This is a genomic window from Klebsiella sp. 141162 (assembly GCF_050600755.1).
In the GTDB taxonomy this organism is placed as follows: Bacteria; Pseudomonadota; Gammaproteobacteria; order Enterobacterales; family Enterobacteriaceae; genus Klebsiella; species Klebsiella aerogenes.
In genome coordinates this window covers 57,672-115,342 of record NZ_JAQIRI010000007.1, presented here as the reverse complement: position 1 = coordinate 115,342, position 57,671 = coordinate 57,672, and the positions used below count along the sequence as shown (strand labels likewise).

Below are 57,671 nucleotides of genomic sequence, written 5' to 3'. Positions count from 1 at the left end.
CGTCCGCTGTTCGAATTCCTCGGTATGAGCGTGGGCATCAATATGTCCGGCCTGCCTGCGCCGGCGAAGCGTGAAGCCTACGCGGCCGACATCACCTACGGTACCAACAACGAATACGGCTTCGATTATCTGCGCGATAACATGGCGTTCAGTCCGGAAGAGCGCGTACAGCGTAAGCTGCACTATGCGCTGGTGGATGAGGTGGACTCCATCCTGATCGACGAAGCGCGTACCCCGCTTATCATTTCCGGCCCGGCTGAAGACAGCTCCGAAATGTATCGCAAGGTGAACAAAATTATTCCGCACCTGATCCGCCAGGAAAAGGAAGACTCCGACACCTTTACCGGTGAAGGCCACTTCTCCGTGGATGAGAAAGCTCGCCAGGTTAACCTGACCGAACGCGGTCTGGTACTGATCGAAGAGCTGCTGGTGCAGGAAGGCATCATGGAGGAAGGCGAATCGCTGTATTCTCCGACCAACATTATGCTGATGCACCATGTTACCGCCGCGCTGCGCGCCCACGCGCTGTTTACCCGCGACGTTGACTACATCGTGAAAGATGGCGAAGTCATCATCGTCGATGAACACACCGGCCGTACGATGCAGGGGCGTCGCTGGTCCGATGGCCTGCACCAGGCGGTAGAAGCCAAAGAAGGCGTGGAGATCCAGAACGAGAACCAGACTCTGGCATCCATCACCTTCCAGAACTACTTCCGTCTGTACGAGAAGCTGGCGGGGATGACCGGTACCGCGGATACCGAAGCCTTTGAATTCAGCTCCATCTATAAACTGGATACCGTTGTCGTCCCGACTAACCGTCCGATGATCCGTAAGGATATGGCGGATCTGGTCTATATGACCGAAGCGGAAAAAATTCAGGCGATTATCGAAGATATTAAAGATCGTACCGCCGCCGGTCAGCCGGTGCTGGTCGGTACTATCTCAATCGAAAAATCTGAAGTGGTTTCCCGCGAACTGACGAAAGCCGGCATCAAGCACAACGTCCTGAACGCCAAGTTCCACGCCAGCGAAGCGGATATCGTCGCCCAGGCGGGTTATCCGGCTGCGGTCACCATCGCTACCAACATGGCGGGGCGCGGTACCGATATTATGCTCGGCGGTAGCTGGCAGGCAGAAGTCGCCGCGCTGGAAAATCCAACGCCGGAGCAGATTGAAAAGATCAAAGCTGACTGGCAGGTGCGCCACGATGCGGTACTGGCCGCAGGCGGTCTGCACATCATTGGTACCGAGCGTCATGAATCCCGCCGTATCGATAACCAGCTGCGTGGCCGTGCTGGCCGTCAGGGTGATGCCGGTTCTTCCCGCTTCTACCTGTCGATGGAAGATGCCCTGATGCGTATCTTCGCCTCCGATCGCGTATCCGGCATGATGCGTAAACTGGGGATGAAGCCGGGCGAAGCTATCGAGCACCCGTGGGTGACCAAAGCGATTGCCAACGCTCAGCGTAAAGTGGAAAGCCGCAACTTCGATATCCGTAAACAGCTGCTGGAATATGATGACGTCGCCAACGATCAGCGTCGCGCTATTTACACCCAGCGTAACGAGCTGCTGGATATCTCCGACGTGAGCGAAACCATCAACAGCATCCGCGAAGATGTCTTCAAAGCCACTATCGATGCGCACATTCCGCCGCAGTCGCTGGAAGAGATGTGGGATATCGAAGGCCTGCAGGAACGTCTGAAAAACGACTTCGACCTTGATCTGCCAATCAAAGAGTGGCTGGATAAAGAGCCGGAGCTGCACGAAGAGACCCTGCGCGAACGTATTCTGCAGAGCGCGGTAGAAACCTACCAGCGTAAAGAAGAAGTGGTCGGCGCCGAAATGATGCGTCACTTCGAGAAAGGCGTCATGCTGCAAACGCTGGATTCCCTGTGGAAAGAGCACCTGGCGGCGATGGACTACCTGCGCCAGGGTATTCATCTGCGCGGCTATGCGCAGAAAGATCCGAAGCAGGAGTACAAGCGCGAATCCTTCTCAATGTTCGCAGCCATGCTCGAATCGCTGAAGTATGAAGTCATCAGCACCCTGAGCAAGGTACAGGTGCGGATGCCGGAAGAAGTCGAAGAGATGGAACAGCAACGTCGCGAAGAGGCAGAGCGTCTCGCGCAGATGCAGCAGCTGAGCCACCAGGATGACGATACTCTGGCTGCCGCTTCGCTGGCGGAACAGACCGGCGACCGTAAAGTTGGGCGTAACGATCCGTGCCCGTGCGGTTCCGGTAAAAAATATAAACAGTGCCACGGCCGTCTGAGCTAAGGGCTGATAAAAAGCAAACCAGGGCGCAGATTTCTGCGCCTTTTTTATGGAGCTGATTCAATGAAAAAACTGCAAATCGCCGTCGGGATAATTCGCAATCCGCAAGGCGAAATTTTTATTACCCAGCGTGCCGCAGACGCGCATATGGCTAATAAACTGGAATTCCCCGGCGGCAAAATAGAATCAGGTGAGACGCCGGAACAGGCGCTGGTACGTGAACTGCAGGAAGAGGTCGGGATTACGGTGACGACGTCCACGTTGTTCGACAAACTGGATTATCAGTTCCCTGACCGCCATATCACGCTATGGTTCTTCCTGGTGGAAAACTGGCAAGGCGAGCCGTGGGGCAAAGAAGGGCAACCGGGGCAGTGGATGGCTCAGCGGGCGCTGGATCCGCAGGCATTTCCGCCGGCGAACGAGCCGATTATCAATAAACTTATTACGCTTGCCTGAGCGCCGTGCAACCCGGCGCCGGCCTGAAATGCTAATCCGGATCGTCCCGGATTAGCGATAGGGAAGGTTACTGCTGCGGCTCGCTCCAGTCATCGCTATCAGACAAGTCTCCGGAACTGGGTATACGTTTCTCTTCCGCCGCCCACTCGCCAAGATCGATAAGCTGGCAACGCTTCGAGCAAAACGGGCGAAACGGGCTTTGTTCGCTCCAGACGACGTTTTTACCGCAGGTTGGGCAGTTAACGATAGTCTCTTCTGACATAGTATCTCCTTAGCAACAAGCCAGTTCAAAATCAAAGCGTTCCGGCACGATGCCATGCTCGCTGTCCAGCGGCAGGAAACGGATAGCGAAGCGGCTTTTATGGCCGGAAATTTGCGGATACAGCTGGCTTGCGAGATCCAGGCGCAGGCGCAGCAGATCGGCATCGTCGCCGTTATCCTGATAAAAGCCATTGAGGCTGGTTTGCTTACGGAAAGGCGCAGAGTTACGAATCAAATCAAGGATCAACTCCAGCGACTGCATCAGCGGCGTCAGGCTCGCTAACCATCTCGCCACCTGCTCATCACGATATTCCTGCGGCATATGCAGCCAGATATGTAGCGTTGGTAAATCAAAGCCGCAACAGCCGCCGGGGATGCTCAGACGCTGGCGCACCAGGCCAATCAGTCGATCTTCACGAAGAAACTGGCCAATGCGCGGAGCGGAAATCAAGGTGCTGCCGGACTGTTTAAGCTGCTGACGCAGAGCATCAATACGCTGCTGGTCGACACCGGGCACTTCGGCCCAGGTTTGTAATTTCCGCTGTTGTCGCTCCAGCTCTTTCAGCAGATCGGTACGCACTTCACCGCGTTCCAGCACATCCAGGAGATCGCCGGTATTGCGGAAAAAATGGAGGGCGTCCGCGTAGCTGGCGATGGTGGGGCGAGAAGAGAGCTGCTGAAATAAAAATTCAATGCGCAGCCAGGTGCGCATTTTCTCATTGAGCGGATGTTCGAAGAGAACAGGGGTATGCATTACGATTTTTCCTGTGAGGCGGCCTGCGATGCCAGCATTAAATACTTTTCGTGCAGGCGGGCGACGTGGGATGCGACGGCATCCGCGGAGCCCATGTTTTCAATAACATCATCCGCTGCGGCAAGACGCTGTTCGCGCGTCGCCTGGGCGGCAAGAATATGTTCAGCGTGTTCGCGACTGACCCCATCGCGGCGCATGGTGCGCTCGATTTGCGTCTCTTTCGGCACATCGACAACCAGCACGCGATCGGCTTTATCGGTCAGGCGGTTTTCGACCAGCAAGGGTACGACCCAGAGGAGATAAGGCGAGGTTGAGGCCTGCATCTGACGGCGCGTTTCTTGCTGAATCAGCGGATGCAGCAGCGCGTTAAGCCAGGCCTTGTCCTCGCTATGAGCAAAAATACGCTCGCGCAAGCGGCGGCGATTCAGGCAGCCATCGTCGTTGAGCATCTGTGGACCAAATCTTTCGGCGATGGCGAGCAGGGCAGGTGTACCGGGTTCTACAACCTGGCGCGCAATAATATCGGCGTCGATAACGGTTACGCCCAGGTGAGCAAATTCGTCGGCAACGGTACTTTTACCGCTACCGATGCCGCCTGTTAACGCTACCGTATACCCCATACACTTCAATCCCGATGTCACATTATTGTTCAAAACCCTGGCGATTCACCACGCCCGTCAGGCGCCGGGGATAGCTTAATCGAGATTTTGCTAAATCGAAAAAGTATCCATAATGTGAATCGTTACTTTCTTTATATATGAAAATCAATTGGTTAAAAATGATGCACTGGTAAGGAAAGCACACGAGCGTGTTTTTCGCTATTCACCAGGTAAATTTAAACGATTGTAGCGTAAAAAAAGTGAAAATCGCAGTCTTGCGCGGCTATGATTCGTGCGTATGATAGCGTCACTGGAGTTGTGCTCTCACATTAATGCAATTAACCCCAGGAATTCGCACATGCGTATTGAAGAAGATCTGAAGCTAGGTTTTAAAGACGTTCTTATCCGCCCGAAGCGCTCTACCCTCAAAAGCCGTTCTGATGTTCAGCTGGAACGTGAATTCACCTTTAAGCATTCAGGCCAGACCTGGTCCGGCGTACCGATTATCGCTGCTAACATGGATACCGTCGGCACCTTCAGCATGGCGAAAGCCCTGTCCGCTTTTGGCATTCTGACCGCCGTGCACAAGCACTACAGCGTTGAAGAATGGCAGGCGTTTGTGCAGAGCGAATCTGCAGAAGTGCTGCAGCATGTGATGGTTTCCACCGGCACCTCTGATGCGGACTTTGAAAAAACTCAGCAGATCCTGGCGCAGAATCCGCAACTGAACTTTGTGTGCATCGACGTGGCTAACGGCTACTCTGAGCACTTTGTTCAGTTCGTGGCGAAAGCCCGCGCCGCCTGGCCGCAAAAAACCATTATTGCCGGCAACGTAGTGACCGGTGAGATGTGTGAAGAACTGATTCTTTCCGGCGCTGATATCGTTAAAGTCGGCATCGGCCCTGGCTCCGTCTGTACTACCCGCGTGAAAACCGGCGTTGGCTACCCGCAGCTGTCTGCGGTGATTGAATGCGCCGATGCCGCGCACGGTCTCGGCGGCCAGATCATCAGCGATGGCGGCTGCACTATGCCGGGCGATGTCGCGAAAGCTTTTGGCGGCGGCGCCGATTTCGTGATGCTCGGCGGGATGCTGGCGGGCCACGAAGAGAGCGGCGGTACCGTGGTTGAAGAGAACGGCGAAAAATTCATGCTGTTTTACGGTATGAGCTCTGAATCGGCGATGACTCGCCACGTCGGCGGCGTCGCGAAGTACCGCGCGGCGGAAGGCAAAACCGTTAAGCTGCCGCTGCGCGGCCCGGTTGATAATACCGCGCGCGACATCCTCGGTGGCCTGCGTTCAGCATGCACCTATGTCGGCGCTTCCCGCCTGAAAGAGCTGACCAAACGCACAACCTTTATCCGCGTCCAGGAACAAGAGAACCGCGTGTTCAACAGCCTGTAATGACGATGGCTGGCGCTTTAGCGCCAGCCATTAACTTCCCATCCCCCCGAGCGCGTCTCCCAAATGAAAAATGGGGAGATACATTGCCACCACCAGCACGCCAACGATCGTTCCGGTCACCGCCAGCAGTAATGGCTCCAGCAGCGTCGCCAGATTATCCGCCTGTTGATGAGTTTGCTCGCTATGATGGCGCGCCAGGTTATCGAGCATCGTATCCAGCGCTCCCGATGCCTCGCCGGTACGAATGAGCTGCAGACACAGTAAGGTGAATCCGCCGCAATTCGTTAGCGCCTGCCAGATTGGTTGGCCGTGGATGATATCTGCGCGCGCCTGTGCAATCCGCTGCCGCCACAGCGGGCACCCCATGGTTTCCTCCACGCTCTCCAGCCCTTGTACAAAGCTGATGCCCGCGCTTTGGGTCAGTGAAAGAATGGTAAATATCTGGCTCAGCTGTTGGCCGTTGATTAGCCGACCGGCAATCGGAATCGCGTGTAGTAACTTTTGCCTTAACAGCAGCCAGCGTGGCCGATGCCGGGCCAGTCGGTTGAGAAATAGCGGAATAGCAAAAAGCGGCGGCAGCAACGGCCAGTAGCGGGCCAACGCATCGCCGATGTGAATGACCATTTGCGTCAGCAAGGGGAGCGGTGTATTGAAGGTCCGATAGATAGCGGTGAATTCCGGCAGCACGAAAAACAACATTGCCATGACCACCGCCAGCGCCAAAGTCAGAATCACCATTGGGTAGCGCAGCGCCTTCTTTACCTTTTTTGTCAGACGCTGCTGTTCCTGCTGCTGTAGCGCGAGCTGAAAGCAGCAGCGTTCCAGCTTACCGGTGAGCTCGCCGGTGCGGATCATCGCCAGATAGAGCGGCGGAAAGACCCGCGGCCATTGCGTCAGGGCGCTGGAGAGAGAAACACCCTGCGCCAGTTCCTGCGCCAGCATTCGCAGCAGCGCCTGCCACTGTTTGTACGGCTGTTGTTGGGCCAGCAGCTCCAGCCCTTCGGCCAACGGTAAGCCAGCCTGCAGCAGCGTGGCAAGCTGGCGGATAATCTCGCAGCTATAGCGCGGACGCCACAGTGAACCCTGTACCGTTTGGCGCCGCAGCGCCAGCAGCAGTATCCGCTGCTGTTCCAGTGATGCCAGCGCCTGTGCGCGCGTCTCTTGCCAGAGTGCCCCTTCGCACGGCATTCCTTGCTTATCCATCCCGCGCCACTGCCAAAGCTGCTTAGTCGCCATGTGGGATCCCCAGAACGCGCACGACTTCTTCCAGGCTGGTCAACCCGCGCTCCACCGCGTCACAGCCGCTTTCAAACAGCGTCATCATGCCAGCTTCGCGGGCCAGCGTTTCGATTTCCGCCGCGCTGAGATCGCGATTAATGGCCTCGCGTAGCGCGCTATCCACCGGCAGCAGTTCGAATAAGGCCAGGCGGCCGTAGTAACCGTGGTAGCACTGCGGACAGCCAACCGCCAGCCAGCCGGGCAATGGGCGTGGCCAAAGACTGTGCGGCACTTCGGTAGGGCGGCCGCCATCGCGCCGGCAGTGGGGACACAGTTTTCGCACCAGCCGCTGGGCGACCACCAGCGAAAGCGCTGAGGAGATCATCCAGCGCGCCACGCCCATTTGTTGCAGGCGAATCAGCGTTTCGCTGGTGGAGTTAGTATGTAATGTAGAGAGCACCAGATGCCCGGTTTGTGCGGCCTTAATGGCGATTTCCGCGGTCTCGGCATCGCGAATTTCTCCGACCATGACGATGTCCGGATCCTGACGCAGTAGCGCCCGCAGGACGCTCTGGAAGGTGAGGCCGGATCGCGGATTGATCTGCGTTTGGTTGAGACCGATTAGCGGGATCTCCAGCGGATCTTCCACGCTGCAGATATTAACCTCTTCGCGATTTCGCGCCTGCAGCGCGCTATACAGGGTGACGGTTTTGCCGCTACCTGTCGGCCCGGTAACCAGTAGCAACCCCTGCGGCTGGTTCAATGCGGCGCGGAAAAAAGCCAGCTGACGAGAGGAGAGCCCCAGAGCTTCCAGATCCAGCGCCTGTTCCACCTGGTGTAATAAACGCAGGACGATTTTCTCCCCGCCGCGGCAGGGGAGGGTTGCAATGCGAAAGGAGACCGTGCGCCCGGCCAGCGTCAGAGTGAACTGTCCATCCTGCGGGAGACGATGCTCGGCAATATCGAGGTTGCCCAGCACCTTAAGCCGTGCGGCTATTGGCGCAGCCAGCGCGGCCTCAAGTAACGGCAGGGCATGCAACACGCCATCGACACGTAGGCGTATCCGCAGCTGTTTTTCCGCCGGCTCAATATGAATATCAGAGGCACGCTGGCGCAGCGCCTGCTCCAGAATTTGATTCAGCAGATCGGTTACGCCCCGGGTGTTACCCGTGGCGGACTCTGATGCTGACTGTTGCGCCTCGTGCTGATGCTTATCCATTCGATCCTGGCTCCAGCATTCAATATCGATACGCTTTTGGGTAGCGAAGCGCAGCGCTTCCATCAGTTCTGGCGCCGGCGTATCCACGACGGCGATAACGATGGTCTGCTCATCGCTCTTCAACAAAATGGCGTGATGGCGCTGACAGAGTGAGAGTAGCTGTTCGCTTTTCATGGCTGTCACCTCAGTTAAAGCGGAAGACATCTTCGCAGGCCTGCTTTAGCGCGCTGTCATCGCCAATGGCGCAGACGCGCTGCCAGCCGGTGATGCCGTTGGCATTATCCCAGGAAGGGGTCAGGGTGACGGCCAGCCCGTTCAGACTCTCCTGGCCGGTCAGGGTGACCACGCCCTGGGCGACGCTCATCGCCGATACATAGCGGGTAGTCGACGGCGAGGGGATACCGTTGCTGCCGCCATCGCAGCTGGTTAGTCCACCGTGGTCCAACGCGCACAGTTCTATTGCCGTACGGTAGGGCACAAAGGTTTGCAGCATATCGGTGAGGGCGGCTTTGCGTAGGTAGTTCTGGTAGGCGGGGATGCCGATGGCGCTGAGGATGGCGATAATGCCGATAACCACCATTAATTCGATCAGGGTAAAACCACGTTGCTTATCCATAAGTCACTCCTTGTTGGTTGTGGGGTGACTTTGGCGCGATTACGTTGCGGCGGCGAGGAGGAAAAATACGCTTAGGATGCAGGCATCCAGCTTTTCGGTAGTGCTTTCAAAGATGCACGCGAAGCGTGCGAGGCGTCTCGCAAAAATAGCCCCGATACCCGGCGGATATCGGGGAGAGAATTAACGAAAACGCATGGACAGGTCGAGCGCCCGCACGTGCTTAGTGAGTGCGCCGACGGAAATATAGTCAACGCCGGTTTCCGCGAATTCGCGAATGGTACCGAAGGTGACGTTGCCGGAGACTTCCAGCGCCGCCTGGCCGTTGGTACGTTTTACCGCCTCGCGCATCAGGTCGGTGGTGAAATTGTCGAGCATGATGATATCAGCGCCGGCTTTTAACGCTTCGTCCAGCTCATCCAGCGTTTCGACTTCGACTTCCACCGGTACGTCCGGGTGCAGCCAGAAGGCTTTTTCCACCGCCTGGCGTACCGAACCGGAGGCAATGATGTGGTTTTCTTTGATCAGGAAAGCGTCAAAGAGGCCCAGACGGTGGTTCGCGCCGCCGCCGCACAGCACCGCATACTTCAGCGCGGTACGCAGGCCTGGTAACGTTTTACGCGTATCAAGTAGCTGCGTTTTGGTGCCTTTGAGCAGGTCGACGTAGCGGCGCACTTCGCTTGCTACCCCGGAGAGGGTCTGCACGAAATTTAGCGCGGTGCGCTCGCCGGTCAGCAGCACCCGCGACGGGCCGTCCAGTTCGAACAGCGGCTGATCGGCTTTAACCGTATCGCCGTCAGCCACGTGCCAGGTGATGCTGACATCGTCGCCGGCAAGCTGAATGAAAACTTCTTCTACCCAACGCTTACCGCAGAATACCCCATCTTCACGGGTGATGACGACGGCGTGAGAGCGCGCGTCCGACGGCAATAATTGCGCGCTAATATCGTTGTTAGCGTCAACTTCGCCGCCCAGATCTTCGCGTAGTGATTGCGCGACGGCGTCGGTAATATCGAGATTAATACGTTCCAGCAGCGCGTCACGGCGGCGGTCGGGGCTGTAGCGACGAGGCGTCATGATAAAGCTCCAGATAGATAAGATTCAGAAGTGGGAAACATGCTAACCTGAACCACGTTTCTGTACCACACATACCCAATGGATTTCGCGTCGCCTGTGGGGCCGCCGGGATCCACGTTTGCGAAAGGAGATTCCCCATGCAGTTGAATGGCGGATGGCTGGTGGGCGCGCGTCGGGTACCTTCGCCGCATCACGATTGCCGTCCGGACGATGAAAACCCTTCTTTACTGGTGGTACACAATATAAGCCTGCCGCCGGGGGAGTTTGGCGGCCCGTGGATTGACGCGCTATTTACCGGTACGTTGGATGCCAACGCGCATCCTTACTTCGCCGGGATTGCTCATCTGCGCGTTTCGGCGCATTGTCTGATTCGCCGCGATGGCGAAATAGTCCAATATGTGCCCTTTGATAAGCGCGCATGGCATGCGGGCGTCTCAAGCTATCACGGCCGCGAGCGCTGCAATGATTTTTCGATAGGCATTGAGCTGGAAGGGACGGATACTCAGGCCTACACCGAGGCGCAGTACCAGCAGCTAGCGGCGATTACCCGGGTGCTTATCCAGCGTTATCCTGGTATTGCTGATAATATTACCGGCCATTGCGATATCGCGCCGGTACGCAAAACGGATCCCGGCCCGGCCTTTGATTGGGCAAAATATCGCGGTATGTTGGCCGCATCGTCACATAAGGAGATACCATGACGTTGTTTACTACGCTGCTGGTTCTCATCGCCGAGCGTCTTTTCAAGCTTGGCGAGCACTGGCAGCTCGATCATCGCCTGGAGGTACTGTTCCGCCGCGTGAAGCATTTCTCGCTGTTCGGCACCGTGCTGATGACCGTCGTCGCGGTGGCGGTGGTATATGTTATTCAACGCCTGCTACAGGGGCAGCTATTTAACGTACCGCTGCTGGTGTTCTGGATTTTGCTTGGCCTGCTGTGTATTGGCGCGGGTAAGGTGCGCCTGCATTATCATGCCTATCTGAAGGCGGCGGCGAACAACGATAGCCACGCCTGCGATTCGATGGCCAGCGAGCTAACGCTGATTCACGGCGTGCCGCCGGGCTGCGATCGCCAGGAGTATCTGCGTGAACTGCAGAACGCGCTGCTATGGATCAACTATCGCTACTATCTCGCGCCGCTGTTCTGGCTGGTGGTCGGCGGCCCGTGGGGGTTGTTGACGCTGACTGCCTATAGCGTCCTGCGCGCCTGGCAGACCTGGCTTGCGCGCTATCAGACGCCGCGCCATCGTTTACAGTCCGGCATTGACGGTATTCTGCATATTATCGATTGGGTGCCGGTGCGCCTGGTTGGCGTGGTATACGCGCTGCTGGGTCACGGCGAAAAAGCGCTGCCGGCGTGGTTTGCCTCGTTAGGCGACCGTCACTCTTCACAGTATCAGGTATTAACTCGTCTGGCCCAGTTCTCGCTGGCCCGCGAGCCGCACGTCGATGCGGTTGAGACGCCAAAAGCGGCGGTTTCCATGGCGAAGAAAACTTCGCTGGTGGTGGTGGTGATTATGGCGCTGCTGACCATCTACGGGACTTTGATTTAACAGCCCGAAGCCAGGCGCTGACGGGCTTGGCGCACTCATGTCGCCGGATGGCGCTGCGCTTATCCGGCCTACGGTCCGCGGCCCGGTAAGCCAGAAGCGGTAGCCCTGCTAAGCGCAGCGCAAGCAGGGAAAATCCCAGCGCTGGCGTTGGATCCCGGACGGCTTGCTGTTCATTCTCTACAGCGTATCAGCAGGCGGGATGCCGAAATCGGGCATCCCGTTTTCTTGCCAGCGTACCAGCTTTAGCCGGGTGTGACGGTTAGGATCGTACAGCGGGTCGCCTTCGATTTCGGTGTAGTTGCGCGCGTGGTACACCAGCACATCTTCCCCCTCCGGCGTTTGCGTAAAGCTATTATGGCCGGGACCATACTGGCGGTTTTCATAGCTGGTACGAAATACCGGCTGTGGGGATTTATGCCAGTTTTCAGCCACCAGCGGGTCGGCTTCACGGTCGATCCATAATAATCCCATGCAGTAGTTTTCATCGGTCGCGCTGGCGGAATAGCTGATAAACAGCTTATCGCCGTGTACCAGCACCGCAGGCCCCTCATTGACCATAAATCCCCGGCATTCCCAGGCGAACTCCGGCTTGCTCAGCATGAGCGGCGCGCCTTTTAGCGTCCACGGGTTTTCCAGCTCCGCCAGATAGAGATTGGTATTGCCGGCGATCTGCGGGTCTTTCTGCGCCCATAAATACCAGCGTTTCCCTTGATGGCAGAAGGTGGTGGCGTCGAGGGCGAAGGTATCGAACGGGGTGACGATTTGTCCTTTTTCCTGCCAGCGGCCGCTGAGCGGATCGCTGTCGGTACACTCAAGGGCGAACATCCGGTGCTGGAACATCCCCTGGGCGTCGAGGTCATGGGTCGGGGCGGCGGCGAAATAGATATACCACTTGCCGTCGATGTGGTGGAGCTCCGGTGCCCAGATCAGCTGGCTCATCGGACCGCTTTGCGGCTTGCGCCAGACGGTCACCGGCTCGGCTTCACGCAGGCCTTCCAGCGTAGCGGCGCGGCGGATCTCCAGCCGATCGTATTCCGGTACGGAGGCAATAAAATAGTAGTGGTCTTGATGGCGCAGAATAAAAGGGTCCGCGCGTTGTTCAATAAAGGGGTTAGGCCAGTTGTTCATCAGGCTTTCCTTACGTGTTCACTGGTTTTCAATTCCTGGAGTTCATTCAGTTCGCTGTAGTTACTGCGGCGTTTTTCCAGATCGCTCTGGATTTGGCGCATCAGATTGCGGTCAACTTTCAGCAGGCGTACGACGCCTGCGGTAATCAGGTAGCCAACGCCGGGGATCACAGAGAACAGCAGCACGATACCATTCAGCGCCGAGGCGCTTTGCTGCTTCGCGCCGGCATCGTAGCCGTACCACGACAGCAGGAAACCCACCATGGCCCCGGCGACCGCCAGCCCCACTTTCAGGAAGAACAGATTGCCGGAGAAGCTGATGCCGGTGATCCGTTTACCGGTTTTCCACTCGCCGTAGTCATCAACGTCGGACATCAGCGACCAGTGCAGCGGCGACGGGATTTGATGCAGGATATTGAGCAGGAAGTAGAGTGCCAGAATCAGCGTCGTGGCATGCGGATTAAAGAAGTAGAATGCGCAGGAGAAGACCGCCAGTACAATGTTGGTCCAGAAAAAGACCTGCAGTTTACACCAGCGGTCAGTCAGCACTTTCGCCAGCATGCTGCCGATCATCATGCCGACGACGCCAAGGCTGATAAACAGGGTGGCGAAGTGGGTAGTTTGCCCCATCACCCAGGTGACGTAGTACATGGTGGCGGCCATGCGGATAAAGCCGGGGCAAACGTTGCACAGGGTTAAGAGCAAAATGCGAACCCACTGGTCGTTTTTCCACACGTCCTTGAGATCTTTTTTCAGCTCGTCGTTGGTTTGGACCGCCGGGCGGATGCGCTCGCGTACGGTGGCGAAGCAGAACAAAAACATACACATGCCGATGAACGCCAATACGGTCATCGCCATTTGATAACCTTTAGCTTTATCAGCGCCGCCGAACCACTCCGCCATAGGCAGCAGAGTCAGCGAGAGCAGAAGCGTCGCGATACCGACCAGCACAAAGCGGTATGACTGGCAGGCGACACGTTCTTGCGGGTCGGATGTCATCACCGTCCCCAAAGAGCAGTAGGGGATGTTAATCGCGGTATAGGTTATCGACAGCAGGAAGTAGGTGACGAAGGCATAGATAACCTTGCTGTTGTAGGTCCATTCCGGGGTGGTGAACATCAGCACGCTGAACAGGGCGTAGGGGAAAGCCATCCACAGCAGCCATGGGCGAAAGCGGCCATATTTACTGCGAGTGCGGTCGGCCATCGCCCCCATGATCGGGTCGGTGACGGCGTCGATGACGCGCACCGAAAGCAGCAACACCCCAACCAGCGCCGGGGCAAGACCAAAAATATCCGTATAAAAATAGTTAACGAACAACATGATGGCGCCAAAGATAATGTTACATCCGGCATCGCCCATCCCGTAGCCAATCTTTTCTTTCAGCGAAAGTTTATTGCCTGTCATCCTGGAACTCTCCATTGCAGTCTGGAGAGAATTATTGGTCTTAGCGTCGGGAATTACGTTGCAGTAATCCGTCATCGATATGGATAAAACTGTTACAGGAAGGAAAGTGTGAAGCAGATAACAATGCGCCGTGCCCGTCGCTAAAGGACGGACACGGCGTGACGAGATGTATTATTGTGCTTTTACGACGCCGGCGCTTTTCTGTTTAAACAGATAGCCAACGCCGAGAACGGCAATCCATACCGGTATCAGCCACACCGAAATCGCCATCCCCGGGGTCATCAGCATGATGGCCAGTACCGCGACCATAAACAGCAGGCATACCCAGTTACCCAACGGGTAGAACAGCGCCGGGAAACGTGTTTTCACGCCTTCCTGCTGCTTGGCGCGACGGAATTTGATGTGCGCGAGGCTAATCATCGCCCAGTTAATCACTAGCGCGGAGACAACCAGCGCCATCAGCAGTCCGAACGCCGATTCCGGCGCCAGGTAGTTGATCAGCACGCACAGCGCGGTGACTACGGCGGATACCATAATGGTGTTGACCGGTACGCCGCGTTTATCGAGGGTCAGCAGCGCTTTCGGCGCATTACCCTGCTGCGCCAGGCCGAACAGCATACGGCTGTTACAGTATACGCAGCTGTTGTAAACCGAGAGCGCGGCGGTCAGCACTACGATGTTGAGGGCGTTTGCCACCAGCGTGTCGCCGAGTTCGTGGAAGATCAGGACGAACGGGCTGGTATCGGCGGTGACGCGCGTCCACGGCAGCAGTGAGAGCAGCACGGCCAGGGAGCCTACATAGAAAATAAGGATACGGTAGATAACCTGGTTGGTGGCTTTCGGGATGCTCTTTTCCGGGTTGTCCGCTTCCGCCGCGGTGATACCCACCAGTTCCAGGCCGCCGAAGGAAAACATAATGATCGCCATCATCATTACCAGCCCGGTGAAGCCGTGCGGCAGGAAACCGCCCTGATCCCACAGGTTACTGACCGTCGCCTGCGGGCCGCCGTTGCCGCTGAACAGCAGCCAGGCGCCGAACAGAATCATGGCCACTACCGCGACGACTTTAATAATCGCGAACCAGAATTCCATTTCGCCGAACACTTTTACGTTGGTCAGGTTAATGGCGTTAATGGCGATGAAGAAGACTGCTGCCGAAGCCCAGGTAGGGATTTCCGGCCACCAGAACTGGATATATTTGCCGACGGCAGTCAGCTCCGCCATGGCGACAAGCACATACAGCACCCAATAGTTCCAGCCGGAGGCAAAGCCTGCAAAGCCGCCCCAGTACTTATACGCAAAATGGCTGAATGAACCGGCTACCGGTTCTTCGACGACCATTTCGCCGAGTTGACGCATGATCAGGAAGGCGATAAACCCGGCGATAGCATAGCCGAGAATAATACTAGGACCTGCAGATTGAATCACTGACGCACTACCCAGGAATAAGCCCGTACCGATAGCGCCTCCTAGCGCAATGAGCTGTATATGGCGGTTCTTCAAGCCGCGCTTGAGTCGATCGCCATGCTGTTGACCTTCCATCATGAAACCTCGTGTGTGGTTATTATGTTTATACGCTTCATCCTTCAGGTTGCTGCTTTGCTGTCCGTCTCTGCCAAATAGCATAGTTAGCTAATTTCAAGGCGTTTGAGGCCAGTTTTTACCCGAGTGACGCAACGCACACATTGTTGTGTTTGTGTAATTATGAAATTCCATTTTTGTATTGATTTCTTTACGGAAAGCAAAGCGGAAATTCCCTCAAAGACCTTTCGCCTGATGAAGAATAATGGTAAGGGCGTGCGAATGCACCTGCTTTATGAAGGGATGATGACGGAACGAACAAAAAGACACCGTTTGTCATTTTTTCTTACCACCGCCGCCGCTACCCTTAATTGGTTATCTATTCACTTTATTGGTTTATAAATGCACTTTTTTGCTTCTTGAATCGGTTCAGAAAGCGTAATTTTTCGTTTATATAAAGTTAATGCTACCCCTTGCTGGGTAAATGTAAGTTTTGTGCAAGGTTACATTTCTGAAACGTTATTTCTGTAAGGTTGTTAAAAAAGGCCAGGTTTACTGATTTCAATCAAAACCTGTATGGACAGGAGGTGAATACTTTGTTACTTTAGCGCTACGAACTTTAAATTGGTAAGACCAATTGACTCCGGGCGAATGGCAGAGACAGGGAATATGGCCTACAGCAAGATCCGCCAACCAAAACTTTCTGATGTGATAGAGCAGCAGCTGGAGTTTCTGATTCTTGAGGGGACGTTGCGCCCCGGTGAAAAACTCCCGCCTGAACGCGAACTGGCAAAACAGTTCGACGTTTCCCGTCCCTCGCTCCGTGAGGCGATTCAACGCCTCGAAGCCAAGGGCCTGTTGCTTCGTCGCCAGGGCGGTGGAACCTTTGTACAAAGCAGCCTGTGGCAGAGCTTTAGCGACCCGTTGGTCGAGCTCCTGTCCGACCACCCTGAATCCCAATTCGATTTGCTGGAAACCCGTCACGCGCTGGAAGGCATCGCGGCTTATTACGCGGCGCTGCGCAGCAATGATGAAGATCGCGACCGTATTCGCGAACTGCATCAAGCCATTGAGCGGGCCCAACAGTCCGGCGACCTCGACGCCGAATCCGGCGCTGTCGTCCAGTACCAAATCGCCGTCACCGAAGCGGCGCACAATGTGGTGTTGCTCCATCTGCTAAGGTGTATGGAGCCGATGCTGGCACAGAACGTTCGTCAGAACTTTGAATTGCTGTATGCCCGCCGGGAAATGCTCCCGTTGGTCAGCAACCATCGTACTCGCATTTTCGAGGCGATAATGGCCGGGGAGCCGGAGCAGGCGCGTGAGGCGTCGCACCGTCACCTGGCGTTCATTGAGGAAATTTTGCTGGATCGTAGCCGTGAACAGAGTCGTAGAGAACGTTCATTGCGTCGTTTACAGCAACGAAAGGACGAGAACTCCGGTTCTTAAGCGCCATTTTTTAGAGCGCGGCAACTAAACGCAGAACCTGTCTTATTGAATTTTTGGTTGTTCATCAGAGTGAAACACTAAAGAGTTCAATGGGACAGGTTCCAGTTAAATCAACGATTAGATAGATAAGGAATACCCCCATGTCAGAACGTTTCCAGAATGACGTGGATCCGATCGAAACTCGCGACTGGCAACAGGCGATCGAATCGGTCATCCGTGAAGAAGGTGTTGAGCGTGCTCAGTATCTGATCGACCAGCTTCTTTCTGAGGCCCGCAAAGGCGGCGTGAAAGTAGCGGCCGGTGCGGCAGCGCATAATTACGTCAACACTATTGCCGTTGAAGATGAACCGGAATACCCGGGCAATCTGGAGCTGGAACGCCGTATTCGTTCAGCGATCCGTTGGAACGCCATCATGACCGTTCTGCGCGCATCGAAGAAAGATCTGGAACTGGGTGGCCACATGGCATCCTACCAGTCTTCCGCTACCTTCTACGAAGTCTGCTTCAACCACTTCTTCCGTGCGCGCACTGAGAAAGACGGCGGCGACCTGGTTTACTTCCAGGGCCACATCTCTCCGGGCGTATATGCACGTGCCTTCCTGGAAGGTCGTCTGACTGAAGAGCAGATGAACAACTTCCGTCAGGAAGTTCACGGTAATGGTCTGTCCTCTTATCCGCACCCGAAACTGATGCCGGAATTCTGGCAGTTCCCGACCGTATCGATGGGTCTGGGGCCGTTGGGCGCTATCTATCAGGCTAAATTCCTGAAATATCTGGAACACCGTGGTCTGAAAGACACCTCTGCGCAAACTGTTTACGCCTTCCTGGGCGATGGCGAGATGGATGAGCCGGAATCTAAAGGCGCTATCACCATCGCGACCCGTGAAAAACTGGATAACCTGGTCTTCGTCATCAACTGCAACCTGCAGCGTCTGGACGGCCCGGTCACCGGTAACGGTAAAATCATTAACGAACTGGAAGGCATCTTCGGTGGTGCTGGCTGGAACGTTATCAAGGTTATCTGGGGCGGTCGTTGGGATGAGCTGCTGCGTAAAGACACCAGCGGTAAGCTGATTCAGCTGATGAACGAAACCGTTGACGGCGACTACCAGACCTTCAAATCCAAAGACGGCGCCTACGTTCGTGAGCACTTCTTCGGTAAATATCCGGAAACCGCCGCACTGGTTGCCGACTGGACTGACGAGCAGATCTGGGCCCTGAACCGTGGCGGCCACGATCCGAAGAAAGTCTACGCTGCACTGAAAAAAGCGCAGGAAACCAAAGGCCAGCCGACCGTGATTCTGGCGCATACCATCAAAGGTTATGGTATGGGCGACACCGCGGAAGGTAAAAACATCGCGCACCAGGTTAAGAAAATGAACATGGACGGCGTTCGCTACGTCCGCGATCGTTTCAACGTGCCGGTGGCTGATGCCGATATCGAAAAACTGCCGTACGTAACCTTCCCGGAAGGTTCCGAAGAGCACACTTACCTGCACGCTCAACGTGAAAAGCTGAACGGCTACCTGCCGACTCGTCAGCCGAAATTCACTGAAAAACTGGAGCTGCCGACCCTGGCCGACTTCAGCGCGCTGCTGGAAGAGCAAAACAAAGAAATCTCTACCACTATCGCTTTCGTTCGCGCCCTGAACGTGATGCTGAAGAACAAGTCGATCAAAGATCGTCTGGTGCCGATCATCGCCGATGAAGCGCGTACTTTCGGTATGGAAGGTCTGTTCCGTCAAATCGGTATCTACAGCCCGAACGGCCAGCAGTACACCCCGCAGGACCGTGAGCAGGTTGCATACTACAAAGAAGACGAGAAAGGCCAGATTCTGCAGGAAGGTATTAACGAGCTGGGCGCAGGCGCATCCTGGCTGGCTGCTGCGACCTCCTACAGCACCAACGACCTGCCGATGATTCCGTTCTACATCTACTACTCGATGTTCGGCTTCCAGCGTATCGGCGATCTGTGCTGGGCGGCTGGCGATCAGCAGGCTCGCGGCTTCCTGATCGGCGGGACTTCCGGTCGTACTACGCTTAACGGCGAAGGTCTGCAGCACGAAGATGGTCACAGCCACATTCAGTCGCTGACTATCCCGAACTGCATCTCCTACGACCCGTCTTACGCGTACGAAGTCGCTGTCATCATGCATGACGGTCTGGTACGTATGTACGGCGAAGCGCAAGAGAACGTTTACTACTACATCACTACGCTGAACGAAAACTACCACATGCCGGCCATGCCGGAAGGCGCCGAGGAAGGTATCCGTAAAGGTATCTACAAACTCGAAACCCTCGAAGGTAGCAAAGGTAAAGTTCAGCTGCTGGGCTCCGGTTCTATCCTGCGTCACGTTCGTGAAGCAGCGCAGATCCTGGCGAAAGACTACGGCGTGGGTTCTGACGTGTATAGCGTCACCTCCTTCACCGAACTGGCGCGTGATGGCCAGGATTGCGAACGCTGGAACATGCTGCACCCGCTGGAAACTCCGCGCGTACCGTACATCGCTCAGGTGATGAACGACGCTCCGGCTGTGGCATCCACTGACTATATGAAACTGTTCGCCGAGCAGGTTCGTACTTACGTACCGGCTGATGACTACCGCGTACTGGGTACCGATGGCTTCGGTCGTTCCGACAGCCGTGAAAACCTGCGTCACCACTTCGAAGTCGATGCTTCCTACGTGGTCGTTGCGGCGCTGGGCGAACTGGCTAAACGTGGTGAAATCGATAAGAAAGTTGTGGCTGACGCCATTGCTAAATTCGACATCGATGCAGAAAAAGTTAACCCGCGTCTGGCGTAAGAGGTAAGAGAATAATGGCTATCGAAATCAAAGTACCGGACATCGGGGCTGATGAAGTTGAAATCACCGAGATCCTGGTCAAAGTTGGCGACAAAGTGGAAGCTGAACAGTCGCTGATCACCGTAGAAGGCGACAAGGCCTCTATGGAAGTTCCGTCTCCGCAGGCTGGCGTCGTGAAAGAGATTAAAGTCTCCGTCGGCGACAAAACCGAGACTGGCAAACTGATCATGATTTTCGATTCCGCCGAGGGGGCAGCAGCCGCTGCACCTGCGCAGGAAGAGAAAGCAGCTGCTCCGGCACCGGCAGCAGCGCCGGCGGCAAGCGCAGCGAAAGAAGTTCACGTACCGGATATCGGCGGCGATGAAGTTGAAGTCACCGAGATCATGGTTAAAGTGGGCGACACCATCGCCGCTGAGCAATCCCTGATCACCGTCGAAGGCGACAAAGCTTCTATGGAAGTTCCGGCGCCGTTCGCGGGTACCGTTAAAGAGATCAAAATCAACACCGGCGACAAAGTGTCCACCGGCTCCTTGATCATGATCTTCGAAGTGGCGGGCGCTGCGCCTGCAGCCGCTCCGGCACAGGCTGCCGCTCCGGCTGCAGCGGCACCGGCTGCTGCGGCTGGCGTGAAAGATGTTAACGTACCGGATATCGGCGGCGACGAAGTTGAAGTCACCGAAGTGATGGTAAAAGTCGGCGATAAAGTTGCCGCTGAGCAGTCACTGATCACCGTCGAAGGCGACAAAGCTTCTATGGAAGTTCCGGCGCCGTTCGCGGGTACCGTTAAAGAGATCAAAATCAGCACCGGCGATAAAGTGTCTACCGGCTCTCTGATCATGGTCTTCGAAGTGGAAGGCGCTGCGCCTGCTGCTGCTCCGGCTCAGGCTGCGGCACCGGCACCGGCTGCTGCACCTGCACCGGCTCAGAAAGCTGCCGCGCCGGCTGCGAAAGCAGAAGGTAAAACCGAATTCGCTGAAAACGAAGCTTACGTTCACGCGACTCCGCTGATTCGCCGCCTGGCGCGCGAGTTCGGCGTAAACCTGGCGAAAGTGAAAGGGACCGGCCGTAAAGGTCGTATCCTGCGCGAAGACGTTCAGGCTTACGTGAAAGAAGCGGTTAAACGCGCTGAATCCGCACCGGCTGCTGCCGCAGGCGGCGGTCTGCCGGGCATGCTGCCATGGCCGAAAGTTGACTTCAGCAAGTTTGGCGAAATCGAAGAAGTGGAACTGGGTCGTATCCAGAAAATCTCTGGTGCTAACCTGAGCCGTAACTGGGTGATGATCCCGCACGTTACGCACTTCGACAAAACCGATATCACCGATCTGGAAGCGTTCCGTAAGCAGCAGAATGCCGAAGCTGAGAAGCGCAAACTGGACGTGAAATTCACCCCAGTGGTCTTCATCATGAAAGCCGTTGCCGCTGCGCTTGAGCAGATGCCGCGCTTCAACAGCTCGCTGTCCGAAGACGGTCAGCGCCTGACGCTGAAGAAATACATCAACATCGGTGTGGCGGTAGATACTCCGAACGGTCTGGTGGTTCCGGTCTTTAAAGACGTGAACAAGAAGAGCATCACCGAGCTGTCTCGCGAGCTGACCACCATCTCGAAGAAAGCGCGCGATGGCAAGCTGACTGCTGGCGAAATGCAGGGCGGTTGCTTCACCATCTCCAGCATCGGCGGCCTGGGTACTACCCACTTCGCGCCGATTGTTAACGCGCCGGAAGTGGCCATCCTGGGCGTGTCTAAGTCCGCGATGGAGCCGGTATGGAATGGTAAAGAGTTCGTTCCGCGTCTGATGATGCCGATCTCTCTGTCCTTCGACCACCGCGTCATCGACGGTGCTGATGGTGCCCGCTTCATTACCATCATTAACAACACCTTGAGCGACATTCGCCGCCTGGTGATGTAAGCGAAAAAGCCGGCCTGACGGCCGGCTTTTTTCTGATAACCTCAGGCTGTTGGGGATTATCAGCAACAAAGGACAAAATCGTTTGCCGTTTGTTGTTTAAAAATTGTTAACAATTTTGTAAAATACACGCGGATAGAACGTCCCGGTGGACTTGGGCGTAATAATAAAAGCGTCAGACCCGCCGGATATAAATTACAGAGGTCATGATGAGTACTGAAATCAAAACTCAGGTCGTGGTACTTGGGGCAGGTCCTGCAGGCTACTCTGCAGCCTTCCGTTGCGCTGATTTAGGTCTGGAAACCGTCATCGTAGAACGTTACAGCTCGCTGGGCGGCGTTTGCCTGAACGTGGGTTGTATCCCTTCTAAAGCACTGCTGCACGTTGCAAAAGTTATCGAAGAAGCGAAAGCGCTGGCCGAACACGGCATCGTTTTCGGCGAACCGAAAACCGACATTGACAAGATCCGCACCTGGAAAGAAAAAGTCATCACTCAGCTGACCGGTGGTCTGGCTGGCATGGCCAAAGGTCGTAAAGTGAAGGTGGTTAACGGTCTGGGTAAATTCACCGGCGCTAACACCCTGGAAGTTGAAGGCGAAAACGGCAAAACCGTGATTAACTTCGACAACGCGATCATCGCGGCGGGCTCCCGTCCGATTCAGCTGCCGTTTATCCCGCATGAAGATCCGCGCGTTTGGGATTCCACCGACGCTCTGGAACTGAAATCTGTACCGAAACGCATGCTGGTTATGGGCGGCGGTATCATCGGTCTGGAAATGGGTACCGTATACCATGCGCTGGGTTCAGAGATTGACGTGGTTGAAATGTTCGACCAGGTTATCCCGGCTGCCGACAAAGACGTGGTTAAAGTCTTCACCAAGCGTATCAGCAAGAAATTCAACCTGATGCTGGAAACCAAAGTGACTGCCGTTGAAGCAAAAGAAGACGGTATTTACGTTTCCATGGAAGGCAAAAAAGCCCCGGCGGAAGCGCAGCGTTACGACGCGGTGCTGGTAGCTATCGGCCGCGTGCCGAACGGTAAAAACCTCGACGCAGGCAAAGCCGGCGTGGAAGTTGACGATCGCGGCTTCATTCGCGTTGATAAACAAATGCGCACCAACGTGCCGCACATCTTTGCTATCGGCGATATCGTCGGTCAGCCGATGCTGGCGCACAAAGGCGTACACGAAGGTCACGTTGCCGCAGAAGTTATCTCCGGCCTGAAACACTACTTCGATCCGAAAGTGATCCCGTCCATCGCCTACACCGAGCCAGAAGTAGCATGGGTTGGCCTGACTGAGAAAGAAGCGAAAGAGAAAGGCATCAGCTACGAAACCGCCACCTTCCCGTGGGCTGCTTCCGGCCGTGCTATCGCTTCCGACTGCGCAGACGGTATGACCAAACTGATCTTCGACAAAGAGACCCACCGTGTTATCGGCGGCGCGATTGTCGGCACCAACGGCGGCGAGCTGCTGGGTGAAATCGGTCTGGCTATCGAAATGGGCTGCGACGCTGAAGACATCGCGCTGACTATCCACGCTCACCCGACTCTGCACGAGTCTGTTGGCCTGGCGGCAGAAGTCTTCGAAGGTAGCATTACCGACCTGCCAAACGCGAAAGCGAAGAAAAAGTAACTTTTTCTTTCAGCTAAAAATGCGTAAGCGGCTCTAAGAGCCGCTTTTTTTATCGCTAATGTTTAGAACTATGTCCCTGTTCACAAACCGCTACACCTCATACATACTTTGAAAATAGTCACTCAGTAAACTAATAGGCAGTTAATTATGTATCTGAGGTGTGAGATGAAACGCTTATTGACCACGGCGCTGTTAGCCACGACGTTAGTATCCGGTATGGCCTGCGCGGCTGATGCGACAATTCCATGGGCGGCGAACAGCGGCGGTACCGAAAGTACCCATATTGCGGCGATGGGTCAGGATCTGAATGCGCAGCATCAGTTGGTGACGAAGACGAATGAAGGGGTGTGGGCGGCGAATTCCGGGAGCATCAGCTCGGATGAAGCGGCGCTGACCAGTCAGAAACCTGCTTTTGCCGGTTATCCGGAGCTGATGCCGCACCAGGGCTAAGCACCAGAGAGTGCCCGGTTGCTATTGCGCAACCGGGCATTTTTTTATTGATTGACCGGCTGCCATCCCGCCGCTGAATCGGGGGCAAAATGCGTAATTGCCTGCGCTTTCGTCGCGCTCTCTTCGCCCAGGTTTGCCTGCCAGACCTTATCGTTCTGATCGATCATAAAGCTCATCACCCCGGTTTCTCCCCACTCTACCGGCCATGCCAGTAAGGCGACGCCTTGACTATCGCTATCGGCGATAATGCGGAAACGGTAGCCATGATAACCGGCGCCGGGCTCAGTCGGGCTAAAGGCCGGCCCCAGCGGGCTTGGCGTTTCGCCCGGTGAGGTTGGCCAGTACAGACCATCTTTTTTGCCTTCGCTGCTGATGATTTTTTGCGCCCAGCGATGATTCAGTTGATAGTAATCCTGCTGGGCATCAACGTAGGCGTGCATGGCGGCAATTGCCGACAGTTCATTGCGGCCGATGGCGCGTGTGAGAATTTCATCTTCCCCGGCCGCCATATCAAATCGCCAGCCCTGTTCATCTTTGACAATCGGAATTGGCAATCGCCACGCTTCACTGCCGACATCAAGCCAGGCGTTATTACCCTGCTGCACAATGACGTGTTTCACCTGCCAGTCGCGCTGAAAGCGGTCGACGGCATTGGGATCAATACCATCGGTGGGTAAAAACTGCTGCCAGTTATCGCCGAGCAGATTATTGAGCGCGGATTTATCACGATGATTGAGCGCATCGGCCAGCGCGCTTGCGGCTTTCTCCGGCGTGGGAAACTGTTGCTGGGCGAAGGCGGCGAGCGGCGACAGCATTAGCGTTAATAGGGCGATCTGTAATGGTTTTCTCATCTGCTCATCCTCAGCGACGACGCAATTCATGGTGTTCGGAAAGGCGCTCTCTGGCGGCGCCGCGCTGTTCGCTACTCAAGCCGGAAATATTACGGCTTTGCAGCCCGCGCGCCTGCTGCGATTGCCAGGAGGGGGAGCGACTTTCGTTGCCGCTTAAGGCATTGGCGCGGGCCGTGCTTACCGCTTGCTGACGCTGGGCCGGCGTCGCGGAGTGAATCTGCTGACGGCGCTGTTGTTGCTGAGGCGTAGGATTTTGCACGTGGCTCTTCACGGCCTCGCGATGCTGTTGCTGCTGCGGCGTTGGGTGTTGCAACTGCGTTTTCGCCGCTTCGCGACGCTGCTGTTTGGCAGGTGTCGGCGTGCTGTCGTAGCCACGGTAGCTGCTGCGCTGGGTGGCCTGCTTCAATTGTTGAGAGGCCGCCTGACGCTGCGCATCGCGCGAGGCGCTAGTGGCCGCCAGCGTGCCTGCGCTGGCTGCTGGCGCGTTGGGATGCTGAAGCTGCGTCATCGCCGCTTGCCGTTGAGCGTTGCGATCGACCGGCGCATGCTGGGTCGCGCTGAGTCCGCCGGGCACATTGGTCTGATGATAGCGCTGGGCGACATTATTATTCGGATAAGGCACGTTGCCGCGATAGGCGGGGTTATGCTGCCAGTTAACGCGGTTACCCGGTAGGTTCTGCCCGGTAATGTGGTTGAAATTATTCACATTAATATTGATGTTATCGCCATTGTGCTGGTAACCGCCGTGATGGTAATCGTCATCATGATGATGGTCATCATCATCCCAGTCGATGCTGCTGAAGAGCGCCCAGGTGGTGGCGACGCCAAGACTGTAGCCAAAACCTTTGACAAAGCTATCGGTGAACTGCTCTCCGGGAGGCGGCGGCAGATAGACCGGGGGATAGGCGCTATTCGGCCAACTGCCGTAGACGGTCGAAGGGTTATAGCTTGGAACGTATACCACTTGCGGGTTGGTCGGTTCAATTTTGATGATCTGCGAAGGCGCTGGAGAAGCCGTTGAGGTTGTCGAGGTTGATACCGCGCTGCTATTCGATGACCTCGAAGAGGCTGGCGCCGCGGCCGTGACGGTCACTTTCTGTTGCGGCGTGGATTTTAATGTCCCGGTTTGCTGGGCAATGGCGCGCAGGCGCTGTACGGAGTCCATGACGTCGTGGGGTTGGGCTAAAAATGCGTCGCCAAGGTTTTCCACCCACGGCGGATTTTCGCCCATCATTGCCAGCAGGGCGGGAAAGGCGACGAGGGATTTGACGCTCGGATCCCACGGCTGGCTGGCAACGGCCTGAACGGCCGCGTCGCCTTTCATCGACGGGTTATCCTGCGACCACTGTACCGCCTGCATAACGTTGTCCGGATAGGTGGAGGCCATCAGTACCTGCGAGAGTAAACTGTCCGGATAGAGCGCGATTGGCGCGACCCATTGGTCGATTTGCGCCTGTGTGTAGGTGGCTGTGACCGCTTGTCCCGCCGCCGGCGCAGTCGGGGACGCCGGCGCGGGTACCGTTGTGGGCTGTGCCGTCACCGGCGCTTCCGCGATAGTCTCTGGGGTACGACTTTTAACATAGAGCGTTCCTGCCGCTGCGAGTAAGCCTGCGCTGCAGAGCAGGGCGATAATATGGGGTTTGAACGGTAGTGACATGGAAGCTCCTGACACAGAAATGTTACCCATCTCGCTAAAGTATCGGCGAAAACGGTACGTTAGGGGAGTATATGAAGACGATATTGTTTTTTTTGATTTTTGTTGGGATCCTGACATTAAATCTGTAACAGAAATAAATTTATCTACCAGCATTTGAACAGAAAGCCTGCAATATCCTGCCCTTAACGATTCAGCTAAATTTTAATGTTGCTTTTTTGTAAACAGATTAACACCCTTCAAAAATCCTGCTATGCTGCCCTCGCGGTATCGGGCATTTACCCTACAAACTGCTGTCTCACAGGAGCGTGAAGAAAATCGCCTACCGCATTTTACAATGAGAGCGAGGAGAACCGTCGTGCTAGAAGAATACCGTAAGCACGTAGCTGAGCGTGCCGCCATGGGGATTGTTGCCAAACCCTTAGACGCAACCCAAATGGCCGCGCTGGTAGAACTGCTGAAAAACCCGCCAGCGGGTGAAGATGAATTCCTGTTAGATCTGCTTACCAACCGTGTACCGCCGGGCGTCGATGAAGCCGCCTATGTTAAAGCCGGATTCCTTGCCGCTATCGCCAAAGGCGAAGCGACCTCCCCACTGGTTACCCCTGAAAAAGCCGTTGAACTGCTGGGCACCATGCAGGGCGGTTACAATATTCACCCCCTGATTGAAGCGCTGGACGATGCCAAACTGGCGCCGATTGCCGCGAAAGCGCTGTCCCATACCCTGCTGATGTTCGATAACTTCTATGACGTAGAAGAGAAAGCCAAAGCGGGTAATGAGTACGCTAAACAGGTTATGCAATCCTGGGCTGATGCCGAGTGGTTCCTGAACCGTCCGCAACTGGCGGAAAAAATCACCGTTACCGTCTTCAAAGTTACCGGCGAAACCAATACCGATGACTTGTCTCCGGCACCTGATGCCTGGTCCCGTCCGGATATCCCACTGCACGCTCTGGCGATGCTGAAAAACGCTCGCGAAGGAATTGAGCCGGATCAGCCGGGCGCGGTCGGCCCGATTAAACAAATTGAAGCGCTGCAGCAGAAAGGCTTCCCGCTGGCCTACGTTGGCGACGTTGTTGGTACCGGTTCTTCGCGTAAATCCGCCACCAACTCGGTGCTGTGGTTCATGGGCGACGATATCCCGAACGTACCGAACAAGCGCGGCGGCGGCCTGTGCCTGGGCGGCAAAATTGCGCCTATCTTCTTCAATACCATGGAAGATGCGGGCGCGCTGCCTATTGAAGTGGACGTGAGCAACCTCAACATGGGCGACGTCATTGACGTTTACCCGTTCAAAGGTGAAGTGCGTAACCACGAAACCAACGAGCTGTTGGCAAGCTTTGAACTGAAAACCGATGTACTGATCGACGAAGTGCGCGCCGGCGGCCGTATTCCGCTGATCATCGGTCGCGGCCTGACGACCAAAGCGCGCGAAGCGCTGGGGCTGCCGCACAGCGACGTTTTCCGTCATGCGAAAGATGTGGCGGAAAGCAACCGCGGCTTCTCTCTGGCGCAGAAAATGGTTGGCCGCGCCTGCGGCGTTGCCGGTATCCGTCCGGGCGCTTATTGCGAGCCGAAAATGACCTCCGTCGGTTCTCAGGACACCACCGGTCCAATGACCCGCGATGAGCTGAAAGACCTGGCGTGCCTGGGCTTCTCCGCGGACCTGGTGATGCAGTCCTTCTGCCACACTGCGGCTTATCCGAAGCCGGTTGACGTCACCACGCACCACACTCTGCCGGACTTCATCATGAACCGCGGCGGTGTTTCACTGCGTCCGGGTGATGGCGTTATCCACTCCTGGCTGAACCGTATGCTGCTGCCTGATACCGTCGGTACCGGCGGCGACTCCCATACCCGTTTCCCAATCGGTATCTCCTTCCCGGCGGGTTCTGGTCTGGTGGCCTTCGCCGCCGCGACCGGCGTGATGCCGCTGGATATGCCGGAATCAGTACTGGTGCGCTTCAAAGGTAAAATGCAGCCGGGTATTACTCTGCGCGACCTGGTTCACGCCATCCCGCTGTATGCCATTAAGCAGGGCCTGCTGACCGTTGAGAAGAAAGGTAAGAAAAACATCTTCTCTGGCCGCATCCTTGAAATCGAAGGTCTGCCGGATCTGAAAGTCGAGCAGGCGTTTGAACTGACCGATGCTTCCGCTGAGCGTTCTGCTGCTGGTTGTACCATCAAGCTGAACAAAGAGCCGATCGTTGAGTATCTGAACTCCAACATCGTCCTGCTGAAGTGGATGATCGCGGAAGGTTACGGCGATCGCCGTACGCTGGAGCGCCGTATCCAGGGCATGGAAAAATGGCTGGCGGATCCGCAGCTGCTGGAAGCCGACGCTGATGCGGAATACGCGGCAGTGATCGACATCGATCTGGCGGATATCAAAGAGCCTATTCTGTGCGCGCCGAACGATCCGGACGATGCGCGTCTGCTGTCGGACGTGCAGGGTGAGAAGATCGACGAAGTGTTTATCGGTTCCTGCATGACCAACATTGGCCACTTCCGTGCTGCAGGTAAACTGCTGGACAGCCACAAAGGCCAACTGCCGACTCGCCTGTGGGTGGCGCCGCCAACCCGTATGGATGCCGCGCAGTTGACTGAAGAAGGCTACTACAGCGTGTTTGGTAAGAGCGGCGCGCGTATCGAAATCCCTGGCTGTTCCCTGTGTATGGGCAACCAGGCGCGCGTGGCTGACGGCGCGACCGTCGTGTCGACCTCTACCCGTAACTTCCCGAACCGTTTAGGTACCGGCGCCAACGTTTATCTGGCCTCTGCCGAACTGGCGGCGGTCGCTTCTCTGCTGGGCAAACTGCCGACGCCGGAAGAGTACCAGACCTTCGTCGCTCAGGTTGATAAGACGGCGGAAGATACCTATCGCTATCTGAACTTTAACCAGCTGGATCAGTACACTGAAAAAGCTGACGGCGTGATTTTCCAGACCGCTGTGTAATCCGTTCGGTCAGCCTGGCTGACCGTTTGGCTACAAACTCTCCAATGCCCGCTGAACATTGCATCAGCGGGCATTTTTATTTTTAAACCTCCCACCCGTTGCGCTTTTTTTCTTCCTGTCTGCTGCGATAATTAGGTTATGGGTACAGTGCAGCGGTGACGCATTGCCCTTGCAGAGGAAAAGATTATGGATTACGAATTTCTGCGCGATATTACCGGTGTGGTAAAGGTGCGAATGTCGATGGACCACGAGGCGATTGGTCACTGGTTCAACGAAGAGGTGAAAGATAACCTGGCTCTTCTGGATGAAGTGGAACAGGCAGCGCGCACCGTGAAAGGCAGTGAACGTTCCTGGCAGCGAGCCGGCCATGAATATACGTTGTGGCTGGATGGCGAAGAAGTGATGATCCGCGCCAACCAACTGGAATTTTCCGGCGATGAAATGGAAGAGGGGATGAACTACTACGACGAAGAGAGCCTCTCTCTTTGCGGCGTGGAGGATTTCCTGCAGGTGGTTGCCGCATACCGTGAATTTATGCAGCAGCGTTAATGATTCGTTTTGTGCCGGGCGGCGCGGAACCGTAGGCCCGGCAGGCAAAAGCGCCGCCGGGCATTTCAGATGTTACACCGCAGGTATATTGCGGGCGTAATAAATTTCCCGCATCTCTTTCCACAACAGGTCGGTAATCACCTTGCGCTCTTGTTCGCTTAACTCTTCCGGTTTGGTATGGAACATGTAGTGCTTCAGATCGAACTCTTTCAGCATCATTTTGGTATGGAACATATTTTCCTGATAGACGTTCACGTCCACCATGTCATAGAGCGACTTCATATCTTCTGACATGAAGTTCTGAATTGAGTTGATTTCATGATCGATAAAATGCTTCATGCCGTTGATATCACGAGTGAACCCACGCACGCGATAATCAATGGTTACGATATCGGATTCCAGTTGGTGAATCAGGTAGTTCAGCGCCTTCAGCGGTGAAATCACCCCACAGGTGGAGACTTCAATATCGGCGCGGAAGGTGCACAGGCCGCCTTCCGGATGGCTTTCCGGATAGGTATGCACGCAGATGTGGCTTTTATCGAGATGTGCGACCACGGTCTCAGGCAGCGGGCCCGGATGCTCGCTCTGATCGATAAGCTGCGGGTCGATAGGCTCTTCGCTAACCAAAATGGTGACGCTTGCGCCCTGCGGTTCATAATCCTGGCGTGCGATGTTGAGTATGTTGGCGCCAATGATTGAACAGGTCTCAGAAAGGATTTCCGTCAGGCGATTGGCATTATAGAGTTCATCGATATAGGCGATATAGCCATCGCGCTCTTCGGCGGTTTTAGCGTAGCAGATATCGTAAATACAAAAACTCAGGCTTTTAGTCAGGTTGTTGAAGCCGTGCAGCTTAAGCTTTTTCAATTTGGTTCACCTCCTCGTTTCAGGTTAGCTGGCGGTCAGCGCATCCAGCAGGTACTGCGGTAGCGCGAAAGCCGCGGTATGAATTGCCGGATTGTAATAACGGCATTTCAGCCCGGCGCTATGGAAGCGGGCCTGAATAATTTCCGTCGACAAATGACGCAGTGCTTCATTATCGGTCGCCCAGGCAAAGGTCATGATGCCGCCATAGTAGGTCGGGATCGCCGCCTGGTAGAAGCTGACATCGGTGAAATAGTGGCTGAGCTTGCGATGGCTGCCGACCGCTTCATCCTGCTGCAGGAAGCTTACGCCGTTCTGGGCAACGAAAATTCCGCCGGGATTCAGGCAACGTTTACAACCGGCATAAAACGCCGAAGTAAAGAGGCTCTCACCGGGGCCGATCGGGTCGGTACAGTCGGAGATAATGACATCAAAGGTTTGTGACGTTTGGTTGACGAAGTTCACGCCGTCATCAATCACCAGCGTAAAGCGCGGGTCGTCATAGGCGCCGGCATTATGGTTTGGTAGATACTGACGGCAGAACGAGACCACCCCGGCGTCGATTTCCACCATGGTAATGGTTTCGATATGTTGGTGGCGGGAGACTTCACGCAGCATCGCGCCATCGCCGCCGCCGATGATCAGCACGTGCTTTGCGTGACCATGCGCCAGCAGCGGAACGTGGGTCATCATTTCATGATAAATAAACTCATCGCGCTCGGTGGTTTGCACCACGCCATCAAGCGCCATCACGCGGCCAAATGCCGCATTTTCGAAGATGATTAAATCCTGATGATCGGTCTTCTCATGGTACAGCACGTTATCAACGGTAAAATATTGACCAAAATGGTCGTGCAGCGTCTCATGCCAGTGATTACTCTCGGCCATGGCTTACTCCTCCTTTGTTAACTTCTGTCGCGCCCGCCACGCGGGCACCACATCATAGCCAACTATAGATAGAGATTGATATGGCGAATAGTAAACCTTCTATTGTTTAGATGAACTCTCGCTTAGCGTGAGGTTTTCGGCGCAGATGCTCTGGATTGTTGGTTGCTGTTGGGTCTGGCGTCAACAATTCGCACGCTATACACCATCGTCGCGCCAGGCGGAATTTTTCCGGGGATTCCTTTGCTGCCGTAGGCCCGCTCCGGCGGAACAACAATAGTGATGGCGCCATGGTTACTAAGACGTTTAAGCGGTTCACGGAAGGTTTCGGGATATTGACTTAGCGCCTGGGTCCAGACCTTATATTCGGCTTCCATATCGTTTATCACGGTACCGTCGATCAAGCTTTCTTTGATAACGACGGTGACGATATCGTTATCAGCGACCTTACCTTTACCGGGGTAGTCTATACGGCTGTAAATACCCTCTTTAAGCACTGCGCCTTTCTGCGCGGCGAATTGCTGCTGATACTTTTTACCTTCGCGGAGAGTTTGCTGCTCAAGCTTATCAATGTTTTTGTATAACCGTTGTGAGACGTCGAAAAGCGCCTTATTGCGTGCTTTGTCATCCAGCGCCGGCTTACCGGCAAAAACATCGTTAATCCCCTTAAGAACGGTTTCCTGTTGCAGGTTTAACCCTTTCGCTGCCTGACTGGACAGCGTGTTAAGCGCATCTTGCCCTATCGACACGCCAACCGAATATGCCTGCTGCTGTGGAGCGCTGCTGAGGTTTAGCGTGGGTGATTTGGCTGTCGTGGCGGCGGTGGTTTTTACGCCGGCGAGTTCGGTGCTCAGTTTCTGCTGCTCCGCCATTGCCGCAGCCAGCTTATCGCTCAGGGCCTGCTTGTCTCTCTCCAGCGCGTTGAGCTTTACCGTTTGCGCCTGCAAAGCGGCGGCAGAGCGTTTGAGATTATCCGCGCCGTCGGCTTTTTCCTGCTGAACGGTACCGACTTGCTGCACAAGCCGTTTGTTTTCCGTGTCCAAAGCAGCAATCCGGCTCTGGAGTTGTGCGATGGTTTTATTCAACGCTGCATTATCTACCGGCGCTGGCATCGTGGCGGGAGGTGGCGATTTCAGCTGTGCCTGCAGTTGGCGGATGATCTTATCTTTGTCGGCGATGAGACTTTTTTGCGCGGCCAGCTTTTTTTGCAGCGCTGCGGTGTTGTTCTCGCGGGCTCTGGTTGGTTTACTGACCTCCGGCGCCGGAGGTATCTCTTTCTTCTCTTTTTTCTCCTGCTGCTGGACATAGTTGAGAAATGCAGGCGCATCGTCATCCGCTTGCGCATAAGCAATAAAAAGGGACGCCAGCAAAATGAAGGCCAGCGTCAATATATTAAGGCGATTTATCATGGCGCCTGTCACTTCACCGCATTATCGCCGCGCATGACCAGGCTATCGATCAGCGACTTTTCAATATCGGCGCAAAGCTTAATAGATTTAAATTGATACATAGAATCTATGCCCTGACGGGTGGGATCGGCGACTTTCGTACGCACTGAGTTATATTGCGACGCCGCGCCTATCAGAGCGGTGAATTCACTACCCAGTCTTGAGGCTTCTTTCGGATTGACTTCTTTTAACGAATCCAACGCCTGGCGACAGGCATTAAGTCGCTCCTGCTCAGCGGCCAGTCGCAGCTTTTCATTCTGTTGCGCGTCGGTGGCAATGGCGATTGGTGGCGTTATGGGAGCGTTAGCCTGACGATGCGCCTGGCAGCCAGCTAACATGATAACAGCGAACGGAAGTAAGCGAAAAACAGGTGAGATATTCAAAATGTCATTCCATTGCAATAAGAGAGGTTGCAGGCGATTTTAATTAGCCAGTAGGTCTTTGCAATAAACGATGAGTTGAATTATTCTCTCCTGAATGTGATTTTTTTTGATAAATTAAGCCGTCGTCTAATTAATGAATATAAAGCATATTAGCTGCATGTGAAATAAAAGTATCGCGCAATGAATTCATAGTAAATGAATCACAGGGGAAAAGAATAATATAGCATTCTGCAACCGCATCGCGGCGGCTGCAGATACGTTTACTTCACATAGGCCAGCAGGCTAAGGGAGTCACGCGCCAGAGCTTTGCACTTTTTGGCGGTTGGGATTTTGATGCCGCTGAGATCGCGATAGCTGTCCTCACCTAATGCTTTCATATTAAAGCTATCGTAGTTGCTGAGGTCCCATTGGTTTTGCTGGGCAAAAAAGACCAGCGCGCGGCGAATTTGCGTATTTGGCAAATTTTGATAGCCGCAATCATTTTTCAGGAATACAAATACCGCCGTTAAATCAGCCATATCTTCCGCTTCGGACTCGCTTAATGCATAGCTATTGGCGGAGAGGGCGAGCAGGCTGCCAAACAGCATTGTTCTGAAAAACGTCTTCATTTTTTCTACCATTGAAACACGGACAATCAAAGTTAGCATACTTCTTTACACCACGCAGAGCTTTATTCACAAGCTTCTGCTTGACCTTCCCGTTGCGGGAGGGTTTAAGCTTAAATATTCACCAGCAGAATAAAAGGATGTGAAAATGCAACGTCGTGAGTTTATCAAATTAGGCGCCGCGCTTGGCGCGGTCAGCGCCTTACCGCTCTGGAGCCGTGCGGTATTCGCTGCCGGCCGTCCGGCTTTGCCGGTTCCGGATTTATTGACCGCTGACGCGCGCAATCGCATTACGCTGACGATTCAAGCCGGAAAGACGCAGTTTGGCCCGCATCTTGCGACGACCTGGGGCTATAACGGCAACCTCCTCGGGCCCGCGTTGAAGCTGAAGCAAGGTGAAGCGGTGACGGTAGATATTCACAACCGCCTGGCGGAGGAGACCACGGTCCACTGGCACGGGCTGGAAGTGCCAGGCGAAGTCGATGGCGGTCCGCAGGGCGTCATCGCCGCAGGAGCCTCAAGGACGGTGAGTTTTACGCCGACGCAGCGAGCGGCGACCTGCTGGTTCCATCCTCATCAGCATGGTAAAACCGGCCGTCAGGTTGCCATGGGGCTGGCGGGTTTGGTGCTGATTGAAGATGTCGAAAGCGGGCAATTACTGCTTCCGAAGCAGTGGGGAATCGATGATGTTCCGGTGATCGTGCAGGACAAAAGATTCAATGCCAATGGCGAAATAGATTATCAGCTCGATATCATGAGCGCCGCCGTTGGCTGGTTTGGCGATACCCTGTTGACGAACGGCGCGCTGTATCCCGAACACGCTCCGCCGCGAGGTTGGTTACGCCTGCGTCTGCTTAATGGCTGTAATGCCCGCTCGTTGAATTTCGCTACCAGCGATCGCCGCCCAATGTACGTAATAGCAAGCGACGGCGGCCTGTTGGCGGAACCGGTCAAAGTGAGCGAACTGCCGGTGCTGATGGGCGAGCGCTTTGAGGTTTTAATTGATACCCGCGACGGGAAGGCATTTGATCTCCTGACGATGCCGGTGAGCCAAATGGGGATGGCGATTGCGCCATTTGATAAGCCGCAGCCGGTGCTCCGTATACAGCCGCTATTGATCCCGGCCTCCGGTAAGTTACCCGATACTTTGGCCGCGATACCCGCGCTGCCGTCACTGGAGGGGCTGACGCAGCGCACGCTGCAGCTGTCGATGGATCCTATGCTCGACATGATGGGTATGCAGGCGCTAATGAAGAAATATGGCGACCAGGCGATGTCCGGTATGAATCATGGAATGATGGGGCATGGCGACATGAACAATATGGGAAATATGAATCATGGTGAAATGAAGAATATGAACCATGGCGGTGGCATGGGACATGGCGCTTCATCAGACAAGGGTTTTGATTTCCATAGCGCCAACCGCATCAATGGCAAGGCCTTTGATATGAATGTGCCGATGTTTGCCGCGGCCAGGGGGCAGTACGAGCGCTGGCTGATCTCCGGTAAGGGCGACATGATGCTGCATCCTTTCCATATTCATGGCACGCAATTCCGTATTCTGAGTGAAAATAGCCAGGCGCCGGCGGCGCATCGGCGCGGCTGGAAGGATACGGTAAGAGTGGAGGGCGGGGTGAGCGAAGTGCTGGTGAAGTTCGATCATCAGGCGCCAAAGGAGTTCGCCTATATGGCGCACTGTCATCTGCTGGAGCATGAAGATACCGGGATGATGTTGGGATTCACCGTGTAGGACTGTACAGCCTGCCGCCCACTCCCATGGGGAGAGGGGCAAAAAAAACGGCAACTTTCGTTGCCGTTTTGCGTTTTACTTCGCGTCATCCGGTAACGCGTAGGCAACGATGTAGTCGCCCATTTTCGTACCGAACGAGCCATGACCGCCGGCAGAGATGACAACGTACTGCTTGCCATTCACTTCATAGGTCATCGGCGTCGCCTGGCCACCTGCCGGCAGACGCGCCTGCCACAGTTTTTCGCCATTGCTCATGTTGTAAGCGCGCAGATAGTTATCGGCGGTGGCGGCGATAAACAGCACGTTACCGGCGGTGGAGATCGGACCGCCCAGCATCGGCATACCCATATTGAACGGCAGCGGGACAGGCAGCGGGAACGGCAGACTATCCTGCGGCGTACCGATGCGTTTTTTCCACACCACTTCGTTGGTCTTCAGATCCAGCGCCGAGATATAACCCCATGCCGGTTGTTTACACGGCAGGCCAAACGGCGACAGGAACGGGTTCAGCGTAACGCCGAACGGCACGCCATACTGCGGCTGAACGCCAGACTCGGTACCGGAGCCTTTCGCGTCTTTTGGCGGTTCCATCGGGTTGCCCGGGCCGCGTGGGATCAGTTTAGAGACGAACGGCAGCGCCATCGGGTTGGCGATAGCCACCTGACGGTTAGGATCGACGGAGATGCCGCCCCACTCAAACATCCCCAGGTTACCCGGGAATACCAGCGTGCCCTGTTCGGACGGCGGCGTGAAGATACCTTCATAGCGCATCTGATGGAAGATAACGCGGCACACCAGCTGGTCAAACATGGTGGCGCCCCACATATCCGCGCCGGTCAGGTCTTTCTTCGGACGGAAGCTCAGCTCGGAGAACGGCTGGGTTTTAGCAACGTAATCGCCTTTCGCCGCACCCTGCGGAACCGGTTTTTCCGGCGCCGGGACCACCAGTTCGCCATTACGACGATCCAGCACGAAGATGTTGCCGGTTTTGGCCGGAGCGTAAATCACCGGTACGCTTTTACCGTTCACATCAATGTCGGCCAATGTCGGCTGCGACGGCATATCCATATCCCACAGATCGTGGTGTACGGTTTGGTAGCTCCACGCCAGTTTACCGGTGGTTGCGTTCAGCGCCACGATAGAGCTGGCGTAACGTTCCTGTTCCGGTGTGCGGTTGCCGCCCCAGATATCCGGCGTGGTAACGCCCATCGGCAGATAGACTAAATCCAGCTTCGCGTCATAGGCGGCAGGCGCCCAGGAGTTAGGTGAATTGAGTGTGAAGTGATGCTCATCGCTCGGGATCGCATTAGGGTCTTTCGCACCCGGGTCGAAGGCCCACAGCAGTTTACCGGTATTCACATCAAAGCCGCGGATCACGCCTGATGGCTCGCGGGTGGAGAAGTTATCGGTTACCGCGCCGGCAATGACGATAGTCTTGTCGGTGATAATCGGCGGCGACGTCGGTTCATACATGCCCGGCGTGGTCACCGGCATGTTGGTCTGCAGGTTGAGAATGCCTTTATTAGCAAAGGTTTCGCACAGCTTACCGTTGTCGGCGTTCACCGCGAACAGACGGCCATCGTTGACCGGCAGAATAATACGGCGCGGGCAATCGGCGACGACGTCGGCAGGGGCGTTATCCGCTTTCGCTTCATGATAGGAGACGCCACGGCAGGTCACGTGCTGGAACGACGGATCGGCGTTCAGCTGCGGGTCAAAATGCCACTTCTCTTTACCGGTGGCCGCGTCAAGCGCGAACAGACGCTGGTGCGCGGTACACAGATACAGCGTGTCGCCAACTTTAATCGGCGTCACTTCGTTAGTGATTTCACCCGGATCGTTCGGCTGCTTCAGGTCGCCGGTGCGGAATACCCAGGCTTCCTTCAGGTTCTTCACGTTGTCGGCGTTAATCTGTTTCAGCGGCGAATAACGCTGGCCTTCCTGGTTACGGCCATAGGCCGGCCAGTCGCTATCGGCGACGGTAGAAATCGGCGCGGCAGGCGTCGCGTCAGCGCTCAGCGTACCGTTCACCTCCTGCGGGTCGTTGAAACCGGCCCAGGTCAGGATCCCGCCGCTAATCAACAGGGCGATAACCAGACCGCCCACGGCGCCAGCGGAGGGTACCGGCAGGCGACGCCAGACAAATGGCAGAATCAGCCAAATGCCGAAGAAGACCAGGATGTCGCTGCGCGGCGTCAGCGCCCAGAAGTCGAAGCCGACTTCCCATACCCCCCAAATCATGGTTGCCAGCAACAGGGCGGCATACAGCCACAGCGCTGCGCGCTTGCCGCGGAACAGCATGACGGTGACGGCCAGCATCACCAGGCCTGCGATAGGGTAGTACCAGGAACCGCCGATAGCGGCCAGCCATACCCCACCGATTAACAGATACAGGCCACAGAAGGCGGCAAACAGCGCCGTCAGCGTGACAAGTAACCGTGATTGTTGAGATTTTGTTTCTGCCATAGAAAGACACTCTTCAGTTGTTAATTTTTTAACTGCAATTAATTATAGGATTTAACAACTGTGATCGGAATCACAAATATGGCTTTATTATTCACTGCACCGAAGATTTCGTTTTGCTGGTATACTGTATCGCTTGCCGGTCAACGTCGGTGTGAAAGCAGCGGCTTTGAAGATTTATCCTAAGAATCAAATGGTTAGTTTAATGAAACATACTGTAGAAGTGATGATCCCGGAAGCCGAGATCAAAGCGCGTATCGCCGAACTGGGTCGTCAAATTAATGAACGCTACAAAGACAGCGGCAGCGAAATGGTGCTGGTGGGTCTGTTGCGCGGTTCATTTATGTTTATGGCTGACCTGTGCCGTGAGGTTCAGGTGCCGCATGAAGTCGACTTTATGACCGCCTCCAGCTATGGCAGCGGCATGTCCACCACCCGTGATGTCAAAATCCTTAAAGATCTTGATGAAGACATTCGCGGTAAGGACGTACTGATCGTCGAAGACATCATCGATTCCGGCAACACCCTGTCTAAAGTGCGCGAAATCCTCAGCCTGCGCGAGCCGAAATCGCTGGCTATCTGTACGCTGCTGGATAAACCAAGCCGTCGTGAAGTGAACGTCCCGGTTGAGTTTGTCGGTTTTGCCATTCCGGATGAGTTCGTGGTGGGCTACGGCATCGACTATGCTCAGCGCTATCGCCACCTGCCGTACGTCGGTAAAGTGATCCTGCTGGACGAGTAATTATTGTTGCGGTCCCGGATAGGGTGAACGCCTTATCCGGGGCGGTGAGCGCGGCGGCTATTTATGGTTGGCGTGCTTGCTCTTGAGATTGGAAATCCCGTGGCGATAGCGCTGCTCGAGGGTTTCCCGGCTGACGGCGGTGACATCAAGATCGCGCAGCAGTCCGTCGTGAATACCATAAGCCCAGCCGTGGATCGTCACCTTTTGGCCACGTTTCCACGCCGACTGCATGATCGTCGAGTGTCCCAGGTTGTATACCTGCTCCATCACGTTCAGTTCGCAAAGCGTATCCAGACGCCGATCTTCCGGCATCTCACCGAGCAGCGAGCTGTGTTTAAACCAGATATCGCGAATGTGCAGCAGCCAGTTATCAATGAGCCCCAGCTCCGGGTTCTCGACCGCCGCCTGTACGCCGCCACAGCCGTAGTGGCCGCAGATAATAATGTGTTCGACTTCCAGCACGTCAACGGCGTATTGCACCACCGACAGGCAGTTCAGGTCGGTATGGATCACCAGATTGGCGACGTTACGGTGTACGAATAATTCACCGGGTTCCAGGCCGGTTAAGCGCTCCGCGGGGACGCGGCTATCGGAGCAGCCAATCCACAGAAAGCGCGGTTTCTGCGCCTGCGACAATTTCGCAAAGAAGCCGGGGTCCTCTTCCACCAGCATTTTTGACCATAGTGCATTATTGCTGATGAGTGTATCTATATCATTCATGGACGTTTACGGCCTGTAACCAAGTAAGTGCGTTGCGCTAATATAGGGTAAGCTCACCTTTTTGAAAACATTACATCACGTGTGATGACACGAGAAGAGATATTTAATGACCATTGCTCTGGAATTAAAACAGCTCAAGAAAACCTATCCCGGCGGGGTTCAGGCGCTGAAAGGCATTGACCTGCAGGTTGAAGCCGGCGACTTTTATGCGCTGCTGGGCCCTAACGGCGCGGGGAAATCCACGACTATCGGCATCATTAGTTCGCTGGTTAATAAAACCTCCGGCCAGGTTAACGTATTTGGCTACGACCTGGAAAAAGATGTGGTGAACGCCAAGCGCCAGTTAGGGCTGGTGCCGCAGGAGTTCAACTTCAACCCATTCGAAACCGTACAGCAGATCGTGGTTAACCAGGCGGGTTACTATGGCGTTGAGCGTAAAGAAGCAATTTTGCGTAGCGAAAAGTATCTGAAACAGCTCGATCTGTGGGAAAAGCGCAATGAACGCGCGCGTATGCTCTCCGGCGGGATGAAGCGCCGCCTGATGATTGCCCGCGCGCTGATGCATGAGCCGAAGCTGCTCATTCTTGATGAACCCACCGCTGGCGTTGATATCGAACTACGTCGCTCGATGTGGGGTTTCCTCAAAGATCTTAACGATAAAGGCACCACCATTATCCTCACGACCCACTATCTGGAAGAGGCGGAAATGCTGTGTCGTAATATCGGCATTATCCAGAGCGGCGAGCTGGTGGAAAACACCTCAATGAAGGCGCTGCTGGCTAAGCTGAAATCGGAAACCTTTATCCTCGATCTGGCGCCGAAAAGCCCGCTGCCAACCCTCGACGGGTATCAGTACCGGCTGGTTGATACCTCGACGCTGGAAGTTGAAGTGTTGCGCGAGCAGGGGATTAACAGCGTTTTCGCCCAGCTAAGCGCCCAGGGCGTGCAGGTATTAAGTATGCGTAACAAGGCCAACCGTCTGGAAGAGTTGTTTGTCACGCTGGTGCACGACAAAAAAGGAGAATCAGCATGATGCAGCTTTACTGGGTCGCGCTGAAAAGCATCTGGACCAAAGAGATCCACCGGTTTATGCGTATCTGGGTTCAGACGCTGGTGCCGCCGGTGATCACCATGACCCTCTATTTCGTCATCTTTGGCAACCTGATCGGCTCGCGGATCGGCGAGATGCACGGTTTTACCTACATGCAGTTTATCGTGCCGGGGCTGATTATGATGGCGGTGATCACCAACGCCTACGCCAACGTCGCCTCGTCGTTCTTTAGCGCCAAGTTCCAGCGCAATATTGAGGAACTGCTGGTGGCGCCGGTGCCAACCCACGTGGTGATCGCCGGTTACGTCGGCGGCGGGGTGGCGCGCGGGCTGTGTGTCGGCATTCTGGTGACGGCTATCTCGCTGTTCTTCGTCCCGTTCCAGGTTCATTCCTGGCTGTTTGTCGCCCTGACGCTGATTTTGACGGCAATTCTGTTCTCGCTGGCGGGCCTGCTCAATGCGGTGTTTGCGAAAACCTTCGACGATATCAGCCTGATCCCGACTTTCGTGCTGACGCCGTTGACTTACCTTGGCGGGGTGTTCTATTCGTTGACGCTGCTGCCGCCGTTCTGGCAAGCGCTGTCGCATCTCAACCCCATCGTCTACATGATTAGCGGCTTCCGTTTTGGTTTCCTCGGCATTCATGACGTCCCGCTGGCGACCACCTTTGGCGTACTGGTGGTGTTCATCGTGGTCTTCTATATTCTGTGCTGGTACCTGATCCAGCGCGGGCGCGGCCTGCGTAGCTAACCTCTCTACAAGCGCCCCCGCTAATTTCACTTTGCCGGGGCGCTATGCGGTAATTTTTGATACCCATCACCCTACCTCAACGCTTGCCCTGCTAAATTGTTTGCCTGCTAAGGAGGTAGGCGATGTTAGGTTGGGTAATTACCTGCCATGATGAGCTGGCGCAGGAGATGCTGGATCGTCTGGAGAAAAAGTTTGGCCCGCTGGCGCAATGCCGGGCGGTGAATTACTGGCGTAATCTGAGCGTCAATATGCTGAGCCGCATGATGTGCGACGCGCTGCATGCCACAGACTGCGGCGATGGGGTGATTTTTCTCACCGATAAAACCGGTGCCGCGCCGTATCGCGCCGCCGCGCTGATGAGCCACAAGCATACTCACTGTGAAGTCATTTCCGGCATTCGCTATCCATTGCTGGAAGAAATGTATTTACAGCGCTATACCCTCAGCAGCGATGCCTTCCGTAATGCTATTGTTAGCGCTGGAGGCCCCACGGTGAGCAGCCTGTGGCATCAGCAGCAAAAAAATCCGCCTTTTCGTCTCCTGCATGACACGTTCGGAAATTAGGCATTAGCATTGATGCCGCTTTTGTTACAATGGCGGCATTCAGGTTTACCGGTTCGATGCGCATGTTTGCCCGAGTCATAACACTATTCCTTTTGCTGACGTCAGTCAGCGTTTCCGCCAGCCTGCTCAGCCAACAGGGCGTCCCCGCACGCTATATGCAAATCACGGAAGATGCCGATATCTGGGCGCAGGTCGGCAACCATGTAGTGAGCGTCGGCAACGTTCGCGCCGGGCAAATCCTTGCCGTGGTGCCGACTACCGCAGACTATTACGAATTCAATTTTGGTTTCGGTACCGGCTTTATTGATAAAGGGCACCTGGGGCCGGTGCAGGGCGCAAAGCGGGTTGAGGATAACCTGGGCGATTTACACCAGCCATTGAGCAACCAGAACCTGCTGACCTGGAAAGATACGCCGGTTTACGATGCGCCGTCAGCGGGCAGCCCGCCGTTTGGCACATTAGCCAATAACCTGCGCTATCCCATTATCAGCAAGCTGAAAGACCGCCTTAATCAGACCTGGTATCAAATTCGTATCGGCAACCGGCTGGCGTGGGTAAGCAGCCTGGACGCGCAGGAAGATAACGGCATTCCGGTACTGACTTATCACCATATTCTGCGTGATGAAGAAAATAGCCGTTTCCGCCATACCTCGACCACCACCTCGGTGCGCGCTTTCAGTAACCAGATGACCTGGCTGCGTGACCAGGGCTATACCACGCTGACGATGTATCAACTGGAAGGGTATTTACGTAACAAGGTTAATCTGCCTGCGCGCTCGGTGGTGATTACCTTTGATGACGGCCTCAAGTCGGTGAATCGCTACGCTTATCCGATCCTCAAGCAGTACGGATTCCACGCTACGGCATTTATTATCTCATCGCGGATCAAACGTCATCCGCAAAAGTGGGATCCGAAATCGCTGCAGTTTATGAGTATCTCTGAGCTCAGACAGATTCAGGACGTGTTTGATGTGCAGTCGCATACCCATTTTCTGCACCGGGTCGATGCCGCCCGTCACCCGATATTACTTAGCCGTAATTACCACAATATTCTCTTTGATTTCGAGCGTTCACGGCGGGCGCTGAGCCAGTTTAATCCACATGTGCTGTATCTTTCGTATCCATTCGGCGGCTATAACGCCACGGCGGTCAAAGCGGCGAACGATGCCGGTTTTCATCTGGCGGTAACGACGGTGAGAGGGAAGGTGAAACCGGGGGATAATCCGTTCTTGCTGAAGCGGTTGTATATCTTACGCACCGATTCGCTGGAGACGATGTCGCGGCTTATCAGCAACCAGCCGCAAGGATAAACCGGCGCTGCGGCTGAGCGCAGCGCCGTAAGAATCAGGCGACCTGCACCGGAATAGCTTTCGCCTGGCGCTTCATTTCGTTATCGCCTTCGAAATAGGCCACTTTCGGCTGCCAGGTGCGGGCTTCTTCGTCAGACATGGTCACGAAGCTGGCGATAATGAGGATATCGCCGACGCTAGCGCAGTGCGCCGCAGCGCCGTTGACGGAGATAATCTTCGAACCGCGCTCGGCGGCGATCGCATAAGTCGAGAAACGGTTTCCGTTGGTCACGTTCCACAGATGAATGGCTTCATTTTCCAGAATACCGGCCGCTTCGAGGAAATCCTGGTCAATGGCGCAGGAACCTTCGTAATGCAGGTCAGCCTGCGTGACTTTAACGCGGTGGAGCTTGCCCTGCAGCATATTACGCATCATAACTTCTACCTTCCAACCTTTAAGTAGCAAAGCGGATACGGCATCCGCTTTGAGAAAATAACCCGATTTTTCGTTCCGGACTACTGGCCCAGCGCGACGATTTTGTTATCAATCAGACGCGCCTGGCCCAGCCATGCCGCCATCAGGATCACCGCGCGTTTGCTGGCATCCGTGAGCTCCAGCAGGGTGTCGGCATCGCGGATCTGGATATCGTCGGCGCGAAAACCTGATTCGTTGAGCTCCTGCTCGGCGATGGCGATGATTTCCTCAAGATGACGTTCGCCCGCCGCAAGTTTTTCCGCCACCGAGCTCAGCACTTTATACAGACCCGGGGCGATTTTACGCTGCTCGGCGGTCAGATAACCATTACGCGAGCTCAGCGCCAGGCCGTCTTTCGCGCGGATAATCGGCACGCCGACGATCTCGATGTCATAACCCATATCGGCGACCATTTTGCGGATCAGCGCCAACTGCTGGAAATCTTTCTCGCCGAAGCAGGCGACATCCGGCTGCACCAGGTTGAACAGCTTGCTGACAATGGTCGAGACGCCGCGGAAGTGGCCAGGGCGGCTGGCGCCTTCCAGCATGGTCGACAGGCCCGGGACATCAACGAAGGTTTGCCCTTCGGTACCCTGCGGATAAATTTCCGCCGGCGCCGGAGCAAAGACAAAATCGACCTTGCGCTTGTTCAGCTTTTCGCAATCTTCCTGCAGGGTACGCGGATAGCGCGCCAGATCGTCCGGGCGGTCAAATTGCATGGGATTCACGAAGATACTGACCACCACGACATCCGCGCAGGCTTTGGCTTCATCAACCAGCTTCATATGACCATCGTGCAGGTTGCCCATGGTGGGAACCAGCGCAATGCGCTTGCCTTCCTGGCGTAAACGACGGATATGCTGGCGCAGCAGCGGCAGGGTTTCAATTATCAGCACAACAAGACTCCTTAATGGAAACTATGTTCTTCGCCCGGATAGGTCCCGGATTCGACTTCGGCAATATACTGCCGTACCGCGGCGCGGATGTCGCCCGCTTCTGCGAGGAAATTTTTCGCGAATTTAGGAATGTGGCCCCCGGTGATCCCGAAAGCGTCATGCATCACCAGGATTTGCCCATCGGTCACGTTGCCTGCGCCGATGCCGATAACCGGGATCGTCAGCGCTTCGGTAATGCGTTTTGCCAGCTCTACCGGCACGCACTCCAGCACCAGCAGCTGGGCGCCGGCGGCTTCCAGGGCTAATGCGTCATCAAACAGCGCCTGCGCTGCACCGCCGCGACCTTGTACTTTATAGCCGCCGAACACGTTCACCGATTGCGGCGTCAGACCGAGGTGACCGCAAACCGGTACCGCGCGCTCCGCCAGCATCCTGACGGTATCAGCCAGCCAGGCGCCGCCTTCGAGCTTGACCATATTGGCGCCGGCGCGCATCACGACGGCGGCATTTTCAAAGGTTTGTTCCGGCGTGGCGTAGGCCATGAACGGCAGGTCGGCGAGCAGCAGGCTGTTCGGCGCGCCGCGGCGCACCGCGCGGGTGTGGTAAGCGATATCGTCAACGGTCACCGGCAGCGTGGAGTCGTGGCCCTGTACCGTCATCCCTAGCGAATCGCCCACCAGCAGGACGTTAATGCCTTCATCGGCAAAAAGCTTAGCGAAGCTGTAGTCGTAGGCGGTGATAGTGGCGAAGCGCTTTTTCTCCTGTTTGCATTTCTGCAGCAGGGCAATGGTGGTCGGTTTCATAACGTTTCCTGATGATGAAAGTCATATTAACCGGCATTCTAACAGCAGCATTCAGGGGGGCAATGATTTTGGGCAACCGATTACCACTATCGCCGGAAATGCTAAAAAAGGGAGTAGGGGTTACCAGAGAGCGGGTTTTTCGGCGCCCAGATTTTCCAGCGCGGCGCGAAGGGCGAGGCCATCGGGGAAGTGGAGCTGTGGGGCGATTTCAAACAGCGGCCAGAGCATAAAACCGCGATTTTTCATATCGTAGTGCGGCACCGTCAGACGCTCGCTGTTAATGACCGCATCGCCGAATAGCATAATGTCGAGGTCCAGCGTTCGCGGTCCCCAGCGTTCGGCTTTCCGCTCCCGTCCCTGCTGCAGTTCGATGCGCTGAGTGTGATCGAGCAGCGCTTCCGGCGCGAGCGCGGTTTCAAGCGCGACGGCGGCATTGAGATAGTCGGGCTGATCCTGCGGCCCCAGCGGCGGCGTACGGTACAGCGAAGACACGCTCGCCACGCGGCTGTCCGGAATGTCGGCCAGCGCGCGGATAGCCGCATTCACCTGTTCGAGCGGCGAAGCGAGATTACTGCCAATGGCGATATAGACCAGGGTCATGCGTTACCCTGACGCGGCGCGCGTTTCCGCGGGCGGCGATGGCGGCGGCGCGGAGCCGGATCGTCGCCGAGGTCGTTGAGCATATCTTTCTGTTCCGGCGGCGCGGCTACCTGGAACTCGCCCCACCATTTGGTCAGGCGCTGCAGTTCGTGGTTGTTCTCGGCGCCTGCGCGCAGTTCAAGCAGATCATAGGCGGCGCGGAACTTCGGATGCTCCATGAGTTTCCACGCGCGTTTGCCCTGACGGCGGGACATACGAAGCTGCAGCTGCCAGATATCGCGCACCAGGGTGGTGATGCGTTTAGGAATCGCCAGCGTCCGGCAGGCTTCATCCAGCACGTCATTCATTGCCAGCGCGAAGGCGTCGTAATAGACCAGCCCGCTCTCCTGCGCGATTTTCTGCGCCATTTCCAGCAGCGGATACCAGAACATGACCGCGAACAGGAATGCCGGGTTAACGCGCATGTCGTTATGCAGGCGGTTATCGGTATTCTTCAGCACCTGAATGATGATGCGTTCCATCGGGCTATCGCCGCGCTCGGTGAAGTAGCGGGTGATCGTCGGGAACAGCGGCTGGAACAGGCTGTATTCGCGCAGCAGCTGGTAGGTTTCATAACCATAACCCGCCTGCAGTAGTTTCAGCACTTCTTCAAACAGACGCGCCGGGGGGACGTCGTGAAGAAGGGTGGCCAGACGCGGAATTGGCTCGGCGCTTTCGGCGCTGATGCGCATATGGAGTTTGGCGGCGAAACGTACCGCGCGCAGCATGCGCACCGGATCTTCACGGTAACGGGTTTCCGGGTCGCCAATCAGGCGAATCACCCCTTCCTGCAGATCGCGCATTCCACCAACGTAGTCGCGTACGGTGAAGTCCGCCACGCTGTAATAAAGGCTGTTGATGGTGAAGTCGCGGCGCTGGGCATCCTCTTCGATAGAACCGAAGATGTTATCGCGCAGCAGCATGCCGTTCTGGCCGCGCTGGGAGGTGACACGGTCGTTAGTGTGGCCTTCGTGATGGCCGCGGAAGGTGGCGACCTCAATGATTTCCGGCCCGAACATCACGTGCGCCAGGCGGAAACGACGGCCAACCAGGCGGCAGTTGCGGAACAGTTTACGTACCTGGTCCGGGGTCGCGCTGGTGGTGACGTCAAAATCTTTTGGTTTCTTGCCCAGCAGCAGGTCGCGAACGCCGCCGCCGACCAGGTAAGCTTCGTAGCCCGCCTTGTTCAGTCGATAGAGCACCTTGAGCGCGTTTTCACTGATATCTTTGCGGGAAATTGCATGCTGTTCACGCGGGATCACCGTCATATGCGTTTGTTCGACGGCGGCAGCCTCTGCCTCGCGCTCTTCACGGCTTAGCACCTTGCGGCAAAAATTAGCGACTCGGGTAAAAATGGTGCACCTCGTAGTGTCAGACGAACTTCGGATAAAACATTACTCTATGGGCTTCAGGTTGCATTTAAACGGCAAATTCAGGGGCAACCTGAAGGGCGACGAGCAAAAATAGCGGCTAATCATAGCTCAGCGGGAGCCATTTGAGAATGCTGGATTTTTGCAGGTTGCCAGTTGGCTACCGCTTGTTTGAGTAAATCTTCAATACTCAGCGCTTGCCAATCCTCGACGACATCCTGATTCAAAAATGTTAATGCCCGCACAATTTCCGGGCGCGGATCGCCCTCCGGCAGGGCCGGGGCGTGGTTTTGTTTTGAGAGCTTATTACCTTCGGCGTTCAGCGCCAGCGGCAGGTGCACGTAGTCTGGCACAGGCCAGCCAAAGTGCTGATACAATGAAATTTGTCGTACCGTTGGCTCGATGAGATCGGCGCCGCGGACGATTTCGCTGACCCCCTGAAAATGGTCGTCAACCACTACCGCCAGATTATAGGCGAACAGCCCGTCGCGACGATGGATGATGAAATCTTCCCGCGCCAGCGGTTCGTCGGCGACGATGGTTCCGCGCAACTGGTCATAAAATTCCAGTACCGGACGGGTCTGACGCAGGCGCAGCGCGGCGTTTTCGCCGCCAAGGCGCAAATCGCGACAGTGGCCGTCGTAGATCCCGCCGACGCTATGAATGCGCGCGCGGGTGCAGGTGCAGTAGTAGCAGAGATCCCGATCGCGCAGCCAGGCGAGGCGCTCGCGATAGGCTTCGTGCCGCTGGGATTGCCACAGTACCTCGCCGTCCCAGTGCAGGCCGTAGCGATCGAGCTGTCGCAAAATAGTGTCGGCGGCGCCGGGAACTTCCCGCGGCGGGTCGATATCTTCAATGCGTACGCGCCAGATACCGCCTTTCGCCCGCGCCTGTAGATAGCTGCCGAGGGCGGCGATTAATGAGCCGAAGTGGAGTTCGCCGGAAGGTGAGGGAGCAAAGCGCCCGATATAGTCTGAGTCGGTCATGTTAAACACAAGGGGAATCAGGCGGGAGAAACTCCCGCCAGAGAGTGAGGTAGCTGGGAATTAACCCGCCATCTGTTTTTCGCGAATTTCCGCCAGCGTCTTGCAGTCGATGCACAGGTCAGCTGTTGGACGCGCTTCCAGACGGCGAATGCCAATCTCCACGCCACAGGATTCGCAGAAGCCGAAGTCTTCGTCTTCGACTTTTTTCAGTGTTTTCTCAATCTTCTTGATGAGTTTACGTTCGCGGTCGCGGTTACGCAGCTCCAGGCTGAACTCTTCTTCCTGCGCGGCACGGTCGACCGGGTCCGGGAAGTTAGCTGCTTCATCCTGCATATGCGTTACGGTGCGATCCACTTCATCCCTGAGTTGATTACGCCATGCTTCAAGAATGCGCTTGAAGTGCGCCAGCTGGGCTTCGTTCATATACTCTTCGCCCGGCTTCTCTTGGTACGGCTCCACCCCAGCGATGGCGAGAATACTCAGGGACGATGTTTTACGGTTTTGCCCTTCTTGCATGTTGCTTCTCCTTAACACGCACTATCGATCCCCATGTGGGGGAAAAATCAGGCCGCTATAAATAGCAGATGCTTTTCCGGATAGCAATTATCTAAACGTTACACTTGACAACGCTGTGAAGAAAAGCGTATTTGCGCTCGCGAACCGGACACAATTTAGCCTTTTAATTACCGGGGGTTAACGCCACGGCAATCGGCTTATTCAGAGTCATCATTTTGGTAGAAAGTTCCGCTTTCCAGGCGAGAATTTCTACCCCCTTTTCCTGCGCCTCTATCAACAGCTGTGCGTATTTGGCATCAATATGATGCGCGGGTGAGAAACGGTCTATCGCCGAATGCAGCACGGCGAATAAAATCACGGCCCGATGGCCCGCGGCCGCGACGCTCATGAGTTCCCGCAGGTGCTTCTGACCGCGTGCGGTAACGGCATCGGGAAAATAACCGTACTCTTTTTCCGCCAACGTAACCGATTTCACTTCAATATAGCAGTTACGGCGGCCTTCTGCCTGTAACATAAGGTCGATTCGGCTATTTTCTTCGCCATATTTTACTTCGCTTTTCAGAATGTTATACCCGGCAAGCTCAGGGATATTTCCGGCGAGTACCGCCTCTTTCGCGAGGGTATTGGCCCGCAGCGTGTTGACGCAGATGACCGCGCCCTGTTGGGTTTCAGTTAATTCCCAGGTATGCGCATATTTACGTTTAGGATTATCGGAAGTGGAATACCAGACGGTATCGCCCGGCGCGGCGCAGCCGGTCATGGCGCCGGTATTCGGGCAGTGCAGCGTCAGCTCCTGGCCCTCCGGCGTGACGACATCGGCCAGAAACCGTTTGTAACGTTTAATTAAAGTGGCGGACTGCAAAGGCGGAGTGAACAGCATCAGAGTTCCCTGGTAAATGGATAACGTTCCAGCACGTTGTAGCGGGTGCGCCCGCGGAGAAAGCTGGACTCATAAAGCACAAATTCGTTGACCGGCATCTGCCAGCAAAAACCCGGCGGCGGGATCGGCACCGCGTGGCGGGCGTCGCGCAGGAGGGTGATATGCGGATGAAACGGCTGCGGGCTTTGATAGCAGCCGCTCCGCGCTGCCTGAGCGCGCAGCATATTTGCCAGCTGCAGCATGCCGCGCGGCGGCTGGCGGGTACCGAGCCACACTACGCGCGAACGCAGCCACTGGCCGGCGTCGTCGAGCGTCAGGGTAAATGGCGGTTGTTGAATGCGTCCGGCCATTGCCGACAGCGCGCGCTGTTTTTCAGCGCTGACGTCGCCGAGAAACGCCAGCGTCAGATGTAGGTTATCGGCGGCGACCGGCCTTCCGGCATCGTCGGCAAAATGGGCGGCGCGCCAGTGAATAATCTGTTTCTGTATCGCTTTCGGCAGTTCAAGAGCGAAAAACAGCCGTTTCGGCTCGGACATGATAGAGACTCGGTAATGAATTACGGGGATGCTACAATGCTTGCCCTCGAATGTTAACCTCCGGAGCCTTTCGTGTCCTCATTGCCGGTTGCCGCAATTCTTCCCGAACTTCTTTCCGCCCTGCAGCAGGCGCCGCAGGTGCTGCTTAACGCGCCTACCGGCGCGGGTAAATCAACCTGGCTGCCGCTACAGATCCTCGCCGATGGCAACATTGATGGCCGGATTATTCTGCTGGAGCCGCGGCGGCTGGCGGCGCGTAACGTCGCTCAGCGTCTGGCGGAGCTGCTGGGAGAAAAACCGGGAGAAACGGTAGGCTACCGGATGCGCGCCGAAAGCTGCGTTGGGCCAAATACCCGTCTGGAAGTGGTTACTGAAGGGATCCTAACCCGCACTCTGCAGCACGATCCGGAACTTTCCGGCGTGGGGCTGGTGATCCTCGATGAATTTCATGAACGAAGCCTGCAGGCCGACCTGGCGCTGGCGTTGTTGTTGGACGTTCAGCAGGGGCTGCGTGACGATCTCAAGTTATTGATCATGTCGGCGACCTTGGATAACGATCGTCTGCAGCGCCTGTTGCCGGAAGCGCCGGTGGTAGTTTCCGAAGGGCGTGCATTCCCGGTTGAACGTCGCTTTACGCCGCTGGCGAGCCATCAGCGTTTTGCCGAAGCGGTAGCGATCGCCGCCGCGGATCTGCTGCGTGAGGAGCAGGGATCGATGCTGTTGTTCCTGCCGGGCGTTGGCGAAATTCAGCGCGTACAGGAACAATTAAGCGAGCGCGTAGCCAGCGATGTGCTGTTATGCCCGCTGTACGGCGCGCTGCCGCTGAGCGAACAGCGCAAAGCGATTCTCCCGGCGCCCGCCGGGATGCGCAAAGTGGTGCTGGCGACCAATATCGCTGAAACCAGTTTGACGATCGAAGGCATTCGCCTGGTGGTCGACAGCGCTCAGGAGCGGGTCGCGCGCTTCGATCCGCGCACCGGCCTGACCCGGCTAATCACCCAGCGGATAAGCCAGGCGTCAATGACCCAGCGCGCCGGTCGCGCCGGGCGTCTGGAGCCGGGGATCTGCCTGCATCTGCTGGCGAAAGAGCAGGCGGAGCGCGCGGCGGCGCAGAGCGATCCGGAAATTCTGCAAAGCGATCTATCGGCTCTGCTGCTGGAGTTGCTGCAGTGGGGCTGCCGCGATCCGGCCGAGCTTCGCTGGCTGGACCTACCGCCGGCGATCAATCTGGCGGCGGCGCGGCGTCTGTTGACGGCGCTATCGGCGCTGGAGGGCGAACGCCTTTCGGCTCACGGGCGCCAAATGGCGGCGCTGGGTAACGACCCGCGTCTGGCAGCCATGCTGACGGCGGCCGATTCCGCGGATGACGCGGCGACGGCGGCGAAACTGGCGGCTATTCTTGAGGAGCCGCCGCGCGGCGGCAATAGTGACTTAGGCGCCGCGTTTGCGCGCCAGCAGGGCAACTGGCAGCAGCGGGCGCAGCAGTTATTGAAGCGGCTGGCCAGCCGCGGCGGTCAGCCTGATGCTGAGCGGATGGCGGCGTTGCTGGCCCCAGCGTTTGCTGACCGGATCGCCCGTCGACGCGGCCAGGAAGGGCGCTATCAGTTGGCTAACGGCATGGGGGCGATGCTGGATGCCGATGACGCGCTCGGCCGTCACGAATGGCTAATTGCGCCGCTGCTACTACAGGGCAGTTCGGCGCCAGATGCGCGAATTTTGCTGGCGCTGCCGCTGGATATTGACCAACTGGTGGCGCAGCGTCCTGAGCTGATACAACGCTCCGATACCGTGGAGTGGGATGAAGCGCAGGGGACGCTAAAAGCCTGGCGGCGTAGCTGCATTGGCCAGCTGGTGATAAAAACTCAGCCGTTGGCGAAACCGTCGGAGGCGGAGCTGCACCAGGCGATGCTCAACGGAATCCGCGATAAGGGGCTCGGGGTATTGAACTGGACGCCGGAGGCTGAACAACTGCGCCTGCGGCTGCACTGCGCCGCGCAGTGGCTGCCGGAAGCGGACTGGCCCGCCGTTGATGACGCATCGCTGTTAGCTTCGCTGGAGGCGTGGCTGTTGCCGCAGATGACCGGGGTGCATTCGCTTCGGGCGCTCAAGGCGGTAGACCTGCGACAGGCGCTGCAAAACTGGCTGCCGTGGACGTTACGCCAGAAGCTGGATAGCGAGCTGCCGACCCATTACACGGTGCCGACCGGCAGCCGTATCGCTATTCGCTATCATGAAGATAACCCGCCGGCGCTGGCGGTACGGATGCAGGAGATGTTTGGCGAGGCGACGACGCCGCGCATTGCCGAAGGGCGGGTTCCCCTGGTGCTGGAATTACTTTCGCCGGCGCAGCGACCGTTACAAATTACCCGCGATTTGAGCGCCTTCTGGCAAGGGGCGTACCGCGAGGTGCAAAAAGAGATGAAAGGACGCTATCCGAAACATGTCTGGCCGGATGACCCGGCGAATACCGCGCCGACCCGGCGGACGAAAAAATACTCCTGAGGCGCCGCGCCCTTGCTGTGGGCGCGGTTCTGAAAATCGGCGGCCTGAGTCACACGGCGCAATATTTATGTTATTAAAAAACATCATATTTTACCGTTTATCGCGTTTTGCGGTTGTAAAATGCTGGTTAAGAATGTCGCGGATTAGTGCTATTCTCTGTGGCCTGGACAATTCGTGCTATGTCCGGAGATATTCTTCAGCTTAAACAGATAATTATATGATTTGTTTAATGAATTATTCTTCGAAGATGATATGAAAGACGTCGGCCGCGGCAGCGCGGCGGGTGTTAAATTGAGAGATATCTTCTTCCTCCTTCAAGAGGAAGTATTGAGAATCAGGCCTTTACGCCTGAAAGTTGCGGAGAAAAAGCATGGCGGGAGATGACCGCGAGCCTATCGGACGTAAAGGGAGACCTTCACGCCCGGCAAAACAAAAAGTCACCCGTCGCCGGGTCCGGGAAGAGGACTACGACGATGATTACGATGACGATTATGAGGATGAACGACCGATGCCGAAGAAAGGAAAGGGCAAAGGCAATAAGCCTCGTCGTAAGCGCAGCTGGCTGTGGCTGCTGGTTAAGCTGGGGATTGTCTTTGCGGTAATTATCGCCGCCTATGGCGTCTACCTCGACCAGAAAATTCGCAGCCGCATTGACGGTAAAGTCTGGGAACTGCCGGCGGCAGTGTATGGCCGGATGGTCAACCTTGAGCCGGATATGCAGATCAGCAAAAACGAGATGGTGCGCCTGCTTAATGCGACCCAGTACCGTCAGGTCAGCGCAATGACGCGTCCTGGCGAATACACCGTACAGGCTAATAGCATCGAGATGATCCGTCGTCCGTTCGATTTCCCGGATAGTAAAGAGGGGCAGGTGCGCGCGCGTCTGACCTTCGATGGCGATCATCTGGATACCATCGAGAATATGGATAACAACCGTCAGTTCGGTTTCTTCCGTCTCGATCCGCGCCTGATCACCATGCTGCAGTCGGCGAACGGCGAGCAGCGCCTGTTCGTTAAGCGTAGCGGTTTCCCGGATCTGCTGGTGGATACGCTGCTGGCGACCGAAGACCGCCACTTCTATGAGCATGACGGTATCAGCCTGTACTCAATGGGCCGTGCGGTGCTGGCGAACCTGACGGCGGGGCGTACGGTGCAGGGGGCAAGTACCCTGACCCAGCAGCTGGTGAAGAACCTGTTCCTGTCCAGCGAGCGTTCCTACTGGCGTAAGGCCAACGAAGCCTATATGGCGCTGATCGTTGACGCCCGTTACAGCAAGGATCGTATCCTTGAGCTGTACATGAACGAAGTGTATCTCGGCCAGAGCGGCGACAACGAAATCCGCGGCTTCCCGCTGGCGAGCCTGTACTACTTTGGCCGCCCGGTAGAAGAGCTGAGCCTCGATCAGCAGGCGCTGCTGGTCGGGATGGTCAAAGGGGCGTCAATCTATAACCCGTGGCGTAACCCGAAACTGGCGCTGGAGCGGCGTAACCTGGTGCTGCGTCTGCTGCAGCAGCAGAACATTATCGACCAGGAGCTGTACGATATGCTGAGCGCCCGTCCGCTGGGCGTGCAGCCGCGCGGCGGGGTGATTTCTCCGCAGCCGGCGTTCATGCAGATGGTGCGCCAGGAGCTGCAGGCGAAACTGGGCGATAAAGTAAAAGATCTCTCTGGCGTGAAGATCTTCACCACCTTTGACCCGGTGGCTCAGGATGCGGCGGAAAAAGCGGCCATCGAAGGTATCCCGGCACTTAAGAAACAGCGTAAGCTGCCGGATCTGGAAACCGCCATGGTGGTGGTCGATCGCTTCACCGGCGAAGTCCGGGCGATGGTCGGCGGCGCGGAGCCGCAGTTTGCCGGCTACAACCGCGCGATGCAGGCGCGTCGTTCGATTGGTTCGTTGGCAAAACCGGCCACTTATCTGACCGCGCTGAGCCAGCCGAACCAGTATCGGTTGAATACGTGGATTGCCGATGCGCCGGTGACGATTCGCTTGTCGAACGGCCAGACCTGGTCGCCGCAGAACGACGATCGTCGCTTTAGCGGTCAGGTGATGCTGGTGGATGCCCTGACCCGTTCGATGAACGTGCCGACGGTTAACCTCGGGATGTCGCTGGGTCTGCCGGCGATCACCGATACCTGGCAGAAGCTGGGCGTGCCGAAAGACCAGTTGAATGCGGTTCCTGCGATGATCCTTGGCGCCCTTAACCTGACGCCAATTGAAGTCGCGCAGGCATTCCAGACCATCGCCAGCGGCGGTAACCGCGCAACGCTGTCGGCGCTGCGTTCCGTTATTGCTGAAGATGGTACGGTGCTGTACCAGAGCTACCCGCAGGCGGAACGCGCCGTTCCGGCGCAGGCGGCCTATATGACCCTGTGGACCATGCAGCAGGTGGTGCAGCGCGGTACCGGCCGTCAGCTTGGTGCCAAGTATCCTGGCCTGCATCTGGCGGGTAAAACCGGGACCACCAACAACAATGTGGATACCTGGTTTGCCGGTATCGATGGCAGCCAGGTGACGATTACCTGGGTTGGCCGCGATAACAACCAGCCGACCAAGCTGTACGGGGCCAGCGGCGCGATGTCGATTTATCAGCGCTACCTGGCTAACCAGACCCCGACGCCGCTGGCGCTGACGCCGCCGGAAGATGTCGTGGACATGGGCGTGGACAGCAACGGTTACTTCCAGTGCAGCGGCGGTATGCGTACGCTGCCGGTGTGGACTACCTCGCCGGATGCGCTGTGCCGCCAGGGCGAAGCCCTGCAGCAACAGCAGCAACAGCAGCAGGAAGCCAATAACCCGTTCAACCAGTCCGGGCAGCAGCAGCCTGCTAACCAACCGCAGCAGCAACAGCAGCAGCCTGCGAAGCAGGAAAAGAGCGATGGCGTGGCCGGCTGGATTAAAGATATGTTTGGCGGCAACTAAAACCGTTTAAGCTGAACGTCTGAACAGCCCCTTAATACGAAGGTATTAGGGGGCTTTTTTATTTAGGGTATCTGCTTAACACGGTGATAACTCCTTAATAACCGTCTGGTTATTTATTAATCCCTTGGCGCTTCCTGTTCGGCATAGCGCTTGCCTTGGATTCCGCGTTTCGCCTATTATGTCACCCGTCATAATAATAATTCTCGTTTACGTTATCATTCACTTTCATCAGAGATATACCAATGGCGCGTCTTAAAACTGCTCAGCCAAATCACTCGCTGCGTAAAATCGCAGTCGTAGTAGCCACGGCGGTTAGCGGCATGTCTGTTTATGCACAGGCTGCGGAACAACCGAAAGAAGAAACCCTCGTCGTTACCGCGGCGCCAGCGAGCCAGGAGAGCGCCTGGGGACCGGCACCGACTATCGCCGCGAAGCGTTCCGCCACGGCCACCAAAACCGATACTCCCATTGAAAAAACGCCGCAGTCTATCTCCGTGGTGACCCGCGAAGAGATGGACATGAAGCAGCCGACAACGGTCAAAGAAGCGCTCTCTTACACGCCGAGCGTTTTCTCCACTCGCGGTAGCTCGACCACTTATGATGTGGTCACCATTCGTGGATTCACCACCTCCAGCACGGTGAACACCAACCAGTATCTGGATGGCATGAAGCTGCAGGGTAACAACTACTCTGAAGTCTCGATGGACCCGTATTTCCTGGAACGCGTGGAAGTGATGCGCGGGCCAACCTCGGTGCTGTACGGCAACAGCAACCCGGGCGGTATCGTCAGCATGGTCAGCAAGCGTCCGACCACCGAGCCGCTGAAAGAAGTACAGTTTAAGATGGGCACCGATAACCTGTGGCAAACCGGTTTCGACTTCAGCGACGCCATTGATGATGACGGCGTGTGGTCATACCGTCTGACCGGTTTAGGCCGCAGCCAGGATGCGCAGCAGCAGATGGCGAAATCGACCCGTTACGCCGTCGCTCCGTCCTTCAGCTGGCGTCCGGATGATAAAACCGATTTCACCTTCCTGAGCAACTTCCAGAATGACCCGGATGCGGGTTACTACGGCTGGCTGCCGCGCGAAGGCACCGTGGTGCCGTATTACGATGCCAACGGTAAGGCCCACAAGCTGCCGACCGACTTCAACGAAGGCGAGTCCGATAACAAGATGTCGCGTCGCCAGCAGATGGTTGGCTATAGCTTCTCCCATCAGTTCGATGACACCTTTACCGTGCGTCAGAACCTGCGCTATGCCGATGTGCATACGCTGTATCGTTCGGTCTACGGCAATGGTTACCAGGAGCCGGGGAAAATCAATCGTGCCTACGTGCGTTCCGATGAGCACCTGAATACCTTTACCGTTGATACGCAACTGCAGTCTGATTTTGCTACCGGCGCGGTGAACCACACGCTGCTGACCGGCGTGGACTACTCGCGGATGCGTAACGACGTTGATGCGGACTACGGTACGGCCGATGCCATTAGCATGACCAATCCGCAGTACGGCAACCCGAACGTGAACGTCAACTTCCCGTATGCGGTCCTTAACCGTATGGAGCAGACGGGGCTGTACGCGCAGGATCAGATGGAGTGGGACAAATGGGTGATGACCTTAGGCGGCCGCTACGATTATGCCACCACGTCTACCTTCACCCGTTCCACCAGCAGCATGGCGGAAAATCACGACCAGCAGTTCAGCTGGCGCGGCGGGATCAACTATCTGTTCGATAACGGTATCTCCCCGTACTTCAGCTACAGCGAATCGTTCGAACCGGTATCGGGTTCCAATAGCACCGGCAAGCCGTTCGATCCGTCGCGCGGTAAACAGTATGAAGCCGGCGTGAAATACGTGCCGAAAGATATGCCGGTGGTGGTGACCGCGGCGGTCTATCAGC

The 57,671-nt window shown here is 56.0% G+C and carries 50 protein-coding genes (2 of these 50 cut by a window edge); 22 read left to right on the top strand and 28 right to left on the bottom strand.

Annotated features, from left to right (window positions below; all coding sequences use genetic code 11):
* Positions 1-2,277, top strand: partial view of a preprotein translocase subunit SecA gene (gene secA, locus PGR23_RS18490; protein WP_032709883.1) — the 3' portion only. Its footprint begins 429 nt before the window's first position; 2,277 of the gene's 2,706 nt are visible here — the last part of the coding sequence; its start codon lies off the left edge, out of view; its stop codon occupies positions 2,275-2,277.
* Positions 2,278-2,337: 60 nt separating this feature from the next.
* Positions 2,338-2,730 carry an 8-oxo-dGTP diphosphatase MutT gene (gene mutT, locus PGR23_RS18485; RefSeq protein ID WP_032709884.1) on the top strand — a complete coding sequence of 131 codons (393 nt, stop codon included), beginning with the start codon at positions 2,338-2,340 and terminating at the stop codon, positions 2,728-2,730.
* Between the two features lie 67 nt (positions 2,731-2,797).
* Here mutT and yacG read toward each other — a convergent pair whose 3' ends face one another.
* From yacG to coaE, 3 genes are read right to left on the bottom strand one after another with little or no spacing between them, the layout of a single operon-like run.
* Positions 2,798-2,992: a DNA gyrase inhibitor YacG gene (gene yacG / locus PGR23_RS18480; protein ID WP_015368237.1), complete on the bottom strand. Its 195-nt coding sequence runs from the start codon at positions 2,990-2,992 to the stop codon at positions 2,798-2,800.
* Positions 2,993-3,001: 9 nt separating this feature from the next.
* Complete coding sequence (zapD, locus tag PGR23_RS18475; RefSeq protein ID WP_032709885.1) at positions 3,002-3,745, bottom strand: cell division protein ZapD; 744 nt, start codon at positions 3,743-3,745, stop codon at positions 3,002-3,004.
* Positions 3,745-4,365, bottom strand: a complete 621-nt coding sequence (coaE, locus tag PGR23_RS18470; RefSeq protein WP_047078139.1) for a dephospho-CoA kinase — start codon at positions 4,363-4,365, stop codon at positions 3,745-3,747. Before coaE ends, zapD begins: the two co-directional genes overlap by 1 nt.
* A 337-nt stretch (positions 4,366-4,702) precedes the next feature.
* Here coaE and PGR23_RS18465 point away from each other — a divergent pair, with 337 nt between their 5' ends.
* A complete protein-coding gene (locus tag PGR23_RS18465; protein ID WP_047042678.1) occupies positions 4,703-5,746 on the top strand; it encodes a GMP reductase in 1,044 nt (347 codons plus the stop codon).
* A gap of 30 nt (positions 5,747-5,776) precedes the next feature.
* Here the strand turns inward: PGR23_RS18465 and hofC are convergent, their stop codons facing one another.
* The 4 genes from hofC to nadC all read right to left on the bottom strand — a co-directional run bounded on the left by hofC (position 5,777) and on the right by nadC (position 9,873).
* On the bottom strand, positions 5,777-6,982 hold the full coding sequence (gene hofC, locus PGR23_RS18460; RefSeq protein WP_047078138.1) for a protein transport protein HofC: 1,206 nt from the start codon (positions 6,980-6,982) through the stop codon (positions 5,777-5,779).
* The gene (gspE, locus tag PGR23_RS18455) at positions 6,972-8,357 is read right to left on the bottom strand and encodes a type II secretion system protein GspE (protein WP_396279917.1); all 1,386 of its coding nucleotides are present in this window, start codon (positions 8,355-8,357) and stop codon (positions 6,972-6,974) included. Before gspE ends, hofC begins: the two co-directional genes overlap by 11 nt.
* Before the next feature lie 10 nt (positions 8,358-8,367).
* Positions 8,368-8,799, bottom strand: coding sequence for a prepilin peptidase-dependent pilin (gene ppdD, locus PGR23_RS18450; protein WP_020079603.1), 432 nt, complete (start codon positions 8,797-8,799; stop codon positions 8,368-8,370).
* Between the two features lie 180 nt (positions 8,800-8,979).
* Entirely contained in the window at positions 8,980-9,873 is an 894-nt protein-coding gene (gene nadC / locus PGR23_RS18445; protein ID WP_396279916.1) for a carboxylating nicotinate-nucleotide diphosphorylase, read from the bottom strand.
* Between the two features lie 137 nt (positions 9,874-10,010).
* Between nadC and ampD the strand changes: the two genes are divergently transcribed.
* Together ampD and ampE are read left to right on the top strand one after the other, a co-directional pair.
* A complete protein-coding gene (ampD, locus tag PGR23_RS18440) occupies positions 10,011-10,574 on the top strand; it encodes a 1,6-anhydro-N-acetylmuramyl-L-alanine amidase AmpD (protein WP_396279915.1) in 564 nt (187 codons plus the stop codon).
* Positions 10,571-11,425, top strand: a complete 855-nt coding sequence (gene ampE / locus PGR23_RS18435) for a beta-lactamase regulator AmpE (protein ID WP_047050168.1) — start codon at positions 10,571-10,573, stop codon at positions 11,423-11,425. The genes ampD and ampE overlap by 4 nt, the downstream gene beginning before the upstream one ends.
* 177 nt (positions 11,426-11,602) lie before the next feature.
* Here ampE and PGR23_RS18430 read toward each other — a convergent pair whose 3' ends face one another.
* The 3 genes from PGR23_RS18430 to aroP form a co-directional block, all read right to left on the bottom strand.
* A complete protein-coding gene (locus PGR23_RS18430; protein WP_316423374.1) occupies positions 11,603-12,553 on the bottom strand; it encodes a glycoside hydrolase family 43 protein in 951 nt (316 codons plus the stop codon).
* Positions 12,553-13,959 carry a glycoside-pentoside-hexuronide (GPH):cation symporter gene (locus tag PGR23_RS18425; RefSeq protein WP_015704413.1) on the bottom strand — a complete coding sequence of 469 codons (1,407 nt, stop codon included), beginning with the start codon at positions 13,957-13,959 and terminating at the stop codon, positions 12,553-12,555. Before PGR23_RS18425 ends, PGR23_RS18430 begins: the two co-directional genes overlap by 1 nt.
* A 171-nt stretch (positions 13,960-14,130) precedes the next feature.
* Positions 14,131-15,504, bottom strand: a complete 1,374-nt coding sequence (gene aroP, locus PGR23_RS18420) for an aromatic amino acid transporter AroP (RefSeq protein WP_396279914.1) — start codon at positions 15,502-15,504, stop codon at positions 14,131-14,133.
* A 645-nt stretch (positions 15,505-16,149) separates the two neighbouring features.
* On the opposite strand from aroP, the gene pdhR reads away from it, so the two are divergent.
* The 5 genes from pdhR to PGR23_RS18395 all read left to right on the top strand — a co-directional run bounded on the left by pdhR (position 16,150) and on the right by PGR23_RS18395 (position 23,721).
* Positions 16,150-16,929 (top strand): pyruvate dehydrogenase complex transcriptional repressor PdhR, encoded by a 780-nt coding sequence (gene pdhR, locus PGR23_RS18415; protein ID WP_015368223.1) that lies wholly within the window; start codon positions 16,150-16,152, stop codon positions 16,927-16,929.
* A gap of 140 nt (positions 16,930-17,069) precedes the next feature.
* Positions 17,070-19,733: a pyruvate dehydrogenase (acetyl-transferring), homodimeric type gene (gene aceE, locus PGR23_RS18410; RefSeq protein ID WP_015368222.1), complete on the top strand. Its 2,664-nt coding sequence runs from the start codon at positions 17,070-17,072 to the stop codon at positions 19,731-19,733.
* 14 nt (positions 19,734-19,747) lie between these two features.
* Entirely contained in the window at positions 19,748-21,640 is a 1,893-nt protein-coding gene (aceF, locus tag PGR23_RS18405) for a pyruvate dehydrogenase complex dihydrolipoyllysine-residue acetyltransferase (protein WP_045376505.1), read from the top strand.
* 206 nt (positions 21,641-21,846) lie between these two features.
* Entirely contained in the window at positions 21,847-23,271 is a 1,425-nt protein-coding gene (gene lpdA / locus PGR23_RS18400) for a dihydrolipoyl dehydrogenase (protein ID WP_015368220.1), read from the top strand.
* A 165-nt stretch (positions 23,272-23,436) separates the two neighbouring features.
* Positions 23,437-23,721, top strand: a complete 285-nt coding sequence (locus tag PGR23_RS18395) for a hypothetical protein (RefSeq protein WP_045390053.1) — start codon at positions 23,437-23,439, stop codon at positions 23,719-23,721.
* Positions 23,722-23,765: 44 nt separating this feature from the next.
* On the opposite strand, the gene PGR23_RS18390 is transcribed toward PGR23_RS18395, so the two are convergent.
* On the bottom strand, positions 23,766-24,572 hold the full coding sequence (locus tag PGR23_RS18390; RefSeq protein WP_316423373.1) for a DUF2950 family protein: 807 nt from the start codon (positions 24,570-24,572) through the stop codon (positions 23,766-23,768).
* A 10-nt stretch (positions 24,573-24,582) separates the two neighbouring features.
* On the bottom strand, positions 24,583-26,229 hold the full coding sequence (locus PGR23_RS18385; RefSeq protein ID WP_316423372.1) for a DUF3300 domain-containing protein: 1,647 nt from the start codon (positions 26,227-26,229) through the stop codon (positions 24,583-24,585).
* 355 nt (positions 26,230-26,584) lie between these two features.
* Between PGR23_RS18385 and acnB the strand changes: the two genes are divergently transcribed.
* Positions 26,585-29,182, top strand: a complete 2,598-nt coding sequence (acnB, locus tag PGR23_RS18380; protein WP_072201386.1) for a bifunctional aconitate hydratase 2/2-methylisocitrate dehydratase — start codon at positions 26,585-26,587, stop codon at positions 29,180-29,182.
* A gap of 186 nt (positions 29,183-29,368) precedes the next feature.
* Positions 29,369-29,731, top strand: coding sequence for a protein YacL (gene yacL / locus PGR23_RS18375; RefSeq protein WP_015368214.1), 363 nt, complete (start codon positions 29,369-29,371; stop codon positions 29,729-29,731).
* A gap of 72 nt (positions 29,732-29,803) precedes the next feature.
* On the opposite strand, the gene speD is transcribed toward yacL, so the two are convergent.
* The 5 genes from speD to PGR23_RS18350 all read right to left on the bottom strand — a co-directional run bounded on the left by speD (position 29,804) and on the right by PGR23_RS18350 (position 33,919).
* The gene (speD, locus tag PGR23_RS18370) at positions 29,804-30,598 is read right to left on the bottom strand and encodes an adenosylmethionine decarboxylase (protein ID WP_015368213.1); all 795 of its coding nucleotides are present in this window, start codon (positions 30,596-30,598) and stop codon (positions 29,804-29,806) included.
* A 24-nt stretch (positions 30,599-30,622) separates the two neighbouring features.
* On the bottom strand, positions 30,623-31,483 hold the full coding sequence (gene speE, locus PGR23_RS18365) for a polyamine aminopropyltransferase (RefSeq protein WP_045390062.1): 861 nt from the start codon (positions 31,481-31,483) through the stop codon (positions 30,623-30,625).
* 122 nt (positions 31,484-31,605) lie between these two features.
* The gene (locus PGR23_RS18360; protein ID WP_396279913.1) at positions 31,606-32,889 is read right to left on the bottom strand and encodes an FKBP-type peptidyl-prolyl cis-trans isomerase N-terminal domain-containing protein; all 1,284 of its coding nucleotides are present in this window, start codon (positions 32,887-32,889) and stop codon (positions 31,606-31,608) included.
* A gap of 8 nt (positions 32,890-32,897) precedes the next feature.
* Positions 32,898-33,311 (bottom strand): hypothetical protein, encoded by a 414-nt coding sequence (locus PGR23_RS18355; RefSeq protein ID WP_047078130.1) that lies wholly within the window; start codon positions 33,309-33,311, stop codon positions 32,898-32,900.
* Positions 33,312-33,571: 260 nt separating this feature from the next.
* Positions 33,572-33,919: a YacC family pilotin-like protein gene (locus tag PGR23_RS18350; RefSeq protein ID WP_015704423.1), complete on the bottom strand. Its 348-nt coding sequence runs from the start codon at positions 33,917-33,919 to the stop codon at positions 33,572-33,574.
* Between the two features lie 145 nt (positions 33,920-34,064).
* Between PGR23_RS18350 and cueO the strand changes: the two genes are divergently transcribed.
* Positions 34,065-35,666: a multicopper oxidase CueO gene (gene cueO, locus PGR23_RS18345; protein WP_396279912.1), complete on the top strand. Its 1,602-nt coding sequence runs from the start codon at positions 34,065-34,067 to the stop codon at positions 35,664-35,666.
* A 75-nt stretch (positions 35,667-35,741) separates the two neighbouring features.
* Here cueO and PGR23_RS18340 read toward each other — a convergent pair whose 3' ends face one another.
* Positions 35,742-38,132: a glucose/quinate/shikimate family membrane-bound PQQ-dependent dehydrogenase gene (locus PGR23_RS18340; protein WP_047078128.1), complete on the bottom strand. Its 2,391-nt coding sequence runs from the start codon at positions 38,130-38,132 to the stop codon at positions 35,742-35,744.
* Positions 38,133-38,210: 78 nt separating this feature from the next.
* Here PGR23_RS18340 and PGR23_RS18335 point away from each other — a divergent pair, with 78 nt between their 5' ends.
* Together PGR23_RS18335 and hpt are read left to right on the top strand one after the other, a co-directional pair.
* The gene (locus PGR23_RS18335; RefSeq protein WP_161801955.1) at positions 38,211-38,315 is read left to right on the top strand and encodes a hypothetical protein; all 105 of its coding nucleotides are present in this window, start codon (positions 38,211-38,213) and stop codon (positions 38,313-38,315) included.
* 19 nt (positions 38,316-38,334) lie between these two features.
* Complete coding sequence (gene hpt / locus PGR23_RS18330) at positions 38,335-38,871, top strand: hypoxanthine phosphoribosyltransferase (RefSeq protein ID WP_015368206.1); 537 nt, start codon at positions 38,335-38,337, stop codon at positions 38,869-38,871.
* Between the two features lie 57 nt (positions 38,872-38,928).
* Here hpt and can read toward each other — a convergent pair whose 3' ends face one another.
* Complete coding sequence (gene can, locus PGR23_RS18325; RefSeq protein WP_045390077.1) at positions 38,929-39,591, bottom strand: carbonate dehydratase; 663 nt, start codon at positions 39,589-39,591, stop codon at positions 38,929-38,931.
* Between the two features lie 106 nt (positions 39,592-39,697).
* Between can and PGR23_RS18320 the strand changes: the two genes are divergently transcribed.
* The 4 genes from PGR23_RS18320 (at position 39,698) to PGR23_RS18305 (ending at position 43,264) form a co-directional block, all read left to right on the top strand.
* The gene (locus PGR23_RS18320) at positions 39,698-40,624 is read left to right on the top strand and encodes an ABC transporter ATP-binding protein (protein WP_015368204.1); all 927 of its coding nucleotides are present in this window, start codon (positions 39,698-39,700) and stop codon (positions 40,622-40,624) included.
* Positions 40,621-41,391: an ABC transporter permease gene (locus tag PGR23_RS18315; protein ID WP_045390083.1), complete on the top strand. Its 771-nt coding sequence runs from the start codon at positions 40,621-40,623 to the stop codon at positions 41,389-41,391. The genes PGR23_RS18320 and PGR23_RS18315 overlap by 4 nt, the downstream gene beginning before the upstream one ends.
* A 122-nt stretch (positions 41,392-41,513) precedes the next feature.
* Positions 41,514-41,954, top strand: coding sequence for a PTS sugar transporter subunit IIA (locus tag PGR23_RS18310; protein ID WP_015368202.1), 441 nt, complete (start codon positions 41,514-41,516; stop codon positions 41,952-41,954).
* A 56-nt stretch (positions 41,955-42,010) separates the two neighbouring features.
* Complete coding sequence (locus PGR23_RS18305; protein ID WP_045390088.1) at positions 42,011-43,264, top strand: polysaccharide deacetylase family protein; 1,254 nt, start codon at positions 42,011-42,013, stop codon at positions 43,262-43,264.
* A 34-nt stretch (positions 43,265-43,298) separates the two neighbouring features.
* Here the strand turns inward: PGR23_RS18305 and panD are convergent, their stop codons facing one another.
* The 9 genes from panD to thpR form a co-directional block, all read right to left on the bottom strand.
* Positions 43,299-43,679, bottom strand: a complete 381-nt coding sequence (gene panD / locus PGR23_RS18300) for an aspartate 1-decarboxylase (protein WP_015368200.1) — start codon at positions 43,677-43,679, stop codon at positions 43,299-43,301.
* An 80-nt stretch (positions 43,680-43,759) separates the two neighbouring features.
* On the bottom strand, positions 43,760-44,614 hold the full coding sequence (panC, locus tag PGR23_RS18295; protein WP_289576234.1) for a pantoate--beta-alanine ligase: 855 nt from the start codon (positions 44,612-44,614) through the stop codon (positions 43,760-43,762).
* Between the two features lie 11 nt (positions 44,615-44,625).
* Positions 44,626-45,417, bottom strand: coding sequence for a 3-methyl-2-oxobutanoate hydroxymethyltransferase (gene panB, locus PGR23_RS18290; RefSeq protein ID WP_396279911.1), 792 nt, complete (start codon positions 45,415-45,417; stop codon positions 44,626-44,628).
* A gap of 120 nt (positions 45,418-45,537) precedes the next feature.
* The gene (gene folK, locus PGR23_RS18285) at positions 45,538-46,017 is read right to left on the bottom strand and encodes a 2-amino-4-hydroxy-6-hydroxymethyldihydropteridine diphosphokinase (RefSeq protein WP_045390092.1); all 480 of its coding nucleotides are present in this window, start codon (positions 46,015-46,017) and stop codon (positions 45,538-45,540) included.
* On the bottom strand, positions 46,014-47,411 hold the full coding sequence (gene pcnB, locus PGR23_RS18280; RefSeq protein WP_072058187.1) for a polynucleotide adenylyltransferase PcnB: 1,398 nt from the start codon (positions 47,409-47,411) through the stop codon (positions 46,014-46,016). Before pcnB ends, folK begins: the two co-directional genes overlap by 4 nt.
* A gap of 119 nt (positions 47,412-47,530) precedes the next feature.
* Positions 47,531-48,412: a tRNA glutamyl-Q(34) synthetase GluQRS gene (gluQRS, locus tag PGR23_RS18275; protein ID WP_047050158.1), complete on the bottom strand. Its 882-nt coding sequence runs from the start codon at positions 48,410-48,412 to the stop codon at positions 47,531-47,533.
* A 60-nt stretch (positions 48,413-48,472) separates the two neighbouring features.
* Positions 48,473-48,928, bottom strand: coding sequence for an RNA polymerase-binding protein DksA (gene dksA / locus PGR23_RS18270; RefSeq protein WP_007373199.1), 456 nt, complete (start codon positions 48,926-48,928; stop codon positions 48,473-48,475).
* A gap of 163 nt (positions 48,929-49,091) precedes the next feature.
* On the bottom strand, positions 49,092-49,808 hold the full coding sequence (sfsA, locus tag PGR23_RS18265; protein ID WP_045390098.1) for a DNA/RNA nuclease SfsA: 717 nt from the start codon (positions 49,806-49,808) through the stop codon (positions 49,092-49,094).
* Positions 49,808-50,344, bottom strand: coding sequence for an RNA 2',3'-cyclic phosphodiesterase (thpR, locus tag PGR23_RS18260; RefSeq protein WP_047078123.1), 537 nt, complete (start codon positions 50,342-50,344; stop codon positions 49,808-49,810). The genes sfsA and thpR overlap by 1 nt, the downstream gene beginning before the upstream one ends.
* Positions 50,345-50,416: 72 nt before the next feature.
* Here thpR and hrpB point away from each other — a divergent pair, with 72 nt between their 5' ends.
* The 3 genes from hrpB to fhuA form a co-directional block, all read left to right on the top strand.
* Positions 50,417-52,846, top strand: a complete 2,430-nt coding sequence (gene hrpB, locus PGR23_RS18255) for an ATP-dependent helicase HrpB (protein WP_348877020.1) — start codon at positions 50,417-50,419, stop codon at positions 52,844-52,846.
* A gap of 370 nt (positions 52,847-53,216) precedes the next feature.
* A complete protein-coding gene (gene mrcB / locus PGR23_RS18250) occupies positions 53,217-55,769 on the top strand; it encodes a bifunctional glycosyl transferase/transpeptidase (RefSeq protein WP_045390106.1) in 2,553 nt (850 codons plus the stop codon).
* A gap of 242 nt (positions 55,770-56,011) precedes the next feature.
* On the top strand, positions 56,012-57,671 hold the 5' portion of the coding sequence (fhuA, locus tag PGR23_RS18245) for a ferrichrome porin FhuA (RefSeq protein WP_045390109.1). It continues 551 nt past the right edge of the window; only the first 1,660 of its 2,211 coding nucleotides appear in the window; it begins with the start codon at positions 56,012-56,014; the stop codon falls past the right edge of the window.

Excerpts from the sequence above, each read along its gene's own strand:
- mutT (WP_032709884.1), top strand. The coding sequence starts at position 2,338 with ATGAAAAAACTGCAAATCGCCGTCGGGATAATTCGCAATCCGCAAGGC.
- yacG (WP_015368237.1), bottom strand. The coding sequence starts at position 2,992 with ATGTCAGAAGAGACTATCGTTAACTGCCCAACCTGCGGTAAAAACGTC.
- zapD (WP_032709885.1), bottom strand. The coding sequence starts at position 3,745 with ATGCATACCCCTGTTCTCTTCGAACATCCGCTCAATGAGAAAATGCGC.
- coaE (WP_047078139.1), bottom strand. The coding sequence starts at position 4,365 with ATGGGGTATACGGTAGCGTTAACAGGCGGCATCGGTAGCGGTAAAAGT.
- PGR23_RS18465 (WP_047042678.1), top strand. The coding sequence starts at position 4,703 with ATGCGTATTGAAGAAGATCTGAAGCTAGGTTTTAAAGACGTTCTTATC.
- hofC (WP_047078138.1), bottom strand. The coding sequence starts at position 6,982 with ATGGCGACTAAGCAGCTTTGGCAGTGGCGCGGGATGGATAAGCAAGGA.
- gspE (WP_396279917.1), bottom strand. The coding sequence starts at position 8,357 with ATGAAAAGCGAACAGCTACTCTCACTCTGTCAGCGCCATCACGCCATT.
- ppdD (WP_020079603.1), bottom strand. The coding sequence starts at position 8,799 with ATGGATAAGCAACGTGGTTTTACCCTGATCGAATTAATGGTGGTTATC.
- nadC (WP_396279916.1), bottom strand. The coding sequence starts at position 9,873 with ATGACGCCTCGTCGCTACAGCCCCGACCGCCGCCGTGACGCGCTGCTG.
- ampD (WP_396279915.1), top strand. The coding sequence starts at position 10,011 with ATGCAGTTGAATGGCGGATGGCTGGTGGGCGCGCGTCGGGTACCTTCG.
- ampE (WP_047050168.1), top strand. The coding sequence starts at position 10,571 with ATGACGTTGTTTACTACGCTGCTGGTTCTCATCGCCGAGCGTCTTTTC.
- PGR23_RS18430 (WP_316423374.1), bottom strand. The coding sequence starts at position 12,553 with ATGAACAACTGGCCTAACCCCTTTATTGAACAACGCGCGGACCCTTTT.
- PGR23_RS18425 (WP_015704413.1), bottom strand. The coding sequence starts at position 13,959 with ATGACAGGCAATAAACTTTCGCTGAAAGAAAAGATTGGCTACGGGATG.
- aroP (WP_396279914.1), bottom strand. The coding sequence starts at position 15,504 with ATGATGGAAGGTCAACAGCATGGCGATCGACTCAAGCGCGGCTTGAAG.
- pdhR (WP_015368223.1), top strand. The coding sequence starts at position 16,150 with ATGGCCTACAGCAAGATCCGCCAACCAAAACTTTCTGATGTGATAGAG.
- aceE (WP_015368222.1), top strand. The coding sequence starts at position 17,070 with ATGTCAGAACGTTTCCAGAATGACGTGGATCCGATCGAAACTCGCGAC.
- aceF (WP_045376505.1), top strand. The coding sequence starts at position 19,748 with ATGGCTATCGAAATCAAAGTACCGGACATCGGGGCTGATGAAGTTGAA.
- lpdA (WP_015368220.1), top strand. The coding sequence starts at position 21,847 with ATGAGTACTGAAATCAAAACTCAGGTCGTGGTACTTGGGGCAGGTCCT.
- PGR23_RS18395 (WP_045390053.1), top strand. The coding sequence starts at position 23,437 with ATGAAACGCTTATTGACCACGGCGCTGTTAGCCACGACGTTAGTATCC.
- PGR23_RS18390 (WP_316423373.1), bottom strand. The coding sequence starts at position 24,572 with ATGAGAAAACCATTACAGATCGCCCTATTAACGCTAATGCTGTCGCCG.
- PGR23_RS18385 (WP_316423372.1), bottom strand. The coding sequence starts at position 26,229 with ATGTCACTACCGTTCAAACCCCATATTATCGCCCTGCTCTGCAGCGCA.
- yacL (WP_015368214.1), top strand. The coding sequence starts at position 29,369 with ATGGATTACGAATTTCTGCGCGATATTACCGGTGTGGTAAAGGTGCGA.
- speE (WP_045390062.1), bottom strand. The coding sequence starts at position 31,483 with ATGGCCGAGAGTAATCACTGGCATGAGACGCTGCACGACCATTTTGGT.
- PGR23_RS18360 (WP_396279913.1), bottom strand. The coding sequence starts at position 32,889 with ATGATAAATCGCCTTAATATATTGACGCTGGCCTTCATTTTGCTGGCG.
- PGR23_RS18350 (WP_015704423.1), bottom strand. The coding sequence starts at position 33,919 with ATGAAGACGTTTTTCAGAACAATGCTGTTTGGCAGCCTGCTCGCCCTC.
- cueO (WP_396279912.1), top strand. The coding sequence starts at position 34,065 with ATGCAACGTCGTGAGTTTATCAAATTAGGCGCCGCGCTTGGCGCGGTC.
- PGR23_RS18340 (WP_047078128.1), bottom strand. The coding sequence starts at position 38,132 with ATGGCAGAAACAAAATCTCAACAATCACGGTTACTTGTCACGCTGACG.
- PGR23_RS18335 (WP_161801955.1), top strand. The coding sequence starts at position 38,211 with ATGGCTTTATTATTCACTGCACCGAAGATTTCGTTTTGCTGGTATACT.
- hpt (WP_015368206.1), top strand. The coding sequence starts at position 38,335 with ATGAAACATACTGTAGAAGTGATGATCCCGGAAGCCGAGATCAAAGCG.
- can (WP_045390077.1), bottom strand. The coding sequence starts at position 39,591 with ATGAATGATATAGATACACTCATCAGCAATAATGCACTATGGTCAAAA.
- PGR23_RS18320 (WP_015368204.1), top strand. The coding sequence starts at position 39,698 with ATGACCATTGCTCTGGAATTAAAACAGCTCAAGAAAACCTATCCCGGC.
- PGR23_RS18315 (WP_045390083.1), top strand. The coding sequence starts at position 40,621 with ATGATGCAGCTTTACTGGGTCGCGCTGAAAAGCATCTGGACCAAAGAG.
- PGR23_RS18310 (WP_015368202.1), top strand. The coding sequence starts at position 41,514 with ATGTTAGGTTGGGTAATTACCTGCCATGATGAGCTGGCGCAGGAGATG.
- PGR23_RS18305 (WP_045390088.1), top strand. The coding sequence starts at position 42,011 with ATGCGCATGTTTGCCCGAGTCATAACACTATTCCTTTTGCTGACGTCA.
- panD (WP_015368200.1), bottom strand. The coding sequence starts at position 43,679 with ATGATGCGTAATATGCTGCAGGGCAAGCTCCACCGCGTTAAAGTCACG.
- panB (WP_396279911.1), bottom strand. The coding sequence starts at position 45,417 with ATGAAACCGACCACCATTGCCCTGCTGCAGAAATGCAAACAGGAGAAA.
- folK (WP_045390092.1), bottom strand. The coding sequence starts at position 46,017 with ATGACCCTGGTCTATATCGCCATTGGCAGTAATCTCGCTTCGCCGCTC.
- gluQRS (WP_047050158.1), bottom strand. The coding sequence starts at position 48,412 with ATGACCGACTCAGACTATATCGGGCGCTTTGCTCCCTCACCTTCCGGC.
- dksA (WP_007373199.1), bottom strand. The coding sequence starts at position 48,928 with ATGCAAGAAGGGCAAAACCGTAAAACATCGTCCCTGAGTATTCTCGCC.
- sfsA (WP_045390098.1), bottom strand. The coding sequence starts at position 49,808 with ATGCTGTTCACTCCGCCTTTGCAGTCCGCCACTTTAATTAAACGTTAC.
- thpR (WP_047078123.1), bottom strand. The coding sequence starts at position 50,344 with ATGTCCGAGCCGAAACGGCTGTTTTTCGCTCTTGAACTGCCGAAAGCG.
- mrcB (WP_045390106.1), top strand. The coding sequence starts at position 53,217 with ATGGCGGGAGATGACCGCGAGCCTATCGGACGTAAAGGGAGACCTTCA.